This window comes from Variovorax sp. 10L426, from assembly GCF_056395305.1.
In genome coordinates this window covers 166,669-223,471 of record NZ_JBFTJF010000009.1, presented here as the reverse complement: position 1 = coordinate 223,471, position 56,803 = coordinate 166,669, and the positions used below count along the sequence as shown (strand labels likewise).

50 protein-coding genes and 1 pseudogene (2 of these 51 running past the window's edge) are annotated in these 56,803 nt (G+C 65.6%); 26 read left to right on the top strand and 25 right to left on the bottom strand.

The window, feature by feature from the left end; genetic code table 11:
- On the bottom strand, positions 1-283 hold the start of the coding sequence (locus AC1DHL_RS15525; protein WP_478162512.1) for a LysR family transcriptional regulator. The gene continues 647 nt to the left of window position 1, outside the view; 283 of the gene's 930 nt are visible here — the first part of the coding sequence; it begins with the start codon at positions 281-283; its stop codon lies off the left edge, out of view.
- A 137-nt stretch (positions 284-420) separates the two neighbouring features.
- Between AC1DHL_RS15525 and AC1DHL_RS15520 the strand changes: the two genes are divergently transcribed.
- The 7 genes from AC1DHL_RS15520 (at position 421) to AC1DHL_RS15490 (ending at position 9,111) form a co-directional block, all read left to right on the top strand.
- Entirely contained in the window at positions 421-2,868 is a 2,448-nt protein-coding gene (locus tag AC1DHL_RS15520) for an arylsulfatase (protein ID WP_478162511.1), read from the top strand.
- 293 nt (positions 2,869-3,161) lie between these two features.
- Positions 3,162-3,713 carry a flavin reductase gene (locus AC1DHL_RS15515; protein ID WP_478162510.1) on the top strand — a complete coding sequence of 184 codons (552 nt, stop codon included), beginning with the start codon at positions 3,162-3,164 and terminating at the stop codon, positions 3,711-3,713.
- A 38-nt stretch (positions 3,714-3,751) separates the two neighbouring features.
- The gene (locus tag AC1DHL_RS15510) at positions 3,752-5,305 is read left to right on the top strand and encodes a 4-hydroxyphenylacetate 3-hydroxylase N-terminal domain-containing protein (protein WP_478162509.1); all 1,554 of its coding nucleotides are present in this window, start codon (positions 3,752-3,754) and stop codon (positions 5,303-5,305) included.
- A 9-nt stretch (positions 5,306-5,314) separates the two neighbouring features.
- Positions 5,315-6,196 (top strand): FAD synthetase family protein, encoded by an 882-nt coding sequence (locus AC1DHL_RS15505; RefSeq protein ID WP_478099530.1) that lies wholly within the window; start codon positions 5,315-5,317, stop codon positions 6,194-6,196.
- Positions 6,193-7,260, top strand: coding sequence for a maleylacetate reductase (locus AC1DHL_RS15500; protein WP_478099529.1), 1,068 nt, complete (start codon positions 6,193-6,195; stop codon positions 7,258-7,260). Before AC1DHL_RS15505 ends, AC1DHL_RS15500 begins: the two co-directional genes overlap by 4 nt.
- Complete coding sequence (locus AC1DHL_RS15495; RefSeq protein ID WP_478162508.1) at positions 7,257-8,195, top strand: SphA family protein; 939 nt, start codon at positions 7,257-7,259, stop codon at positions 8,193-8,195. The genes AC1DHL_RS15500 and AC1DHL_RS15495 overlap by 4 nt, the downstream gene beginning before the upstream one ends.
- A 34-nt stretch (positions 8,196-8,229) precedes the next feature.
- Positions 8,230-9,111: an intradiol ring-cleavage dioxygenase gene (locus AC1DHL_RS15490; protein ID WP_478162507.1), complete on the top strand. Its 882-nt coding sequence runs from the start codon at positions 8,230-8,232 to the stop codon at positions 9,109-9,111.
- Here the strand turns inward: AC1DHL_RS15490 and AC1DHL_RS15485 are convergent.
- The gene (locus AC1DHL_RS15485) at positions 9,099-10,079 is read right to left on the bottom strand and encodes a LysR family transcriptional regulator (protein ID WP_478162506.1); all 981 of its coding nucleotides are present in this window, start codon (positions 10,077-10,079) and stop codon (positions 9,099-9,101) included. The genes AC1DHL_RS15490 and AC1DHL_RS15485 overlap by 13 nt on opposite strands.
- Positions 10,080-10,205: 126 nt before the next feature.
- On the opposite strand from AC1DHL_RS15485, the gene AC1DHL_RS15480 reads away from it, so the two are divergent.
- Entirely contained in the window at positions 10,206-11,207 is a 1,002-nt protein-coding gene (locus AC1DHL_RS15480; protein ID WP_478162505.1) for an alpha/beta hydrolase family protein, read from the top strand.
- A 39-nt stretch (positions 11,208-11,246) separates the two neighbouring features.
- Positions 11,247-11,744 carry a flavodoxin family protein gene (locus AC1DHL_RS15475; protein ID WP_478099518.1) on the top strand — a complete coding sequence of 166 codons (498 nt, stop codon included), beginning with the start codon at positions 11,247-11,249 and terminating at the stop codon, positions 11,742-11,744.
- A gap of 11 nt (positions 11,745-11,755) precedes the next feature.
- Here AC1DHL_RS15475 and AC1DHL_RS15470 read toward each other — a convergent pair whose 3' ends face one another.
- Positions 11,756-12,577, bottom strand: a complete 822-nt coding sequence (locus AC1DHL_RS15470) for a YihY family inner membrane protein (RefSeq protein WP_478162504.1) — start codon at positions 12,575-12,577, stop codon at positions 11,756-11,758.
- A 78-nt stretch (positions 12,578-12,655) separates the two neighbouring features.
- Here AC1DHL_RS15470 and AC1DHL_RS15465 point away from each other — a divergent pair, with 78 nt between their 5' ends.
- Positions 12,656-13,669, top strand: coding sequence for an AraC family transcriptional regulator (locus tag AC1DHL_RS15465; protein ID WP_478099514.1), 1,014 nt, complete (start codon positions 12,656-12,658; stop codon positions 13,667-13,669).
- Here the strand turns inward: AC1DHL_RS15465 and AC1DHL_RS15460 are convergent.
- The 8 genes from AC1DHL_RS15460 to AC1DHL_RS15425 form a co-directional block, all read right to left on the bottom strand.
- Positions 13,626-14,042 carry an MAPEG family protein gene (locus AC1DHL_RS15460; protein ID WP_478162503.1) on the bottom strand — a complete coding sequence of 139 codons (417 nt, stop codon included), beginning with the start codon at positions 14,040-14,042 and terminating at the stop codon, positions 13,626-13,628. The genes AC1DHL_RS15465 and AC1DHL_RS15460 overlap by 44 nt on opposite strands.
- Before the next feature lie 32 nt (positions 14,043-14,074).
- Positions 14,075-15,016 (bottom strand): hypothetical protein, encoded by a 942-nt coding sequence (locus AC1DHL_RS15455; RefSeq protein ID WP_478162502.1) that lies wholly within the window; start codon positions 15,014-15,016, stop codon positions 14,075-14,077.
- Between the two features lie 109 nt (positions 15,017-15,125).
- On the bottom strand, positions 15,126-16,595 hold the full coding sequence (locus tag AC1DHL_RS15450) for an ATP-binding cassette domain-containing protein (RefSeq protein ID WP_478162501.1): 1,470 nt from the start codon (positions 16,593-16,595) through the stop codon (positions 15,126-15,128).
- Positions 16,588-17,520, bottom strand: coding sequence for a branched-chain amino acid ABC transporter permease (locus AC1DHL_RS15445; RefSeq protein WP_478099506.1), 933 nt, complete (start codon positions 17,518-17,520; stop codon positions 16,588-16,590). Before AC1DHL_RS15445 ends, AC1DHL_RS15450 begins: the two co-directional genes overlap by 8 nt.
- A 2-nt stretch (positions 17,521-17,522) precedes the next feature.
- Complete coding sequence (locus AC1DHL_RS15440; RefSeq protein WP_478099503.1) at positions 17,523-18,398, bottom strand: branched-chain amino acid ABC transporter permease; 876 nt, start codon at positions 18,396-18,398, stop codon at positions 17,523-17,525.
- Positions 18,399-18,476: 78 nt separating this feature from the next.
- Entirely contained in the window at positions 18,477-19,727 is a 1,251-nt protein-coding gene (locus AC1DHL_RS15435; RefSeq protein WP_478099502.1) for an ABC transporter substrate-binding protein, read from the bottom strand.
- Between the two features lie 108 nt (positions 19,728-19,835).
- Positions 19,836-20,444 (bottom strand): ubiquinol-cytochrome c reductase iron-sulfur subunit, encoded by a 609-nt coding sequence (gene petA, locus AC1DHL_RS15430; RefSeq protein ID WP_478162500.1) that lies wholly within the window; start codon positions 20,442-20,444, stop codon positions 19,836-19,838.
- A complete protein-coding gene (locus tag AC1DHL_RS15425; RefSeq protein WP_478162499.1) occupies positions 20,441-20,881 on the bottom strand; it encodes a carboxypeptidase regulatory-like domain-containing protein in 441 nt (146 codons plus the stop codon). The genes petA and AC1DHL_RS15425 overlap by 4 nt, the downstream gene beginning before the upstream one ends.
- 340 nt (positions 20,882-21,221) lie before the next feature.
- Between AC1DHL_RS15425 and AC1DHL_RS15420 the strand changes: the two genes are divergently transcribed.
- The 3 genes and pseudogenes from AC1DHL_RS15420 to AC1DHL_RS15410 all read left to right on the top strand — a co-directional run.
- On the top strand, positions 21,222-26,150 hold the full coding sequence (locus AC1DHL_RS15420) for a HAMP domain-containing protein (RefSeq protein ID WP_478162498.1): 4,929 nt from the start codon (positions 21,222-21,224) through the stop codon (positions 26,148-26,150).
- Between the two features lie 17 nt (positions 26,151-26,167).
- Positions 26,168-28,396, top strand: a complete 2,229-nt coding sequence (locus AC1DHL_RS15415; RefSeq protein WP_478162497.1) for a hybrid sensor histidine kinase/response regulator — start codon at positions 26,168-26,170, stop codon at positions 28,394-28,396.
- 138 nt (positions 28,397-28,534) lie between these two features.
- Positions 28,535-30,049: pseudogene (locus AC1DHL_RS15410) on the top strand (hybrid sensor histidine kinase/response regulator); the annotation flags it as partial.
- Here the strand turns inward: AC1DHL_RS15410 and AC1DHL_RS15405 are convergent.
- On the bottom strand, positions 30,028-30,717 hold the full coding sequence (locus AC1DHL_RS15405) for a substrate-binding domain-containing protein (protein ID WP_478162496.1): 690 nt from the start codon (positions 30,715-30,717) through the stop codon (positions 30,028-30,030). The pseudogene AC1DHL_RS15410 and the gene AC1DHL_RS15405 overlap by 22 nt on opposite strands.
- Before the next feature lie 112 nt (positions 30,718-30,829).
- On the opposite strand from AC1DHL_RS15405, the gene AC1DHL_RS15400 reads away from it, so the two are divergent.
- Entirely contained in the window at positions 30,830-31,720 is an 891-nt protein-coding gene (locus tag AC1DHL_RS15400) for a DUF1932 domain-containing protein (protein ID WP_478162495.1), read from the top strand.
- A 19-nt stretch (positions 31,721-31,739) separates the two neighbouring features.
- Here the strand turns inward: AC1DHL_RS15400 and AC1DHL_RS15395 are convergent, their stop codons facing one another.
- From AC1DHL_RS15395 to AC1DHL_RS15375, 5 genes are read right to left on the bottom strand one after another with little or no spacing between them, the layout of a single operon-like run.
- On the bottom strand, positions 31,740-32,735 hold the full coding sequence (locus AC1DHL_RS15395; protein WP_478162494.1) for a Bug family tripartite tricarboxylate transporter substrate binding protein: 996 nt from the start codon (positions 32,733-32,735) through the stop codon (positions 31,740-31,742).
- Positions 32,736-32,752: 17 nt separating this feature from the next.
- The gene (locus AC1DHL_RS15390; RefSeq protein ID WP_478099489.1) at positions 32,753-33,733 is read right to left on the bottom strand and encodes a Bug family tripartite tricarboxylate transporter substrate binding protein; all 981 of its coding nucleotides are present in this window, start codon (positions 33,731-33,733) and stop codon (positions 32,753-32,755) included.
- A 24-nt stretch (positions 33,734-33,757) separates the two neighbouring features.
- Positions 33,758-35,062: a gallate dioxygenase gene (locus AC1DHL_RS15385; protein ID WP_478162493.1), complete on the bottom strand. Its 1,305-nt coding sequence runs from the start codon at positions 35,060-35,062 to the stop codon at positions 33,758-33,760.
- A gap of 14 nt (positions 35,063-35,076) precedes the next feature.
- Positions 35,077-35,772, bottom strand: coding sequence for a 4-carboxy-4-hydroxy-2-oxoadipate aldolase/oxaloacetate decarboxylase (gene ligK / locus AC1DHL_RS15380; protein WP_478099486.1), 696 nt, complete (start codon positions 35,770-35,772; stop codon positions 35,077-35,079).
- Between the two features lie 2 nt (positions 35,773-35,774).
- Positions 35,775-36,803 (bottom strand): amidohydrolase family protein, encoded by a 1,029-nt coding sequence (locus tag AC1DHL_RS15375; protein ID WP_478162492.1) that lies wholly within the window; start codon positions 36,801-36,803, stop codon positions 35,775-35,777.
- Between the two features lie 162 nt (positions 36,804-36,965).
- On the opposite strand from AC1DHL_RS15375, the gene AC1DHL_RS15370 reads away from it, so the two are divergent.
- Positions 36,966-38,246 (top strand): LysR family transcriptional regulator, encoded by a 1,281-nt coding sequence (locus AC1DHL_RS15370; RefSeq protein WP_478162544.1) that lies wholly within the window; start codon positions 36,966-36,968, stop codon positions 38,244-38,246.
- 3 nt (positions 38,247-38,249) lie between these two features.
- Here the strand turns inward: AC1DHL_RS15370 and AC1DHL_RS15365 are convergent, their stop codons facing one another.
- Both AC1DHL_RS15365 and AC1DHL_RS15360 read right to left on the bottom strand, forming a co-directional pair.
- The gene (locus AC1DHL_RS15365) at positions 38,250-39,425 is read right to left on the bottom strand and encodes a BamA/TamA family outer membrane protein (protein ID WP_478162491.1); all 1,176 of its coding nucleotides are present in this window, start codon (positions 39,423-39,425) and stop codon (positions 38,250-38,252) included.
- A gap of 62 nt (positions 39,426-39,487) precedes the next feature.
- Positions 39,488-40,162 carry an alpha/beta hydrolase family protein gene (locus AC1DHL_RS15360; protein WP_478099479.1) on the bottom strand — a complete coding sequence of 225 codons (675 nt, stop codon included), beginning with the start codon at positions 40,160-40,162 and terminating at the stop codon, positions 39,488-39,490.
- An 84-nt stretch (positions 40,163-40,246) separates the two neighbouring features.
- On the opposite strand from AC1DHL_RS15360, the gene AC1DHL_RS15355 reads away from it, so the two are divergent.
- Positions 40,247-41,104, top strand: a complete 858-nt coding sequence (locus tag AC1DHL_RS15355; protein WP_478162490.1) for an aldo/keto reductase — start codon at positions 40,247-40,249, stop codon at positions 41,102-41,104.
- A gap of 120 nt (positions 41,105-41,224) precedes the next feature.
- Here the strand turns inward: AC1DHL_RS15355 and AC1DHL_RS15350 are convergent, their stop codons facing one another.
- Positions 41,225-42,709, bottom strand: a complete 1,485-nt coding sequence (locus AC1DHL_RS15350; RefSeq protein ID WP_478162489.1) for a nucleobase:cation symporter-2 family protein — start codon at positions 42,707-42,709, stop codon at positions 41,225-41,227.
- Positions 42,710-42,935: 226 nt separating this feature from the next.
- Between AC1DHL_RS15350 and AC1DHL_RS15345 the strand changes: the two genes are divergently transcribed.
- The 6 genes from AC1DHL_RS15345 to AC1DHL_RS15320 all read left to right on the top strand — a co-directional run bounded on the left by AC1DHL_RS15345 (position 42,936) and on the right by AC1DHL_RS15320 (position 48,731).
- On the top strand, positions 42,936-44,342 hold the full coding sequence (locus tag AC1DHL_RS15345) for a selenium-binding protein SBP56-related protein (protein WP_478162488.1): 1,407 nt from the start codon (positions 42,936-42,938) through the stop codon (positions 44,340-44,342).
- 22 nt (positions 44,343-44,364) lie between these two features.
- Positions 44,365-45,051, top strand: coding sequence for a hypothetical protein (locus AC1DHL_RS15340; protein WP_478162487.1), 687 nt, complete (start codon positions 44,365-44,367; stop codon positions 45,049-45,051).
- Between the two features lie 46 nt (positions 45,052-45,097).
- Positions 45,098-45,706: a DUF2939 domain-containing protein gene (locus AC1DHL_RS15335; RefSeq protein ID WP_478162486.1), complete on the top strand. Its 609-nt coding sequence runs from the start codon at positions 45,098-45,100 to the stop codon at positions 45,704-45,706.
- A gap of 12 nt (positions 45,707-45,718) precedes the next feature.
- Positions 45,719-47,749, top strand: coding sequence for an AsmA family protein (locus AC1DHL_RS15330; RefSeq protein WP_478162485.1), 2,031 nt, complete (start codon positions 45,719-45,721; stop codon positions 47,747-47,749).
- A 510-nt stretch (positions 47,750-48,259) separates the two neighbouring features.
- Entirely contained in the window at positions 48,260-48,508 is a 249-nt protein-coding gene (locus tag AC1DHL_RS15325) for a hypothetical protein (protein WP_478099465.1), read from the top strand.
- Positions 48,509-48,533: 25 nt separating this feature from the next.
- Positions 48,534-48,731 (top strand): hypothetical protein, encoded by a 198-nt coding sequence (locus tag AC1DHL_RS15320; RefSeq protein WP_478099463.1) that lies wholly within the window; start codon positions 48,534-48,536, stop codon positions 48,729-48,731.
- Positions 48,732-48,768: 37 nt separating this feature from the next.
- Here AC1DHL_RS15320 and AC1DHL_RS15315 read toward each other — a convergent pair whose 3' ends face one another.
- Genes AC1DHL_RS15315 through AC1DHL_RS15300 form a run of 4 tightly spaced genes read right to left on the bottom strand, consistent with a single transcriptional unit; the run spans position 48,769 to position 53,415 of the window.
- The gene (locus tag AC1DHL_RS15315; RefSeq protein WP_478162484.1) at positions 48,769-49,995 is read right to left on the bottom strand and encodes a M20 family metallopeptidase; all 1,227 of its coding nucleotides are present in this window, start codon (positions 49,993-49,995) and stop codon (positions 48,769-48,771) included.
- Positions 49,996-50,000: 5 nt separating this feature from the next.
- On the bottom strand, positions 50,001-51,779 hold the full coding sequence (gene uraD / locus AC1DHL_RS15310) for a 2-oxo-4-hydroxy-4-carboxy-5-ureidoimidazoline decarboxylase (RefSeq protein WP_478162483.1): 1,779 nt from the start codon (positions 51,777-51,779) through the stop codon (positions 50,001-50,003).
- Between the two features lie 4 nt (positions 51,780-51,783).
- Positions 51,784-52,734: an allantoinase PuuE gene (gene puuE / locus AC1DHL_RS15305; protein WP_478162482.1), complete on the bottom strand. Its 951-nt coding sequence runs from the start codon at positions 52,732-52,734 to the stop codon at positions 51,784-51,786.
- A 6-nt stretch (positions 52,735-52,740) separates the two neighbouring features.
- Positions 52,741-53,415 carry a GntR family transcriptional regulator gene (locus tag AC1DHL_RS15300; protein ID WP_478162481.1) on the bottom strand — a complete coding sequence of 225 codons (675 nt, stop codon included), beginning with the start codon at positions 53,413-53,415 and terminating at the stop codon, positions 52,741-52,743.
- 73 nt (positions 53,416-53,488) lie between these two features.
- On the opposite strand from AC1DHL_RS15300, the gene uraH reads away from it, so the two are divergent.
- Complete coding sequence (gene uraH, locus AC1DHL_RS15295; protein WP_478099454.1) at positions 53,489-53,851, top strand: hydroxyisourate hydrolase; 363 nt, start codon at positions 53,489-53,491, stop codon at positions 53,849-53,851.
- Here uraH and AC1DHL_RS15290 read toward each other — a convergent pair.
- Positions 53,836-54,363: a hypothetical protein gene (locus tag AC1DHL_RS15290; protein WP_478162480.1), complete on the bottom strand. Its 528-nt coding sequence runs from the start codon at positions 54,361-54,363 to the stop codon at positions 53,836-53,838. The genes uraH and AC1DHL_RS15290 overlap by 16 nt on opposite strands.
- Before the next feature lie 53 nt (positions 54,364-54,416).
- Between AC1DHL_RS15290 and xdhC the strand changes: the two genes are divergently transcribed.
- The 3 genes from xdhC to AC1DHL_RS15275 form a co-directional block, all read left to right on the top strand.
- Positions 54,417-55,229, top strand: a complete 813-nt coding sequence (gene xdhC, locus AC1DHL_RS15285; protein WP_478162479.1) for a xanthine dehydrogenase accessory protein XdhC — start codon at positions 54,417-54,419, stop codon at positions 55,227-55,229.
- Positions 55,230-55,437: 208 nt separating this feature from the next.
- Positions 55,438-56,643: a urate hydroxylase PuuD gene (locus AC1DHL_RS15280; RefSeq protein ID WP_478099449.1), complete on the top strand. Its 1,206-nt coding sequence runs from the start codon at positions 55,438-55,440 to the stop codon at positions 56,641-56,643.
- Positions 56,644-56,712: 69 nt separating this feature from the next.
- A protein-coding gene (locus AC1DHL_RS15275; protein ID WP_478099447.1) for a glycerate kinase type-2 family protein crosses the window boundary here: on the top strand, positions 56,713-56,803 show its start. Its footprint extends 1,244 nt past the window's final position; only the first 91 of its 1,335 coding nucleotides appear in the window; its start codon is at positions 56,713-56,715; its stop codon lies off the right edge, out of view.

Sequence of the window (56,803 nt, the reverse complement as noted above, 5' to 3'; positions counted from 1 at the left end):
GCACGCCCATTTGACCGAGGTGCAGGTCCACCGCTTCCTTGATGGCCTCGCCGAGACTTGCGCGCAGCGATCCGGTGCGCTTGCGGAACTGTTCCGCCACCTGCGTAAGCTCCATGCCCCTGGCGCTGCGCACGAAAAGCGGAAATCCCAGTTCCTTTTCGAGGCGCTGCAAGCCCTGCGTGACGGCTGGCTGAGAGATGCCCAACGCAGCCGCGGCGCGACGGACCTTGCCGTGAGTGGCCACTGCGAAAAAGTAGTCGAGATCGTCCAGTCGCATCGTCATCTTCGAACCCCGGGCGCCGGCCGCGACCGGAAAGTTGAGTGATCACGAAAGCTTATCAGCTGGATGATTTGCGTGATCCACGGGTGTGTCGTTCGTTCATAGACTGCCTTCCCCATCGAGACAAGGGCCTTCTGCCAATGACACACACGAACCGCCGACGCCTTCTTCCGTTTCGCCTGCTGGCCGTCGGCGTCGCCGTGTGTCAGTTGGCCGTGGCGATCGCTGGCGCTCCAGACGCTCGCCAGACGCTGCCGATCGCGCCGCAGCCGTTCCAGGGTCGCATCGGGTTGACGCCTGAAAGCGCCAAACCGGCCTGGCCGTCCCAGCCGACGGCACCGGCGAACGCGCCCAACGTGCTGGTCGTGCTGACCGACGACATCGGCTTCGGCGCCACCTCGGCCTTCGGGGGCCCGATCCCGACGCCCGCACTGGAACGCCTTGCCGCCAGCGGCCTGAAATACAACGAGTTCCACACGACCGCCATGTGCGCGCCGACGCGCGCCTCGATGCTGACTGGCCGCAACCACCAGGCCGTCGGCAACGGCGCAGTGATGGAGGTCGCCACCGGCTATCCCGGCTATTGGGCCGCCTTTCCGCGCAGCGCGGCCACCATCGCCGAGGTGCTCAAGGACAACGGCTACAACACCGCCCAATTCGGGAAGCATCACAACGTGCCGGCGTGGCAGGCGTCGGACGCCGGTCCTTTCGACGCCTGGCCGACTGGCCTCGGCTTCGAATACTTCTACGGCTTCATCGGCGGCGAGACCGACCAGTGGCATCCGGTCCTGTATCGCAACACGGTCCGGGTGCCCGAGGACAAGTTCAACGGCAAGACGACGCTCGACCATGAGCTGGCCGACGATGCGATCCACTGGATCCACCAGCAGAAGGCCGCGGCAGCCGACAAGCCCTTCTTCCTTTACTACGCGACCGGCACCGGCCACGCGCCGCACCAGGCACCGCACGAGTGGATCGACCGGTTCAAGGGCCGCTTCGACATGGGCTGGGACCACTTGCGCGAGGAGAGCTTTGCGCGCCAGAAGGCGGCGGGCGTGATCCCGCCGGACGCCGTACTGACGCCGCGTCCGGCCGAACTGCCGGCCTGGGACTCGCTGAGCGAAGACCAGAAGCGCATCGATGCGCGCTACATGGAGGTGTTCGCCGGCATGGTCGCCTACCAGGACGACCAAATCGGCCGCATCCTCGACGAATTCGATCGCATGGGCGTGCGCGACAACACGCTCGTGATCTTCATGGCCGGCGACAACGGCGCCAGCGGCGAAGGCTCGCCCAGCGGCACGCTCAACGACCTCGGTCTGCTCGCCAACCGGGTGCGGGAGAGCCCCGCGTGGGTGCAGAGCCAGATACAAGTGATGGGCAGCGAGCGGACCTCCGCGCTCTATCCCGCGGGCTGGGCCTGGGCCCTCGACACGCCATTCCAATGGATGAAGCAGGTCGCCTCGCACCTCGGCGGCACGCGCACAGGCATGGTGATCTCGTGGCCCGGGCGGATCAAGTCGGCGGGCGAGGTCCGCAGCCAGTTCACGCACGTGACGGACATCTATCCGACGATCCTGGAGAGCGTCGGCGTGCCCGCGCCGACCCAGGTCGACGGCGTCAAGCAGCAGCGAATCGACGGCGTGAGCCTGGCCTACACCTTCGACCATCCCGACGCGCCGGAGCGACACGCCACGCAATACTTCGAGATGACGGGCAACCTCGGCATCTACCACGAAGGCTGGCTGGCCAGCACCAAGGTGCGGCGCTTGCCGTGGCAGCAGAAGGCGCCCGAGGGCGCCAGCTTCGCGAACTACGAATGGGAACTCTACGACCTGAAGCACGACTACAGCCAGTCGCAGGACGTGGCGGCCCGTTACCCGGCCAAGGTGGAGAAGATGAAGGCGCTGTGGCTCGAGGAAGCGCGGCGCAACAACGTGCTGCCGGTGCAGGATGAACTGGGCTTCGCGCGCGCCATGCAGAACATCGTGACGCATGCCCCGCAGCAACTGTCGTTCAGCTATTGGGGCGGCGGGCTCAGCATTGCGGACGCCCGCGCGCCGAGCTTCACAGCCCGGTCATTCAGCGTCACGGCCGACATCGACGTGCCGGCCGCGGGCACCACCGGCGTGCTGCTGGCGCGCGGCAGCTGGTTCGGTGGCTGGAGCTTCTACCTCAAGGACGGCCGGCCGGTCGCCTATGAGGCGCTGTCGACACAGCCGGGCCAGCAGTGGAAGGTCGCGGCTGCCGAGCCGCTCGCGCCGGGACGGGCCAGCGTTCGCTTCGATTTCACGATGGACCCGCCGTCCGGCCTCGGCAAGGGCGGCACCATGAAGATCAGCGTCGATGGCCGGCAGATCGCGCAAGGGCGCATCGACCGGACCATCCTCTCGTCGGCCGGGACAAGCGGCGAGAGCTTCGATGTTGGCCAGGACACAGGCGTCCCCGTCAGCGACGACTACACAGCCGCCGGCCGCTATCCGGGCCGGATCAGCAGGGTGCAAGTGGACCTGGCGCCGATCGACCTCGCGGCTCTGCAGGCCGCAGCGGCAGCGGCCGAGGCAAGTGCCCGGCGGCGTTCGCAGTAGTCAACTGGGATTTCAGTCCATCACTTGCTGGAGTCTGCGGACCATGGTGACGGCCGGCGCGCATCATCAGGCAGTGGCGATGGGCCTCCACACGATCGATGGTTCCGTTTGCCGCGAGGCATTGACCGCGGTGAAGGTCCCATCCATGCGTGGTCCTGACCGCCCGACCCCCGATCGGGGAATAGTGTCTATTCCGCTGCGACGGATGGTGCCGGCAGTCAGCCCCACCTACTATTTTCCTCACCCGCAGAGACCGATCCGGCCTCTGTATCAACGGCCTGAGGAGCGCAGACATGACCCACCATGCATTGAACGATGCAGTCGAATCATTCGCCGATGGAGGTGTCTCGGACGTTGAATTCCGCGAAGCCCTGGCGCGTGCGGTGACGGCCGTGACCGTCGTGACGACGGCCGGACCTGCCGGCATCGCCGGCGTGACTTGCTCGGCCGTCGCTTCCGTCTGTGCCGATCCACCCACGCTGCTGGTCTGCATGAATCGGCGCAGCTACGTCAACGGTGTCATCAAGACCAACGACGTGCTCTGCGTCAACTGGCTCAGCGCGCACCAGCGCGGCACGTCCGACCTGTTTGCCGGCGTCGGCGCGGTACCGATGACCGAGCGCTTCGAGAAAGGCGGCTGGAGCACCCTTTCCACCGGCGCGCCCTACAGCGAGGACGCACTCGTCGCGCTCGACTGCCGCGTGATCAGCGCGACCGAGGTCGGCACCCACAGCATCTTCATCGCCCGTGTGCTGGCCACTGCAGCACACCCCGAGGAGCACCGCGATCCGCTCGTGTACTGCAAGCGGTCCTATGCAACCACCCAGCCGACCGCTCACGCCTGAGCCAAGGTTTCTTTCGTCACCACCACCAAGGAACAGCCATGCTGAGAACCGGAAAGCAATACATCGAGTCCCTCAATGACGGCCGTGTCGTCTGGGTCGGCAACGAGAAGATCGACAACGTCGCCACGCATCCGAAGACCCGCGACTATGCCGAGCGCCATGCCGACTTCTACGACCTGCACCACCGCCCGGACCTGCAGGATGTGATGACCTATGTCGACGAGGCCGGCGAGCGCCGCTCGATGATGTGGTTCGGCCACCGCACCCGGGAAGAGCTGAAGAAGAAGCGCCGCTACCACGAGACCGTGATGCGCGAAATGATGGGCGCGTCGTTCCCGCGCACGCCGGACGTCAACAACTACGTGCTGACCACCTACACCGACGATCCGATGCCCTGGCAGACGCAGTCGATCGGCACCGAGGGCCAGCCGCTGGCGCAGAACATCGCCGACTTCGCCGAGTTCGTGCGCCAGCGCGACCACAACTGCGCACCCAATTTCGTCGATCCGCAGATGGACCGCTCCACGCCCGAGGCGCAGGCCAGGTCGCCGGGTCTGCGCGTGATCGAGCGCAACGAGCTGGGCATCGTGGTCGACGGCGTCAAGGCCGTGTCGACGGGCACCGCCTTTGCCGACTGGGTGCATATCGGCGTGTTCTTCCGTCCGGGAATTCCGGGGGATCAGATCATCTTCGCCGCCGTGCCGGTAGCCACCAAGGGCCTCAGCGTGGTGTGCCGCGAGAGCCTGGTGAAGGAGGACGCAGTCGAGCATCCGCTGGCCTCCAAGGGCGACGAACTCGACGGCATGACCGTGTTCGACCACGTCTTCATCCCCTGGTCGCATGTGTTCCATCTGGGCAATCCCGAGCATGCCAAGCTCTATCCGCAGCGCGTCTTCGACTGGCTGCACTATCACGCGCTGGTTCGCCAGATGGTCCGCGCCGAACTGATGGCCGGACTGGCCGTGCTCATCACCGAACACATCGGCACCAGCAAGATCCCGGCGGTGCAGACGCGCGTGGCCAAGCTGATCGGCTTTCACCAGGCGATGCTGGCGCACGTGGTGGCGAGCGAGGAACTCGGCTTCCATACGCCGGGCGGGCTCTACAAGCCGAACATCCTCATCTACGACTTCGGCCGGGCGCTCTATCTCGAGAACTTCTCGCAGATGATCTACGAACTGGTCGACCTGTCGGGCCGCAGCGCATTGCTCTTCGCCACCGAGGACCAATGGGAGGACTCGAAGCTCAACACGCTGTTCGAGAAGATGAACTCCGGACCGGTCGGCCGGCCGAAGGACCGCCTTCGCATCGGACGCGTGATTCGCGACCTGTTCCTGACCGACTGGGGAAACCGTCTCTTCGTGTTCGAGAATTTCAACGGCACGCCGCTGCAGAGCATTCGCATGCTGACAATGCAGCGCGCGGAGTTCTCTGGATCCGGCACCTACGGCAAGCTGGCGCGCCAGGTCTGCGGCATCGAATCCGAGATCGACGACAACACCGACTACAAGGCCACCGCCGACTACGCGAAGGCGATGGACGCCGCGCGGCATCAGGAAAAGCTCTCGCTCAGCAGCACCCTCGCAATCTGAGGTGGCGCCATGAAGGTCATCACTGACTCCATCGGGTTCGCGCTGAAGGGCGCGGTCGTCTCGATCGGCATGTTCGACGGCGTCCACCGCGGCCACGCGAAGGTGCTCCGGCAATTGCGCGCACGTGGGGAGCAGCTCGGGCTGCCGACCGCGGTGGTGACCTTTGACCCGCATCCCCGCGCAGTCGTCCGGCCGGATGCCTGCCCAAGTTTGTTGTCGAGCGTGGACGATCGCATGCAGTTGCTGGCCGCCACCGGAGCGGTCGACCACTGCCTGGTGCTGCGCTTCGACGAGCAGCGAAGCCAGCAGGATGCGGAGGCGTTCGTGCGTGACACGCTGCTGACGCAACTCGGGATGCGCGAACTGATCGTCGGCGATAACTTCGCCTGCGGACGGGGGCGCGTCGGGACCGTCGCCTATCTCTCGGCCCTGGGACTGGCGCTGGGTTTCAGCGTGGCGCCCGTGTCGCTCGACGCGGTGCCCGGAACGCAGGAGGCCGTGCGCTGCTCCTCCACCGAAGCGCGGCGTCTGATCCAGATCGGCGACCTGGCCGGTGCGTCCTCGGTGTTGCAGCGGCCGCACGAGATGACCGGCACCATCACCCGCGCCTCACACGCCTCGCGCCGGCGCATCGACGCCGCCTTGGCGAGCGCGATGTGCGCGCCTGCCGCGGCCGACTATGTGGGCGCGGTCCGGCGAAGCGGCTCCGTGGCTCCGTGGATTCCTGCCTTGCTCCAGGTGCGTGACGACAGGCGGTCGAGCCGACGGATCGTGCGCCTTCTGGCGGAAGACGAGATGGACGCTTCGCCCGGCGACGAACTGCGCATCCGCTTCGTCGACCGCGCAGGCCATGGACATGCGCCCATCGGGCAGGAAGGCGTGCCTGCATGAAGGCCTTCACCCATTCCACGCACGCCCAGCGCGTCGTGTTCGGCGCCGGCACGCTCGATCGTCTGGTTGCCGAGATCGACACGCTCGGCGCGACCCGCGCCATCGTCCTCAGCACGCCCGGCCAGCGCTCCGAAGCCAAGCGCGTCGCATCGATCCTGGGGAACGCCTGCGTCGGCATCTTCGATCGCGCCGAGATGCACGTGCCGATCGAGACAGCCCGCGAAGCGCGCGCGCTTGCCAGACGGCTCGGTGCCGATTGCGCGGTGGCCGTCGGCGGCGGATCCACCATCGGGCTCGGCAAGGCGATCGCCCTGGAATCGGGTCTGCCGATCCTGGCGATACCGACCACCTACGCCGGTTCCGAGATGACGGCCATTTACGGCATCACCGAGGCTGGCCTCAAGAAGACCGGCAACGATGCACGCGTGCGTCCGCGCACAGTGATCTACGACATCGAGCTCACGCACTCGCTGCCGTTGGAGATCAGCGTCACCAGCGGCATGAATGCGCTGGCGCATGCGGCGGAGAGTCTTTATGCCGCCGACATCAATCCGGTCGTCGCGTTGATGTCGCAGGAGGGCATTGCCGCCTTTGGGCGTGCGCTGCCCGGCTTCGCGAGCGGGGATGCTGCAAGGATCTCGGCCGCGCGCACGGATGCGTTGTATGGCGCCTGGCTCTGCGGCACCGCCCTGGGGAGCGCCGGCGTGGGCCTGCACCACAAGCTGTGCCACACGCTCGGCGGCAGCTTCGACCTGCCGCACGCCCAGGTGCACACGATCGTGCTGCCCCACGCGCTCGCCTACAACGCCGCCGCGGCGCCGGAGGCCATGGAGCGCATCGCTCGGGCGCTCGGATGCATGAATGCGGCGCAAGGCGTATTCGATCTCGCCAAGGGCGCCGGCGCGGGCATGGCGTTGAAGGACCTCGGCCTTCACGCCAGCGACCTCGACCGGGTTAGCTCGCTCGCGATGGAGAACCGCTATCCCAATCCGCGGCCGCTGGAAGCGCGGGCCATCCGTCAACTGCTCCAGAACGCCTTCGACGGCGAACGGCCTGCGCCATGAACCCGCGTGGCTCGCACCTGGGCGTGCTGCTCACGCTCGTCGCCTGCTGGGCTCCGGCGGGTCCGGCTTCAGCCACCGAAGGCGGCGGCAACTCCTATCCGATCGGCGTCGACAACACCTTCGCCGGCTACATGCTGCCCGAAGGTGCCCACTGGCTGCTGTTCTATCAGCACTACACGGCGACGCAGTTCAAGGACAACGCCGGCAACGACAATCCCCGCTTCGTCGACTTCCGGCTGCAGTCCGACGTGGTGGCGCCCCGGCTGTCCTATGTGTGGCCGGGCGTCGTTCTCCTCGGCGCGAACGTCGAGACACGGATCGTGCAGCCGATCAGCGCGGTCGATCTCAATCTCGGCATTGCCCGGCCTGCGCCGTTTCCGCCGCTGGATCATGGCGGGCACAAGACCGGGCTCTCGGACTTGTCGTTCTCTCCGATCATCCTCGGCTGGCACGGCACGACTTTCCACCAGACGCTGGGCGTGGAGACCAACCTGCCCACGGGCAGCTACGACGTGCATGCCTATGTCAACACCGGCCGCAATTACGACCAGGTCGCGCCGGTCTATGCGTTCACCTGGTTTCCGACCCCACTCAGCGACGTCAGCGCGAAGTTCCGCTGGGGCTTCAACGATCGCAACAAGGCGACCGGCTATCACTCGGGCAACGAAGCCTCGATCGAGTTCAGTGCCGGCTACCGTGCAACGCTGCAACTGCTGGTCGGCCTCAACGGCTACATCTATCGCCAGACCACCGACGACGAAGTGAACGGCGTCGTGGTGAAAGGCAACAAGGGCCGTGTCAACGCGCTCGGGCCTTTCGCCAGCTTTCGCTTCAGCCCCAACTTCTCGCTGACGCTTCGGATCCAGTCCGAGTTCGGCGCGCGCAACCGTCCGCAGGGCATACGCTTCTGGGCCATGGCGCTGTGCCCCTTCTGATGTCCGACTCATTTCATCCCAAGGAGACCCCAACATGCGCACATTGAACCAGCACACCATCACCGAGGCGGTGATCGAACGATTCGCGGATACGCCGAGCCCGCGCCTGAAGCGCGTCCTGACGAGCCTCGTGCAGCACTTGCACGATTTCGCCCGCGAGGTCGAACTCACCGAGGCGGAGTGGATGCAAGGCATCCAGTTCCTCACGGCGACGGGCCAGAAGTGCGACGACAAGCGGCAGGAGTTCATCCTGCTGAGCGACACGCTGGGCCTGTCGATGCTCACCATCATGATGAACCACGACAAGCCCGCCGGCTGCACTGAGGCCACGGTGTTCGGGCCCTTCCATGTGGAGGGTGCGCCGCACTATGAGAATGGCGACGATGTCGGCAACGGGGCGAGCGGCGAGCCTTGCCTCGTTCGCGGCACGGTGCGGTCGCTCGACGGCAGCCCGATCGCCGGTGCGACGCTCGACGTCTGGCAGGCCGACAGCGAAGGCCACTACGACGTGCAGCATGCGGAGCTGGATCATGCCCAGGCGCGCGGTGTGCTTCATTCGGACGCGCAGGGCCACTTCAGCTTCCGCACCATCGCCGCCGTGGCCTATCCCATTCCCGACGACGGCACAGTCGGCGAGATGCTGCGCGCCACGCGCCGCCATCCATGGCGGCCCGCCCACCTGCACTTCATGGTGAAAGCCCCGGGCTTCCAGACGCTTGTGACCCACGTGTTCCGCAAGGGCGATCCTTATCTCGATTCGGACGCGGTCTTCGGCGTGCGCGAATCGCTGGTGGGCGAGTGGGTGAAGCAGGGCGATGGCAGCTACCTGCTGGACTTCGACCTCATCCTGAATCCCGAACCTCGGCCGACCGCAGCGGCTCCCGTCCCGCAGGCCGAGGAAGCTCAGGCGGCCTGAGCGGCATCGCGCAGGAACAGGCGGCGGAAGATCCCGCGCAGCCATTGGCTGCCTGGATCGCGGTGGAAGCGGTCGTGCCAGTACAGCGCGATCTCCATGCTCGGCAACCGCAGTGGCGGCTCGACCGCGACCAGGTCCAGGTCATGGGCCAGGGCGACGCCGAGCGTGCGCGGCACGGTCGCCACAATGTCTGAGTTCCTGGCGATGTGCGCGGCCGCCGCGAAGGTCGGCACGCGGCACACGATGTGGTCGCGAGGCAGCGTCGATTCGAGCAGGCGCTCGGCATTCGCGTACTCGTGGCCAGTCCCGATCACTGAGACGAGCGCGTGCTGTTCAGCAACGAAGCGCTCGAGCGCCGTGGCGGCGCGTGCTTCATCGGAGCGCGCCATCAGGCTTTCTGCATCGAGGCGCGGGTGCTCCTTGCGGAAAAGGGACACATAGCCTTCCGTCCACAGGGGATGGCGCCGGATGCCTTGCGTAAGCGAAGCGAAGGAGCCGATGGCCAGGTCGACGAGGCCTGATTCGAGCCATTGGTCGAGGTGATGGATGTCGCAGGGAACGGCCTGCACGTGCACCTTGGGCGCCTCGACGCGAAGGATCGCGAGCAGCGGCGGCAACAGCTGGACCACCGCGGCATCGATCATGAAGAAGCTGAATCGCCGCTCGGAAACGAGCGGGTCGAAGGGCGCATGGTCCGACCGGAGCGCCCGCACGCTGTCGAGAATGGCGCGTACGGGCTGTGCCAGTTCGAGCGCCTTGGGTGTCGGCTCCATCTTGAGYCCGACACGCACGAAGAGAGGATCGCCGAAGTAGAGACGAAGGCGTGCCAGCGTCTTGCTGAGCGCCGGCTGCGTCATGTTGAGCACCCGCGCGCAACGGGTCAGATTGCGCTCCACGAGCAGGATGTCGAAGATCTGCAGATGCTGCAGGTCGAGCTCGCCGTCATTGATCCTGGGAATCGCGTCCATGGGTTGCGGTAGTGTGCAGGGAGCGTACCTGCGCAAGTAGCGGTCTGCAAGCGGCACGCCTGGGTCGATCCTTGCCGGCGCCGGGTTTTGCCGGCATCATGCCGTCGCTGAGGAAGGAGCCCGCTGATGAAACCGTGGATTCGCCATGCCGCCGCTCTCGCCACCCTCGTGACCGCGGCCGCCGCACAGGCGGCGGGCCTCGTGGGCAACACGCTGCCACCGGGGTTCCCTTCGATCGAAGACACCTCGCTCGCCAAGCCCCTCATCGGCTTCGGCGCCGCCGGAACGGTGACGCGAACACCGGTGATCTTCATTCACGGCAACAACGACACGCCGTTTCCCACCGCCTGCAACCCCTACGGGCGCGTCCAGGCGATGGCGCAATACTTTTCCGACAACGGCTATGCCCCGAGCGAACTCTGGGGCGTGGGCTACCAGGGCGACCAGTGCGACCTGGCCGCCGACCAGACACGCCGTTCGAGCATCGCGCATACCGATGCGGCCAACGTGCCGGACCTGCGCCGGTTCGTGCGCGCGGTGTTGGACTTCACGGGCGCCAAGCAGGTGGACATCGTCGGGCACAGCCTGGGCGTGACGCTCGCGCGCGAATGGATGCGGCAGGACGAGGTGAAACACACGGTGCGCCGCTTCGTGGCCATCGACGGGCCCAACCACGGGATCATCAACTGCTCGCCCGACCCCGCCAACTACTGGCAGGCCCCGGCGGCGGGCGGCTTCACGCCTGCGAGCGACCTGTGCCAGGAACTGGGCTCGCCCGACACGCCCTTCCTGCAACTGCTCAACGGCCGCAGCGGGCGCGACGAGAACGACGGACCCACGCGCATGCTGGTGATCCGCAACGGCGATAGCAGCTTCGTCTACTTCCCGGTGCAGGACGGCTCGGTCGCGCCGGTGCCCGCCGTGGATTCGTTTGGCAAGCCGACGGACTTCTCGCGAAGCGCCAGCCTGCGCGGCGTGCGCGAGATCACGTTCACGGGGCAGGGCGCCTACGATCCCATCCTGCACACCAGCCACCTCGGCATCCTGAACTCGCCGCAGACCTGGCGGGCCGCATTCGATTTCCTCAACGAACGCTCCAGGGGCAAGGACAAGGACAAGGACGACTGAGTTCGCCCTTCATCGGGCCGGGCCGCTATGCTGGGCGGCATGACCCCCAAGACGCTCCTCGTGGTCTATCACACCATGACCGGCGGCACTGCGCAGATGGCGCAGGCTGCCGCCGAAGGCGCGCGCGAGGAACCCGGCGTCCATGTTCGCCTGCTGCGTGCGCCCGAGGCCCAGCCCGACGACGTGCTGGGCGCCGACGGCTACATCTTTGCCACCCCTGAAAACCTCGCCGCGATGGCCGGGCTGATGAAGGACTTCTTCGACCGTTGCTACTACGCCGCGCTCGATCGCGTGAACGGCCGGCCCTACGCAGCGCTGGTGTGCGCCGGCAGCGACGGCCAGAACGCCGTGCGGCAGATCGACCGCATTGCCACTGGCTGGCGGCTGCGCTGCGTCGCGCCGGCATTGATCGTGTGCACCCACGCGCAGACGCCCGAGGCCATCGCGCAGCCCAAGACGATCGGCGCCGAAGACCTCGCGCAGTGCCGCGAGCTGGGCGCCGCACTGGCGACGGGGCTGGCGCTCGGCGTGTACTGAGGCAGGCGTGGCTAGGCGCGGCCGGGCTTGCCCGCCCGTCGCCGGCTGAGAGCCAGGTTGGCCGCCGTCATGGCCGCGATCAGCGTGACCAGCCACGAGAAGTACACCCACAGCAAGAACAAGGGAAGCGCGGCGAACGTGCCGTACAGCGCCTTGTACGTCGGCACCTTGACGAGGTAGGCGGTGAAGCCGCGCTTGCCGAGCTCGAAGGCGATGCTGGCGATCAGGCCGCCTGCGACCGCATCACGCAGCCGCACCTTGGTGTTCGGGACGAGGTAGAACATGCACGTCAGTGCAGTGACGCCGAGCAGGATCGGCCCGAGGTCGAGCACGAACGCGAGCGATCGTGGCAGCGCGCCGATCATCCCCATGGACGTGCCCAGCAGATACGACGTCGCCCACAGACTCAAGCCCAGAACGGGTGGCCCGACCGCCAGCATCAACAGGTACAGGCCGACCCTCCTGAAGAACGGCCGATTCTTCCGGACCTCCCACATCCGGTTCAGTGCGTTTTCCACGGTCAGCAGCATCGCGACGGCCGTTCCCAGCAAGCAGAGAGAGCCGATCCAGGTCAGACCGCTGGCGTTCGCGGCGAACTGGTTCAGGTACTTCAAGACCGTGCGTGCGATGTCCGACGGCAGCAGTCGGCTCAGCAGGAATTCCTGAAGCGCGTCCTTGAACCGCTTGAAGATCGGGAATCGCGTGAACAGCGCAAAGCTCGCTGCGAGCAAGGGAACGATGGAGAGCAAGGTCGTGAACGTCAGGCTCCCGGCGACCTGGGGCAAGCGCTCTTTCCGGGCGCGCTGGATTGTGAGGCGGGTGAGGGTGAACATGTATCGCTGAAAAGGGAGGAAATCGTAGCGCGGTGAAAGGTGATCAAATGGCGACGCTGCTGCGGAGGCGAAGTCGACATGGATGCCTTGTCCGAGGTCTTGAAGGTCTTGCAGTTCAACAGCGCGATCTTCTTCAACGCCAGATTCACCGCGCCATGGTGCTTTGCCTCGCCGGAAGCGGAGGCAGTCGCCAGGCAGGTCAACGCGGGATCCGAGCGCCTGCTCTTCTACCATTTCTTCGTCGACGGTTCGTGCACCGTGAAGCTCGACGGCATGCCGGCGCTTCAACTGCAGGCCGGCGACATCATCCTGTTTCCGCATGGCGATGCCCACACGATGGCCTCGTCCGGGATCGACGTGTCGGGGCCGCTGCTCGATGTGCGGGGGTTGTTGCGCGAGAGGCCCGACGAACTGCAGTTGGGCGGCGGCGGCGAGGCGACCCGCATCATTTGCGGCTATCTGTCCTGCGATCCCATCCTGTGCCGGCCGGTCCTGGCGACGCTGCCCAGGGTGCTGACGGTCAGGCTCAGGAGGGACGAGAAGACTGACTGGGTGGAGCGTTCCTTCGTCTACGCGGTGGCGGAGGCCGCTTCCACCCAACCCGGCGGCGAAGGCGTGCTGGCCAAATTGTCCGAGGTGCTGGTGGTCGAAACATTGCGCCGGTACATCGCCGAGATGTCCGAGGGCCAGACGGGTTGGCTCGCGGGCTTGCGCGACCGCGCCGTCGGCAAATGCCTTGCCCTCATGCACGAGCAGCCGGCGCATCCGTGGACGCTCGAAAGCCTTGCGCGCGAGGTCGGGACATCGCGCTCGGTCCTCGCCGAAAAATTCACCCACTATGTCGGGCAGCCTCCCATTCAATATCTCGGCAAGTGGCGCATGGCGCTCGCGTCGAACCTCCTGCGGCGCAGTGCCTTGAGCATGATGCATATCGCGCTCGAAGTCGGCTATGAAACCGATACGGCTTTCAGCCGCGCCTTCAGGCGCGAGTTCGGCATGCCCCCGGCATCGTGGCGTCGCGAGAACAGCCTCAAGAGTCCGCATGATTTCAACGATGGAAAGCAATCAACGCAATCAGCCCGAAGAAGCTGAGGAACTGAACGAAAAAGAACGCGAAGCGCACCGACACGACGCGATCCGTCTGGGTGAAGCAGACGTGGACCAGCGACTGGGGGATCCGTGCCGCCAGGACGGCCACGCACAGCAAGTCCACCGCCGCGTCGGCGATGCCGAAAACGCGCAACGCGAAGACCAGCACTGCGAACACGGGCAAATTTTCGACGCAGTTCGCGTGTGCGCGCATCGAGCGCAAGTACCAGTCCTGTCCCTCGACAGGGTCGGCCGGAAATTCGCTCATTCCCGCCCGACCACGGAAGACGCGGCTCAACCGGTAGGCGCCCACGGTGGTGAGCAGGAGCAGCAGGGTCCAGGCGGCGAAGCCCAGCAGCATCAACTCGGGCACCATGATCTCGGTCTCCGGCCAGTCACGGCAATGCGCTATTGGAGAGGCACCGCGTAGAGCAGCGGCTGGAGCGCATCCGTCACCCGCGCTGCCTGCCTCTCATCGAGAACGCCGAAGAGGACCTTCTGGAAGCGCGGTTCCATGACGCCCGACACGATGTACTGCCAGCGATAGGCCTTCAGGATCCCCGCGCCGATGGCACTGCGTTCCGTGTCGTCGTAGCGCTTGCCTGCGATGGATGCGAAGTAGGTCGCATCGGCGCCCGCCTGCGCCTGGAGAATGCCGTCGACCGCCACGACCAGGTCGATCAGTTCGCCGACGGCCGCGTCGCGTTCGCTGACCGTCAGGCGCGCGTCCTCGCGCATGAACTCGAGTTCATCCAGGACCGCATGCTGCGACTCCTCCTTCCAGTGGGCCAGGAAGACGTCTTTCCAAAGCTCGCAGAGGTCGTCCCGCGGCGCGATGCTGGCGCGATAGTGGGTCAGCGTGAAGAGCTCGATGTCCAGGGTCAGCGCCATCACCGACCAGTTGCTCTTGCTCAGTACGGCGGTCGCGACGGCGTTGGGTTCGGCAGTCGCCATGTATCCCGGCGGCATGTCGGCGGCCATGATCATTTCCATGCGCCGGAACAACTCCTGGTGCTTCAGTTCCTCGTCGGCCATGCGGACCAGTGCCTCCAGAGCCACCTGGTCGCCGAGCGCGTGCTGCCGGCTGATCTCGAGCACCTTGGCGCCGATGAATCGCTCCACCAGGCCGAAGATGTAGGCGTAGCTTCGACCCTGCACCTGGCTCAGCAGGCGCCGGTCATCGGACGTCAGGAAATCCAGTTCGTCGACCAGCGACAAGCCGGCCGGCAGGAACATCTTCCCAAGATCAAATCGCCGGTGACGGATGACGTCGTTGTCGATGTCCCAGCGGACGCGCTTGGAGTTCGCGATGACCTTCGAGTACGGGTTCGTGGAGGGAACGCTTTGCATGATGGCCTCTTTCAATGTTCGTTGAAGGAGTGGCCATGATCGAAGCGCGAGGTCAATCAGGTCGGGCCATGCGTCCGCAAATCTTGCCCGGTGATCCGCGCATGCACCCTTACAGATAAGTCGCGCCGGCCTCTTGTTCGAAGCGACCCGGTGGTCCTTCCCAGACCACCCGCGCGTGATCCAGCACGTACACCCGGTCAGCATGGGGAAGGGCGAAGGTCACGTTCTGTTCGCCGAGCAGCACGCTGATGGTGGTCGTGCTGCGCAGCCGCTCCAGCGCCTTCGACAAGACCTCGAGGATCACCGGCGCGAGGCCGAGTGTCGGCTCGTCGAGGATCAGGAGCGTCGGTTTCATCATCAACGCGCGGGCGATCGCCAGCATCTGCTGCTCGCCGCCGCTCAAGGTTCGCGCCATCTGGGATTGGCGATCGCGCAGGATCGGGAACAGTTCGAACAGCCAATCGAGACGTTGCAGACGCTCCGTCTTGTCGAGGCTGTTGCCGCCGAGGTCGAGGTTTTCGCGCACGCTCATGTCGCCGAACAGTTCCCGGGTCTCCGGGCAATGAACGACCCCTCCGCGCGCGATGGTGGCAGCGCTGCTTCCGCGCAGCGACTCGCCGGCCCATTTGACGGTGCCGGAGTAGGGCACCAGCCCCGAGATCGCATTGAAGAGCGTCGTCTTTCCGGCGCCGTTCAATCCCACCAGCGAGACGAATTCGCCTTCACGCACATGCAGCGACACGTCCTGCAGGGCCAGCGCCTTGCCGTAGAGCACGCCGACGTTCTCGACCTCCAGGATCGGAGCCCGGTCGTCGACGCTGGCCGGCGGATGGGCCACCCGGGTCAGCGCACCGCCCAGATAGACCCGCCGCACCGTTTCGTCCTTCATGACGTCAGCGGCGGCGCCTTCGGCAATCCACTCGCCGAGGTACATCGCAAGCACGCGATCGACCAGCGCCGACACCCCCTTGACGTTGTGGTCGACCAGCAGCACTGCACGTCCCTCGTCGCGAAACTCGCGGATCAGGTCGGAGAAGGCGCTGACTTCCCGGGTCGTCAGACCGGCGAAGGGCTCGTCCACCAGCACCAGCTTGGGATGCCTCGCGATCGCCTTCGCCAACTCGAGCCGCCGCAGGTCGGCGAAAGGGAGTGTCGGCGGCTTGCGATCGATGACGGCGGCGAGGCCAACCCGATCGGCGATGGACCGGGCCTTGGCGTCGACATCCGCGCCGGCGAACAACTGGGTCAGCCGATCGGGCAGCAGCGCGACCTTGATGTTCTCCAGCACCGTCTGTCGCTGCAGCGGGCGCGAATGCTGGAACACCAGTCCCACGCCCAGGCGCGCCACCTTGTGCGAGGCCAGGCCGCCGATCTCCACGCCGTCGAGCTTGATGGAGCCGGCGGTCGGTTGTTCCACGCCCATGATGGTCTTCATTGCCGTCGACTTGCCCGAGCCGTTGGGCCCGATCAGGCCGAGGATCTCGCCCGGCCTGATCGCGAAGCTGAGGTCCTTCACCGCGACCAGGCCGCCGTAGCGCTTGGTCAGGCGCGACACCTCTAGCATCGGCGACTCACTCACGGCGCGCACCTCCGTGCAGCATGCCGAGGAAGCCGTCCGGGAAGAACAGGATCACCAGCAACGCCGTCACCGAGACGATGAGCGTCGCCAGTTCGCCCAGAGGCCGCAGCAACTCGCCCATGCCGATGAGGAAGATGGCGCCGATGGCCGCGCCGATCACCGTCCGTCGGCCGCCGAGGACCGCCGCGATGATGATCTGCACGCCGACCGACAGGTTGACGAAAGTGCCGACCGACACGGTGCCCATGTAGAAGACCATCAGCGCGCCCGCGAAGCCCGAGAAGAAGGCGCTGACGATGAAGGCCGCCAGCTTGTGCTTGGCCACGTTGAAGCCGAGCGCCCCGGCCTGCACCGCGTCCTGGCCGCTGGCCTGGAGGATGAGCCCGATCGGTGACCGTGAGAGGCCGAAGAGGATCGCACCGCTGACGGCCATGAAGCCAAAGGCGATCCAGTAGTTCGTCGTGGCGCTGATGGACATCACGTCGGGCACCGGGAGGCCGATCTCGCCGCCCGTCAATCCGGCGAAGACGACCACGAAGTTCTGCAGCATCAGCACCGCGACCAGCGTGGTCAGCCCGAAATACGGTCCACGCAAACGGAGGGCAGGCAGCGCGAGCACCACGCCGCCGATGACCGCCATCGCGGCGCCGGCCAGCACGCAGACCCAGATGGAAATGCCCGGCGAGAGCCGCGCATCGAGGATGCCCGCCGTATAGGCGCCCAGGCCGATGAGGAAGGTGGGGCCGAAGTTGACCTCGCCCGCGAAGCCGAACAGCAGGTCCCAGGACATCGCGAACACTGCCGTGTAGAAGGCCACGGTGAGCAGCCCCAGCACGTAGCCGGAGGCGAAACCCGGCAGCACGGCGCCAACCGCCAAAACCGCGACGGCGATCCAGAACAGGCGGGACTTGAAAGTCGAGCGCATGGCTACCTCCGACCGAACAGCCCCTGGGGCCGCACGTACATGACGACGATCAGCAGGATCAGCGACGGAATGGTCCGGTAGGCAGGTGAGATCAGGTAGGCAGTCACAGTCTCGAGGTAGCCGACCACGTACGCAGCGATCAGCGAGCCCGATACGCTGCCCAGGCCGCCGAGCACCACGATCGAAAAGGCGCTGGCCGTGAGCGGACCGACGCTGTAGGCACTCACGCCGAGGAACATGCCCAGCAGGATGCCGGCGATGCCCGCGAGCAGCCCGTACACCAGCCAGACCGTGAGATAGATGCTCGACAACTCGATGCCCAGCAGCGTGACGCCGCGCGCATTCATCGAGGCGGCCAGCACCGCCTTGCCGCGTCGCGTCTTGTTGACCAGCATCCAGAGCAGGCCGATGGCCAGCCAGCAGACCGCGGCAGTGAAGAACTCGTTGGTCGGCGTCCGCACGCCGAGGAAGGGGATCGTGCCCTCGACGATCGGCAGCACCGTCTTTGCGTTGTCGGTGAACAGGTAGGCGACCGTCTCCTGGACGATGATGCCCCACAGCAGCGTCGCCGTGAGAATGAAGATCTCCTTCTCGGCTTCGGCGATCTTGCTCGAACGCTGGATGGGCCTCACCGTGATGAAGTAGGTCGCGAACGCCAGCACCACGCCGACCGCGATGCCGATCAGCGCCGCCGCATAGTTGCCGACATGCAGCATGCCGGCCGCGGCCCAGGCGCCGACCGCGGCGGCCACCATGATCGCGCCATGCGAAAGATTGAGAACGCCGGAGACGCCGAAGATCAGCGTGAAGCCGGTGGCGCCGAGGGCGTAAAGCGCGCTGATGGCAAAGCCATCGACCAGGATCTGCCAGAAGATCATGCGCTCGCCACCGTCGGACCTTTCGGTCCGCGGCGCATGGCGGGCGCGCGGCTCAAGACGACGGCCGGGCCCACGCGATCAGCTCGACGGCAGCTTGATGAATGCGGGAAATTTCATCTGGCCGGTGGCCAGGTTCTTCGGCCACATGTTGAGCTGCTTGCCGTCCTGCCATTGCAGCATCAGGCCGGTGATGTAGCCGTTGCCGGTCTTCAGCCCGTGCACGTGCGGATCACCCTTGGGCAGGAAGGCGATGCGGCCGATGGTGCCGACGTAGTCGGTGCCCTCCATGGCGGTCACCAGCTTGTCGCTCTCGGTCGACTTCGCCCGTCGGACCGCATCGGCAATCATGTAGACCTCGTCGTACGCGGTGTAGCCCGAATAGGCGGGCGAGTTGCCGAACTTCTTCTGATAGGCAGCGACGAAGGGCAGCGTCTTGGGCGTGACGGCCACGCCGGGTCCGGAAACCGCGTTGAAGAGCACGCCGTCCGTCGCGCCGTTGGTGTCCGCCCAGAAGGTCGAATTGGTGGCTTGCGATGAGATCCCGAGCATCGGGATCGGCACCTGCTGGCTCTTCCATTGCACCGTCGGCTGGGTGCCGACGTGCGAGATGCCGGTGATGATGACGTCCGGCTTCTGGGCCTCGATCTTGTTGAAGATGGGCGTGAAGTCGGTCGTGTCGGGCGAGAAGCGGACGTGGTCGAGCACCTTCAGCCCTACCTTGGGGAGGCAGGTCTCATACCCGGCGTCCAGCGGTGTCGTCCACGCAGCGTCCTCGCTCATGATGACCGCGGTCTTCATCTTGTGCGGATCGACCAGCAGGTCCTTGGCGGCATCGCAGACGAGGCCGGCGAGCGCGCTCGACGTCAGGTAGCCGTGGAAGGTGTACTTGTTGTGCTCGTAGTCCTTCGCGATGTTCTGCGTGATCACGTCCGAGGCCGCGCCGGGCGTGATCATCAGCGTCTTGAGTCGCCCGGCCCACGGCTCGAGGGCCAGCACCACTTCGGAGACATAGCTGGCGATGACGGCATTGACCTTGTCTTCGCTCACCGCGCGCTGGAAGGCCCGCACTGCCTCGGCCGAGGAGGAATGGTCGTCGTAGACAACGATCTCGATCTTGCGCCCGTCGACGCCGCCCTTGGCGTTGATCTCCTCGGCCGCGAGTTGGGCCGCAGGGCCAATCGAAGAGCCCGCCACGGCCTGCGCTTCCGCGATCACGCCGATCTTGATCGGATCGGCGGCGAGAGCCGCACTGAAAGTGGCCAATGTGCCGCTGACAATCATCACAGCGGCGCCCACACTGCTGAGGCCACCAAGGAAGTACCTTTTCATGATGTCTCCTTTGTTTCGATCGCACACAATCTTGCACATCACTGACCGCTTGACAAGCGGACGGAGGCCCGAAGCATCTCGATGATTACCCGTACGCGCCCGAGCATCTCAACCGATCCGGACCGTGGTCGGCGAAGTGAAGAGGTAGTTCGGGATCTCGAGGTTGATGGGCGCCGGCACGTTCTTCACGACGCGACCGGCGAGGTCGAAGCGCGAGCCGTGGCACGGGCACAGGAAGCCGCCTGGCGCGTGAAGCTCGGCGTTCAGCGCATCGTCGTCCAGTCGCAAGGTCGGCGTGCAGCCGAGATGGGTGCAGATGCCGATGGCCACGAAGTACTCGGGACGTTCGGACCTCGTCGCATTGGTGCATGACGCCGGTTGCTGGGAACGTTTGGAGAGCGGATCCGCGAGATCCTGATTTGCTGCCTGCAACGCGCGCACCATCGCATCGCTGCGGCGCAACATCCAGATGGGCTTGCCCCGCCATGCGACCGTGCGCAACTCGCCAGGGGAAAGGCCGGCGAGATTGCCGGTGACCGGTCCGCCACGCGCCCGGTCGCGCGCCGAGGGCTCGAGGCTGGCCACGAAGGGATAGGCCGCACCGATCAGCCCGGCGCCGCCCACGATGCGCGTCGCAGCCAGGAGCATCCGGCGCCGTTGGTCGTCAGGCACCTCGCCGGCATCGATCTCGTGAACGAGCTCGCTGATCGTTGTCATGAGGCGTCCGCCGGCCACACAAAGACGGCCTTCGCCGGCTGGCGGGGCCTGATCGTGACGTTCTCGTGCAGCGTCTTGTCGCCGACCGTGGCGTCGACGATGTACGGGCCCGGCGGCAACTTGGCCAGCAGGAAAGGCCCGTCGCTGGTGGCTTCGAGGGCCTCATGGCCCCGGGTGTCGCGTATCCGGACCTTGACGTCTGACAGGAAGTCGTCGTGCTTCCTGTCCTTGGCGGCGAACTCCAGGGTCAGCGGCCATTGCGTACTGGCATGCTGGATCGCCCTGGATTCATCGAGCCCGATGCCACCACTGAGGTATTCGGCCGAGCCCGTCTTGTGGACGGGTGGCAGGGTCGAGGCGGATTGCGCGAGTGCGCCGCCCAACAACATGGCACCGAGGGTGCCTGCCAGTGCGGCATTGCGTATGAGGGTTCTCATGACGACTCTCCTTCCGGGAAGGGAGCAGCAGGATGCAGTGTGCTGCTCCGGGCACTGCCGTCTCGCGGGTCGCCGAGGAGACGGACTTTGCACTACATCAATATCGAAGCAGAGCCTTAGAAGGGCCTTAAGTGGCGTCGCTTCTCGCCCATCATTTTCCCTCGCAAGGGATGGACGCCGCCTCAATGTGTAGGTTGGGTCCTACCCCACACATCGCTTGTCGTACGTTACAGGCGCGGTCGTCGTACGCAATAGTTGGCGGTTTCCCACGAAGGCAGACGCGATCCGAACAGGTCGGGGCGCGGCGGGGAGATCCGTGCGGCAGTGAGAGGGGATACGAATGAACGCTCCAGACACACTTTCCATTGCGGCTCCCCAGGAGGAGTTCGAGCTTCTGCTCGATGCCCTGGCACGGCTTCGCATCGGAGACGCGAAGGTGCGCTTGCCGATGCACTGGACGGGCATCGCAGGAAAGGTCGCCGAGGTCTTCAACGATGTGGTCGAGCAGAACGCGAACCTCGCGGCCGAACTCACCCGGCTGCGCAGGGTCGTCGGCAGGGAGGGCAAGCTCAAGCAGCGCGCGGTCCTGTCGGAGAGTCGCGGCTTCTGGGGGCAGTCGGTCGAATGCGTCAACGCGCTGATCGACGACCTCGTGCATCCGACCACCGAGGTGGCGCGCGTCATCGGCGCCGTTGCGCAGGGCGACCTCTCCAAGAGCATGGCGCTCGAAGTCGACGGCAGGGAACTGGAAGGCGAATTCCTGCGCACGGCCAAGACCATCAACAAGATGGTCGAGCAACTCGGCAACTTCTCGGCCGAAGTGACGCGGGTGGCGCGCGAGGTGGGTACCGAAGGCAAGCTCGGCGGCCAGGCCAAGGTGAAGGGCGTGGCGGGCACGTGGAAGGACCTCACCGACTCGGTCAACTCCATGGCCGGCAACCTGACCGACCAGGTGCGCAACATCGCCGACGTGACGACCGCGGTGGCGAAGGGCGATCTGTCGAAGAAGATCGATGTCGACGTCAAGGGCGAGTTCCTGACGCTGAAGAACACGATCAACACGATGGTCGATCAGCTCCGCTCCTTCGCGTCCGAAGTGACCCGCGTCGCGCGCGAGGTCGGCACCGAAGGCTCCCTGGGCGGACAGGCGCGCGTGGAAGGTGTCTCGGGCACGTGGAAGGACCTGACCGACTCGGTCAATTCGATGGCCGGCAACCTGACGAGCCAGGTCCGCAACATCGCCGACGTGACGAAGGCGGTCGCGGCCGGCGACCTGTCCAAGAAGATCACCGTGGATGTGAAGGGCGAGATCCTCGAACTGAAGAACACGGTCAACACGATGGTGGACCAACTGCGATCCTTCGCGGCGGAAGTGACCCGGGTCGCACGGGAAGTGGGCACCGAAGGCAACCTGGGCGGCCAGGCCGACGTGCAGGGCGTGGCAGGGACCTGGAAGGACCTGACCGAGTCCGTGAACTTCATGGCGGGCAACCTCACCTCGCAGGTGCGCAACATCGCGGAAGTCACGACGGCGGTGGCCGCGGGCGATCTCTCGAAGAAGATCACGGTGGACGTGAAGGGCGAGATCTCCGAACTCAAGAACACCGTCAACACCATGGTGGATCAACTGCGGTCCTTCGCGGCCGAAGTGACGCGTGTGGCGCTGGAAGTCGGCACGGAGGGCATCCTGGGTGGGCAGGCCGATGTGCAGGGCGTGGCGGGTACGTGGAAGGACCTGACCGACTCGGTGAACCTGATGGCCTCGAACCTGACCTCGCAGGTTCGCAACATCGCCGACGTCACGAAGGCCGTCGCGGCCGGTGACCTGTCGAAGAAGATCACGGTCGACGTCAAGGGCGAGATCCTGGAGCTCAAGGCGACCATCAACACGATGGTCGACCAGCTCTCCTCTTTCGCCGCCGAGGTGACGCGCGTCGCCCGCGAAGTGGGCACCGAAGGCCGGCTTGGCGGACAGGCGCAGGTGCGCGATGTGTCGGGCACCTGGAAGGACCTGACGGACAACGTGAACTTCATGGCGGGCAACCTCACCGGCCAGGTGCGCGGCATCGCCAAGGTTGTCACCGCGGTGGCCACCGGTGACCTCAAGCAGAAGCTCACCGTGGAGGCCAAGGGCGAGATCGCCGCGCTCGCCGAGACCATCAACAGCATGACCGACACGCTGGCGACCTTCGCCGATCAGGTGACCTCGGTCGCGCGCGAGGTCGGCGTGGAAGGCAAGCTGGGCGGACAGGCCAAGGTGCCCGGCGCGGCGGGCACCTGGAAGGGGCTGACGGAGAACGTCAATCAGCTTGCGGCCAATCTCACGACGCAGGTGCGCGCGATCGCCGAAGTGGCGACCGCCGTGACCCAGGGCGACCTGACCCGTTCGATCACCGTCAAGGCGCAAGGCGAGGTGGCCGCGCTGAAGGACACGATCAACGAGATGATCCGCAACCTGAAGGACACCACGCAGAAGAACACCGAGCAGGACTGGCTCAAGACCAATCTCGCGAAGTTCAGCCGCATGCTGCAGGGGCAGAAGGACCTGCTGACGGTCGGCCAGCTCATCCTCTCGGAACTGGCGCCGGTGGTCGGCGCGCAGCAGGCGGAGTTCTACGTGCTGTCCGGAGCCTCCAATGCGGCCAAGCTCAAGCTCTTCGGCAGCTATGCATCGGGCGGGCTGAACACGCACGGCAAGGAGATCGAGCTCGGCCAGGGCCTGGTGGGCCAGTGCGCGGTCGAGAAATCCAAGATCTTGCTGACCAATGTGCCGAGCGGCGCGTTCCGTGTCGCAACGGGCCTGAGCGAAAGCGCGGCGATGGACGTCATCGTGCTGCCGATCGTCTTCGAAGGCGAGGTTCGCGGCGTCATGGAGCTGGCTTCGCTGGAGCGCTTCAATCCTTCGCACCAGGCCTTCCTGGACCAGCTCACGGAATCGATCGGCATCGTGATCAACACGATCTCCGCCAACATGCGCACCGAGGACTTGCTCAAGCAGTCCCAGTCGCTGGCCGAAGAGCTTCAGAGCCGCCAGCAGGAACTCCAGCAGACCAACGAGGAGCTTCAAGAGAAGGCGCGCCTGCTGGTGCACCAGAACCAGGAGGTCGAGCGCAAGAACCGCGAGGTCGAGCAAGCTCGCCAGGCCCTGGAGGAAAAGGCCGAGCAGTTGGCGTTGACGTCCAAGTACAAGTCCGAATTCCTGGCGAACATGTCGCACGAGTTGCGCACGCCGCTCAACAGCCTGTTGATCCTGTCGGACCAGCTTTGCAAGAACGTCGACGAGAACCTCACTTCCAAGCAGCTCGAATTCGCGAAGACCATCCATCTGTCGGGCAACGACCTGCTGATGCTGATCAACGACATCCTCGATCTGTCGAAGATCGAGTCCGGCACCGTGGCGGTGGAAGTCAGCGAACTGCGGCTGGATGACCTCGAGCGTTCCGTCGAACGGAGCTTCCGGCATGTGGCGGAAGCCAAGCACGTCGGCTTCGAGATCCGCGCCGAGGAGACGCTGCCCGAAACCATCGTCACCGATGTCAAGCGGGTGCAGCAGATCCTCAAGAACCTGCTGTCGAACGCCTTCAAGTTCACCCATCGGGGGTCGGTCGTGCTGTCGGTCGCGACCGCGACGTCCGGATGGTCGCCGGACAACGAAGAACTCAATCGCGCAATTCGCGTCATCAAGTTCTCGGTGTCGGACACCGGCATCGGTATTTCCGCGGACAAGCAGCAGATCGTCTTCGAGGCCTTCCAGCAGGCGGACGGCTCGACTTCGCGCAAGTATGGCGGAACCGGCCTGGGCCTTGCCATCAGCCGGGAGCTCTCGCGCCTCCTGGGCGGCGAGATCGGGCTGGTCAGCGCACCGACCGAAGGCAGCACCTTCACGCTCTACCTGCCGCAGAGTTACAGCCCGTCGCGCAGCCTCCGCTCCGGTCGCAGTGCATTGCTCGAGCCCGGCCCGGCACCCGCCATCGAGCGGCGACCTGCGCTGCAGCTGGTCCGCCCGGCTGCGCGAAGCGACGCGACGGAATCCGCCGATGAGCCGGCTTCCATCGCGCTGAACGTGGCCGACGACGACCGCGACAACATCCTGCCCGGCGAGACGGTGCTGCTCATCGTCGAGAACGACCTGGCTTTTGCCACGATGCTGCTGCAGGCCGGCCGAAAGTGCGGCTTCAAGGGCCTGGTGAGTCCGAGCGGCGCAGGCTCGCTCGTGTTGATTCGCGACTACCGCCCCGCGCTCATCACGCTCGATATCCATCTGCCCGACATGCTGGGCCTGCGGATTCTCGACAGGCTCAAGGCAGACCTGGCCACGCGGCACATCCCGATCTGCGTCGTCTCGACCGACGATTCGCGCGAGCGCGCCCTTGATTCGGGCGCCATCGCGTTCATCGCCAAGCCGCTGCAGTCCATCGACGAAGTCGAGGTCGCGCTGCGCCAGCTCCATGAGTCCGTGCTCACGACCAGCAAGCGCCTGGTGGTCGCCCTGCAGCCGTCGCCCGTGCGCGAAAAGTACATCGCAGCCATCCGCTGCAGCGACTTGCAGCCGGTGATCGTGGAGACCGGCGAAGCCTTGCGCCAGGAGCTCGCGCGAGGGCGCATCGACTGCCTTGTCACCGACGGTGCCCTGCCGGACTTCAGTTCGGACGACCTGGCTGAATATCTGGAGAACAGCGCGTCCTCGCGCCAATTGCCGATCCTGCTGTATCGCACGTCGCCGGCGGCGCCGAAGCCGCCTTGGGACTACTTCCATCACGACGCGACCCTCCGCACGGCGGATTCGCTCGAACGCCTCATCGACGCGACGGCCTTCCTCCTGCACCGGGGCATCGCCTCGATGACCGATCAGGAACGCGCGGCCGTGGATGTGGCGAACGACATGTCGCAAATCCTGGCCGGCAAGAAGGTCCTGATCGTGGACGATGACATGCGCAACATCTTCGCCCTGGCGACGGTGCTGGAAGAGCAGGGGATGGCCGTCGTGTCGGCCGAGAATGGACGGGATGCCATCCAGCTCGTGCAGGAAGACCCGGCGATCGATGCCGTCCTGATGGACATCATGATGCCCGAGATGGACGGCATGCAGACCATGCGCGAGCTGCGAAAGCTTCAGTGCGCCAGACACCTGCCGCTCATCGCGGTCACGGCCAAGGCCATGAAGGGCGATCGAGAGAAGTGCATCGAAGCAGGTGCGTGGGACTATCTGTCGAAGCCGGTGGACACGGCGCATCTGCTGGTCGTGTTGAGAGGCTGGCTGTGCAAATAGCGAAGCGCGAGGCCGCGATGCTCGACGAACGTTTCCCGGAGCCTGGCGACGAGAGGGCCGCAATCCTCATCGTCGACGATCTCCCCGAGAAGCTGCTGGTGTTCCGCACGGTCCTCGAAGACCTGGGGCAAGAGCTGGTGCAGGTGCAATCCGGTGCCGCCGCCCTGCGGGAGGTCCTGAAGCGCGAGTTCGCCGTCATCCTGCTCGACGTGAACATGCCGGACATCGACGGCTTCGAGACGGCGGCCCTGATCCGCAGGCATCCGCGTTCGATGCACACGCCGATCATCTTCGTGACCTCGTACGCGGACGAGTTGCAGACATTGCGCGGCTATTCGCTTGGCGCGGTCGACTACATCCTCTCGCCCGTGGTCCCCGAGATGCTGCGAAGCAAGGTCGGCGTCTTCGTCTCGCTCTATCTCATGAACCGGCAGATCCGCCGGCAGGCGGACAGCCGGGCCGCGGTGCTCGCGGCCGAAGCCGCGCGCCGGGTCGCGGAGGAGAACGACAGGCGGTCCGCCTTCCTGGCCAAGGCGAGCCGCGTGCTCAACGGCTCGTTACAAGTCGATGCTGCCGCGCGCCAATGCGCGGAACTGCTGGCGGCGGAACTCGGCACCGTGGGCTTGGTGCAACTGGTCGACCCGGATCTCGGCCCCCGGGAAGTCGTCGTCGCAGCCACTGCCGGCAACCGTCTGCACGTGGAACGGGGTCGAGAGTCGGTGCTGGATCCACTGGTGCGCGAACTGCTGAGCGAAGTGCTCGAATCGCGCACGGGCAAGGTCGTTCGTGACCACGCCGTGCGCGAACTCGGACCTGGCGCCTTCGGGCTGGATTCGAAGTTGCCTTGGCGCGCCCCAGGATTCGCGGTCGCGATGCCCATCTGCTTCGGCGACCGGGTGCTTGGCGCGGTGATGGTTCTCGCGCCGGATTCCGACGGCGCCTGGGAACCCGCCGTGCTTGCCGCGCTGCTGGAGGAAACGTCCGCACGCGCGGCCAGCGCCTTCGAGAACGCGCGCCTGTTCCGCGTACTGCAACACGAGGCGGTCGAGCGCATGGCTGCCCAGGAGGCTCTTCAGGCCTCCAATCAGCGCAAGGACGAATTCCTCGCGATGATGTCCCATGAGCTGCGCAATCCGCTCGCGCCCATTCACATGGCAGTCGAGGTGGTGCGGCGCACTGCGGCCCCCAGTCCGAAAGTGAGCTGGGCGCTCGACATTGCGACCCGTCAACTGCGCCAGCTGACGCGGCTGATCGAGGAACTGCTCGACGTGAGCCGCATCAGCCAGGGCAAGTTCGCGCTGCAGCGTGAGCGCATCGACCTTCGGCAGGTCGTTGCCCAGAGCCTGGAGACGGTCCATGGCCTGTGCGACAGCCATCGCCAGAAGGTCACCGTCGAGCTTCCGTCCGATGCGGTGTGGGTGCACGGCGACTTCGCGCGGTTGACGCAGATCATCGCCAACCTCCTGCACAACGCTTCGAAATACAGCCCCGACGAAACATCCATCGCGCTCCAATGCGGGGTCGAGAGGAACGTCGCTGTCGTGTCGGTGCGCGATCAGGGCATGGGCATCGATGCCGAGTTGCTGCCGCGGATCTTCGAGCTTTTTGCGCAGGGTAAACGTGGATTGGATCGCTCGCAGGGCGGCCTCGGGGTGGGGCTGACGCTCGCGCGCCGGCTGGCCCTCATGCACGGCGGCGACATCGATGTCTTCAGCGAGGGGCGCGACAAGGGCTCCATCTTCACCGTGCGACTTCCGGCCGCGCCGGCGCCGGTTGTCGAAGTCATTGCCGTCGAATCGGCAGCGCACCCGGCGTCGTGGAGGCGTCCGGAGCGCATCCTTGTCGTGGACGACAACCGGGACGCGGCCGAAGTTGTTGCCGCCATCCTTCAACTGGACGGGCACGAGATTCAAGTGGCATCCGACGGCGAGCAGGCCCTGGTCCTGGCGCTCGAGTTTCAGCCTGCCGTGGCGATCGTGGATATCGGGTTGCCGCTGATCGACGGCTATGAAGTCGCACGGCGTCTGCGAACGCTGCCCGTCGGTGAAGGGTTGCTCTTGATTGCGCTGACCGGCTATGGCCAGCACGACGATCGGCGCGCCGCCCTGGAAGCCGGGTTCGACCATCACTTCGTCAAGCCGGCGGATCCCGACCTCCTCCTCGCCTGCATTCATGAGTGGCAGGGGCTCAGGGATAACCCGGCCACCTCCGCCGCGGCAGGCGGCGAGGACCTCCGCCGTGAATGATCCTGCCTTGTCTGTCGTCTTCGTCCGACTGCGGTCGCCCGCAAGACTCGGTAGCGTTGGGGTCGTCCCGCTTGTCCTATGAATCAGACTCTCGAACACGACCTCACGCCGGAGAACGCTTCAAACCTGCCGGTGGTGAGCGACGACGCCTATCGACTGATCGTCAATGCGGTCACGGACTACGCGATCTTCATGCTCGATCCGGACGGACGCATCCTGACGTGGAACGAGGGGGCGCGGCTGTTGAAGGGCTATGCGGCATCCGAAATCATCGGGAAGCATTTTTCGATCTTCTATCCGGCGGAGGTGATCGCCAGGGGCTGGCCCGCGCAGGAACTCAAGATGGCGTTGCGTGACGGCCGCATGGAAGACGAAGGATGGCGAATCCGCAAGGACGGCACCCGGTTCTGGGCAAGCGTGGTCATCACTGCGCTTCGCGATTCGTCGGGGCGGCATAGCGGGTTCGCGAAGGTCACGCGAGACCTGACCGAGCGGCGCAGGATCACGACGCTGGAAGACGAGGGCAAACGCGTCACCAATTTCCTGGCGATGCTCGGCCATGAACTTCGCAATCCTCTGGCGCCCATCTCCAATGCGATGGCGCTTCTCGCGAGGGAAAAGACGGCGTCGAGGCTCGTCGAGAAAACGCGGGACATCGTTTCGCGCCAACTCAGGCAATTGACGCGGCTGGTTGACGACTTGCTGGACGTGAGCCGGATCACGAGCGGCAAGATCCACCTGGAGGCGAAGCCGGTCCGCCTTCGCAATGTCATCGAGCAAGCCGTCGAGGCCGTGCGGCCGCTTTGCGAAGCGAAGTCGCAGGCTTTCAACGTGGACATGGAAGCCGTGGACCCGTGGGTGATCGGTGATCACGCCCGCATCGTCCAGATCGTCTCCAACCTGCTCGCCAACGCCGCGAAGTTCACCCCGCCGGACGGGCACGTCGATCTGCGGCTTTCCCAGCGCGGAATGGCCGTCGAGATTGCCGTGCGCGACGACGGCCCAGGCATCCCCGAGAAGGACCAGCAGCGGATCTTCGACTTGTTCGTGCAGGGAGAACAGGATCTGGCTCGCAGCAAAGGCGGCCTTGGGCTCGGGCTCAGCCTTGTCCAGCAACTGGTGACGCTGCAGGGCGGGACTGTCAGCGCCTTCAGTACCGGCAAGCCCGGCGAAGGCGCCGAGTTTGTCGTGCAGTTCCCGAGCGTGGCTGCACCGCACATTGCGAACGTGCAAGACCTGCCCGGAAAGCGCAGGTCGCGAATCCTGGTGGTCGACGACAACCAGGACGCCGCGGAGACGATGCACATGCTGCTCGAGGCGTTCGGCTACGACGCGAGCCTCGCGCACGACGGCGAGGAGGCGCTCGAATCCATCAAGGCCCATGCGCCGGACGTCGTCCTCCTCGACATCGGCCTGCCGGGGCTCAGCGGCATCGAGGTGGCTCGGCGCGTGAAGACCGAGGTCCTCAAGCAGCCGGCCTTGATCGCAGTCACCGGCTACGGCCAGGAGCGAGACCGGGAGGCGAGCTATGACGCCGGATTCATCGCGCACCTGACCAAGCCGGTCGACGTCGACAAGCTGTCTTCCTTGCTCCAGCGGTTGGCGCCCAACCCGGATTCAGGATCGGAGGATCAGGCTGGCTCCATGCCGTGACGGCGCTTCGCGTCGGCGCTGTCGGTCGAGACCAGGAAGTCGAGCAGGGCGCGTGCCTCGGCCGGTTGCGGCGCGCCGACGCTTGGCGCGGCTGAGAAGATCGTCGTGATCTGGATTTCCGGCGGCAAGGGACCGATCAGGGCGATGCCCTCGACACCGATGAGTTCGCTCAACTGCTGAAAGCCGAGCGCCGCCTCGCCGCGCGCGACCAGCGAGCCGACGGGCACACCGGGCGGCGCCTGCACCAGCCGGCCCTGCAACTCGTCGCCGATGCCCCAGCGCTGGAACATGGCGATCAGCGCGACACCGCTCGGGCCGGTCGAGTAGCCGACGGTGGCGGCGGCTTGCACCGCGCGGCGCAGTGCCTCTTCGGTGGAAATGTCCGGCCGTGCGGCGCCCGCGCGTACTGCCACGCCGACGCCTGAGCGAACGAGGTCGACCTTGTTGGCCGCGTCGATCCTGCCTGCGGCGTCCAGCTTGTCGATGGCGTCCGAGGCCAGCGCCACGACGTCGAAGGACTCACCAGCTGACACCCGCCGCGCAGCTTCGACACCGGCGACTGCCTCGAAGGCAACGGGCACCCCGGTGCGTTGCGAATACATGCGAGCGAGTTCCTCCAGCAGCCCTCGCGTGGCCATCGAGCAGATTCCCTTGATCGGAGTTTTCATGGTGGTTGTTGGTAAGTATTCAGGTGGAGAAATTGGCGACAACGCGACAGCAGAGTCCAGTGCCCCGCACAATGGCTTTCATCATCGAGCAACCGATCGGGACACACACATCATGGGCATGACACTGGGCATCATCGGATACGGCGAAGTGGGCGGCATCTTCGGTCGCGGCCTGCTGGGCCAGAGCGGCGTCGACGCCATCTGGGCCTGGGATCTGAAGTTTGCAGAACCCGCCGCGCGCACCGCCGCGGAGAAGGACGGCATGCGCGTTGCGGATGGGATGGCGACGCTCTGCGCGAACGCCGATCTGCTGATCTCGGCGGTTACCGCCTCCAACACGCTGGCCGTGGCTGAGGAGGCCGCCTGTCACGCGCGCACCGGAACGCGCTTCCTCGATCTCAACTCCGCCTCGCCGGGCACCAAGCAACTCGCCGCCGCTGCGCTGGAGGCCAGGGGCGTGGCCTACGTGGAGGCTGGCGTGATGACCTCGGTGCCGCCCTACGGCATTCGCGTGCCTATGCTGCTTGGCGGCCCCGCCGCCGAGACGCTCGCTGCAACGCTGGCGACCTGGGGCATGGATGCTCGCGCCGTCAGCGAACGACTCGGCGTGGCCTCGGCCATCAAGATGAGCCGCAGCATCATGATCAAGGGCCTGGAGGCACTGGTCATCGAAAGCTATACCGCCGCGCGGCGCTACGGCGTGGAAGCCCACGTGCTGCCCACGCTGAAGGAGACCTTCCCGCAGATCGACTGGGAGCGCCAGGGCGCCTACTTCTTCAGCCGCGTGGTTCAGCACGGCAAGCGGCGCGCGGAAGAAATGCGCGAGGCGGCCCGCACCGTGCAGGAAGCGGGCTTCGAACCGCTGATGACCGCCGCCATCGCCAGCAAGCAGGATTGGGTGGCGCAACAGGCGCGCGACGGCGTATTCGACGGACTGGACAGCAAGAGCCCCTGGGAAGCCTACGCAGACCGCTTGATCGAGCATTCGCGCAGCGACTCGTGAGTGATCTCGGTCGCGGTGCTCAATCGATGGTGATGTGCGCCGACTTGATGACGCGTTCCCATCGGCTCATCTCGCTCGCGATCAACTGACCGAAGGCCTCCGGCGTGGTGGGCGTCGGTTCCGCGCCTTCCGAGGCCAGCCGCGCCTTCACCGTCGCGGTGCCGAGCGACTGGTTGATCTGCCGGTTGAGCGCAGTGACGATCTCCGCCGGAGTGCCGGCCGGTGCCACGAGGCCATACCACTGGTCGGCCTCGAAGCCCTTGGTGCCGGCGACGCCGCTTTCAGCCACGGTCGGCACCTCAGGGAGCAGTGCAATCCGGCTCGGGCTGGAGACTGCAAGCGCGCGAATCTTGCCCGCCTTGATGTGCGGCAGCAGGGCGGGTGCGCCGGTGAAGAGCACCTGCAATTGGCCTGCAAGCAGATCGCTGACGGCCGGCGAGGTGCCGCGGTAGGGCACGTGCAGGAACGACGTGCCGGTCTGCAGCTTGAGGTATTCCATCGTGATGTGCGCAGCGCTGCCGTTGCCGCCAGAGCCGAAGGCGAGTTTGCCGGGCTGCGCCTTGGCCAGCGCGATCAGTTCGCCGAGGTTCTTCGCCGGGACCGAGGCATTGACCACGAGGACGTTCGGCACCCGCGCCACCCACGCCACCGGGGCGAAGCTGCGTACCGGGTCGTAGTCGAGCTTGGGATACAGCGACGAGTTGATGGCCAGCGTTCCGATGTGGCCCATCAGAAGCGTGTAGCCATCGGGCGCCGCCTTCGCGACCCGTTCCGCGCCGATGGAACCGCCGGCGCCGGGCAGGTTCTCGATCACGACAGGCTGGTTCCACGCGTGGCCGAGTTCCTGGCCGATGGCCCGCCCCAGCAGATCCGACGAACCGCCCGGCGTGAAGGGAACAACGATGTGGATCGGCTTCGTCGGGTAGGTCTGGGCCATGGCGCCGCGAGAAGCGAGCATCGTCGCGCCGCCGAGGGCCGCGACGCAGGCCTGGCGGCGTGTGATTCCGAAATTCATGAACGACTCCGACGGGTTCAATCCAGCTTGATGCCTGCTTCGCGAATGAGCTTCCCGTAACGAGCGGCGTCGCTCTTGAGCAGCTTGTCGAAGTCTTCAGGCGATCCTGGCAAGGGTGCGCCGCCGGCTGCGGCGAGTTGGGCGCGCACCTCCGGCGATTCGAGGGCCTTTTGCACCGTCTCATGGAGCTTGGCCAGGATCGGCTTGGGCAGTCCCGCCGGCGCGACGAAGCCGTACCAGACGCTGGCCTCGAAACCCGGGAAGCCCGACTCGGCGACGGTCGGCACGCCGGGCAGCACCGATGAGCGCTCCGGACTCATCACTGCCAGCACGCGCAGGGTGCCGGACTTGGCGAGAGGCAACACCTCCAGCGCATTGACCGCGACCACTTCCACGTGCCCGCCGAGCGTGTCTGTCAGCGCCTGCGCGCCACCCTTGTACGGCACATGGCGCAGCGAAAGTCCGGCGGTGTGCTGGAACAGTTCGATGGCCAGGTGCGGTGTCGAGCCGTTGCCCGGCGTTGCGACGGTGACGCTTCCCGGCTTTGCCTTGGCGGTGGCCACCAGTTGCTGCAGTGTCTTGATGTCCGAGCCTTCGCGCACGGCCAAGACCACTGGCACGCGGCCTACCAGCGCCACTGGGGTCACGTCGCGCTGAAGGTCGTAGGGCGCAGGCTGGAACAGCGATGGGTTCACCGCCAGCGCGTTGGCCGCCAACAGCAGCGTGTAGCCGTCGGGCGGACTCGCAATGAGCGCCTTCACCGCGATGTTCGTGCCCGCGCCCGGCTTGTTCTCGACGATGACGGGCTGGCCGAGGGTCGCCGCCATGCGCTGGCCGACCGAGCGCGCTATGGCATCCACCGCGCCGCCCGCGCTGTAGCCGACCAGGATCCTCAGTTGCTTCGATGGAAAGGCATCCGCGGCGGTGGCGCCGAACGAGATGCAGAAGGCCAGCGATCCCGCGAGGGCAAGGAGGTGGCGGCGAGAAAAGAACTTCATGAGTGATTCCAGGGTTTAAAGCGCTCAGCGCTGGTCGGCCGCAGCGGCCTTGTCCCAGGCTTGCGGTGCCGCTTCCTTGCCGGCCACGGAGTACAGCGCGCCGGGCGCGTTGCGCGTCTGCTGGAAGTCTTCCAGCGACTGGCCGCGCATGGCGGCGTAGATGTGCAGGTTCGATACGCCGATCACTGCGCCGAGCTTTTCGAGCATGAAGAAGATGACGCCGTAGTGGATCAGCCCGCGCCAGTCGCGACGGCGCACGAGGTCGCGTTCCTGTTCTGTCAGTCCCGCCGCTTCGAACGCGGCTTCCTGATCCGCCACGAAGCGCGCGCGATGGTCCGGGCGCGTCATTCCCTGGAGGAACTTGTTGAGGCGGTAGGCGCGCACGCTGCTTTCGAGCGAGAACGGATAAGTGCCCGGCAGTGCCTCGACGCCCGCCAGTTGCATCTGCATGTGGCGCCGGTGCCGCTCCACTTCGCCGGCGATCGGCGGGCTCGCCAGGTTCTCGTAGATCGCGGTGGCAATGCCCGTCATCGAAGGCAGGTAGTAGCTCTGGTGCGTCTTGCGAATGTTGGACGACATGGCGCCCCGCATCACCAGCCACATGATGACCTCCGCGCCTTCCATCCCGCCCAGGGTGGCGAGTTCTGCTTGCGTCATCTCGGTGAGCCGCACCGGGTCGTTCTCGATCAGGTCGAGGAACTGCGCGTCCCACGCCGTGTTGTTGAAGCCCGCGCGCTCGCCGTGCACCTGATGCGAGAGACCGCCGGTGGCGACGATGGCCACCTTCAGGTCTTCCGGATAGCTTTCGATCGCGCGCCGCAACGCCTGGCCCAGGCGATAGCAACGCCGGGCCGAAGGAACCGGCGCCTGCAGCACGCCGACCTGCAAGGGCACCACGGGGATCGGCCATGAAGGCTGGTGAGGACACAGCAGCGACATGGGCGAGAACACGCCGTGGTCCAGCGCGCGGTCCTGGAAGAAGGACATGTCGAACTCGTCCGCCACGAGCGAATTGCCGATGTGCCGCGCCAGCGCCGGATGCCCGGCCAGTGCGGGCAAATCACGCGCGCCGCCGCCTTCATCCGCCACTTCATGCCGCTCGCCCACGCCCAAGGCAAAGGCCGAGTAGTGGTCGAAGAAGAAGGAGGTGACGTGGTCGTTGTAGATGAAGAACAGCACGTCCGGCTTCTGTTCGGCCAGCCATTGCTGGACCGGCGCGAAAGCCTCGAAGATGGGCGCCCAGACGGGGTCCTGCTGCTTGTTCTTGTCGAAGGCGAAGCCGATGGTGGGCGTGTGGGAGCACGCGACGGCGCCGATGATGCGAGCCATGGTTCGTCCCTCGCTCAGTCGATGTAGCGCAGGCCGGCCTTGGCCAGCGGCTCGCGCATCGCGTACATGTCCAGGCCGAGTTCACCCGCCGCGAAGCGCGCGCGCTTGCTGGTTTCGTTGGCTTCGCGCGCTTGCGCGGCATCGGCCACCTGCTGCGCCATCAGCGCCGGCACCACGACCACGCCGTCGATGTCGGCCACGATCACGTCGCCGGGATTCACCAGCGCGCCCGCGCAGACGACAGGCACGTTGACCGAGCCGAGCGTGGCCTTGATGCACCCCTTGGCATGGATCGCACGGCTGAACACCGGGAAGTTCATCTCCGTCAGGTCATGCACGTCGCGCACGCCGCCGTCGATGATCAGGCCGCGGCAACCGCGCGCCTTGAAGGAGGTCGCCAGCAGATCGCCGAAGAAGCCGTCGGTGCTCTCGGCGGTGCAGGCCGCTACCACGACGTCACCCGGCTGGATCTGCTCCGCGGCCACATGCATCATCCAGTTGTCGCCCGGCTGCAGCAGCACGGTCAGGGCGGTGCCGCAGCAACGCGCCTGCGGATAGATCGGCCGGATGCGCGGCTGCATCAGTCCGAGCCGGCCCATGGCTTCATGGACAGTCGACACGCCGTAGCGCGACAGTTGCTCGACAGCCGCCGGATTGGCGCGCTGGATGTTGCGCCGGACGATGCCCAGCGCCTGGAAGTGGTCGGTCATGATCAAAGCCCCTTGCTCTTCAGTGCACGGTCCAGGCGCGGATAGACCCGGCGTGCGTTGCCTTCATAGATCTTGTGGCGGGTGTCGGCGTCCAGCGTCTGCGCGGCATCGATGTAGCGGCGCGTGTCGTCGAAGTAGTGGCCCGTCTCCGGATCGATGCCGCGCACGGCGCCGATCATTTCGCTGGCGAAAAGAATGTTCTCGACCGGAATCACCTTCGTGAGCAGATCGATGCCCGGCTGGTGATAGACGCAGGTGTCGAAGAAGATGTTGTTCAGCAGGTGGTCCTTCAGCAGCGGCTTCTTCATCTCTTGCGCCAGGCCGCGGAAGCGCCCCCAGTGATAGGGCACCGCGCCGCCGCCGTGCGGGATCACGAAGCGCAGCGTCGGGAAGTCCTTGAACAGATCGGAGGTCAGGCACTGCATGAAGGCCGTGGTGTCGGCGTTCAGGTAGTGCGCGCCGGTGGTGTGGAAGCACGCGTTGCAGCTCGTGCTCACGTGGACCATCGCCGGAATGTCGTGCTCCACCATCTTCTCGTAGAGCGGGTACCAGTGGCGATCGGAAAGCGGCGGCGAGGTCCAGTGCCCGCCCGAAGGATCGGGGTTGAGGTTGATGCCGACGAATCCGTACTGCGTGACGCATTTCTCCAGTTCGGGGATGCAGGTCTTCGGGTCCACGCCGGGCGACTGCGGCAGCATCGCCGCGCCGATGAAATGATCGGGGAACAGCTCGCTCACGCGGAAGCACAGCTCGTTGCAGATGGCCGCCCAGGTCGACGACACCTCGAAGTCGCCGATGTGGTGCGCCATGAAGCTTGCCCTCGGCGAGAAGATGGTCAGGTCGCTGCCGCGCTCCTTCATGAGGCGCAGCTGGTTGTTTTCGATCGACTCGCGCAACTCGTCGTCGCTGATCTTCAGATCGGAGGCGCGGGGCTTTTGCGCCGGATCGGCGATGCCGGCGATCTGCTGGTTGCGCCAGTTCTCGAGCGCCTTGGGCGCGGTGGTGTAGTGGCCGTGGCAGTCGATGATCATTGGCAGCTCAGTGTTCGGGTGATGACTGGAACGAGTATGGCGCCGAGCGCCGATTCCTGGGGTGAGTTCGCGTTGTCATGCCATCAGACTTGTTTATCGAACAGGGTCTGTACTGCGATGGGCCGGATCGCGCCCTGCGCCCTGAAGAGTAGATTCGTGATCGTGAATCCCGACCTTCCGCAACACAAAGTTATCGACAGCACGCACGACGGAGCGCTCGCCATCAATTTGAGGCATTTGCGCGCGTTCTCCGCCGTGGCCGCGGCCGGCAGCATCGCCGGCGCCGCCGAGGGGCTGTATCGCGTGCCCTCGGGCGTCACGCGCTCCATCTCCGAACTCGAGGGCGGGCTCGGCAGGCCGCTGTTCGATCGCCGCGCGCGCGGGATGGCGCTGAATTCATACGGCGAACTGGTGCTGGCGCGTGCGCGCCGCATCGAACGCGAATTCGAGGACGCACGCGCCCAACTCGTCGCGCGCGGCGGCATTCCGGCCTCTGCCGATGTTCGCTCGCTGTTCACGTCGATATTGAACGGGCGACGCCTCGCCGTGGTCGCGAGCCTCGCGGAGAAGCGCAACATGCCCGCGGTGGCACGCGAGTTCGGGATCACGCAACCGGCCATCAGCAGCGCGCTGAAGGACCTCGAAGACGGACTTGGCGTCGCGTTGTTCGACCGCTCGGCGCGCGGGCTGTCGCCGACGGCGCCCGGCGAGATCGTCGCGTTCTACTTCAAACGGGTGCTGGCGGAATTGCGTCACATCGGTCCCGACATCGCGGCCAGCGAGGGGACGTTGCAAGGCAGCGTGATCGTCGGCGCTTTGCCGCTGGGCCGCACGCAGATCCTGCCGCTTGCGATCGCGTCCTTGCTCGCGCGCTATCCGAGGCTGCATGTGGCGACGGTCGAAAGCCCGTACGACGCGCTGGCGGCATCGCTGCGCAGCGGCGATATCGATTTCATCCTCGGCGCGCTGCGCAGTGCCGCGGAGGCGAAGGATCTGCAACAGGAGGCATTGTTCGAAGACCGCATCTCGGTGATCGCGCGCGCCGGGCATCCGCTCTCGCGCGTCAAGCGCATCGATTTCGATGCGTTGCGCCAGGCGACCTGGGTGCTGTCGCGGCACGGTTCACCATCGCGCGAACTGCTGAAGCGCTTCTTCTCGGAGGCTCGGCAGGCGCCACCGGTGCCGGCCGTGGAGACCGGCGATCTCGCCGTGTTGCGCGGCCTGCTGCTGGAGAGCGACATGCTGACCGCGATTTCCGCGCACCAACTGCGCTACGAAATCCGCGACGGGAGTCTCATGGTGCTCGACTTCCCGCTCGACCGGACGAGGCGCGAGATCGGCCTCTCGCAGCGCCTGGGTGCGTTTCCGTCGCCAGGCGCGCGGGCGTTGATGGAAGAGATCCGCACGATCGTCGCGTCGCCTGGCTTTCACTTCGGCGCCTGAAGTTCAGAACGCCTCGGTCACCGACAGGTAGACCACGCGGGACCCTCCGCCGCGCGCCACGTCGACGCGCAGGTTGATGCGCTCGGCTTCGAGCACCATGTAGCGGAATCCGACGCCGAAGCCGACCGGTGCGCCACCGACGCCCAGATCGCCGAAGCGGTTCGCGACGACACCCGTGCCGGCGAAGGCGACCAGCCCGATCCGCCCGACCACGCGCCATCGCAGTTCGGCCTGGGCCAGCCCCATGTATCGACCGATGTAGCGCGTCGCGGAGAACCCGCGCAACTGCAGGAAGCAATCGTCGAACAAGGGCACATCGCCCGTCCTCGCGCAACCGTGCAGGTCCGTGGCGAGCACCAGGTCGGGACGCAGCGACATGTACTTGCGGTAGCGAACGTCGAAGGCGTCGTAGTTCACGTCGCCGCCCAGTCCGGAGCGGATGAGCATCGTGTTGAAGTCCAGCAGCGAGCCGTCGTAAGGGTTGAACTTGTTGTCGCGCGTGTCGCGCTGGAGCAATAGGCCGGCGCCCGTGGTGGTCACGTCCAGCGGGCCCGACGGCTGTTGCGCGCCAGGAGGGATGAAGCCGAAACTCTGTCTCACGCTCGCATAGCGCATCTGCGCGCCGAGGTACCAGTTCGGTGCGATGCGGCGATAGAGCTGGGGTTGCACGAAGGTCCCGTCGACGGTCCATTGCGCGCCGTTGTTCTGGCTGCTCGCCCGCCCGCCACCGCCGAAGAAGTCCAGATTGAGGTGGGCATAGCCCGCCACGCCGGAAAAGCGCCATTGGTCCGCATCCCAGTAGTGCATGTGGGCCACACCCGCGACCTTGCTCCCGTTGTCGGTGGCCATGGCGAACGCGGCAGTGAGCGAGGGCGGTTGCACCTGGACTTCGTCGGCGCTCTGGGCGTGGAAATACATCCCGACCACCGCGAGCCCACTCCCTACCGTGGGATCCGACAGCGGAATGGGGACCACCGTGCCGTGGGCTTCCTTGCCGGCAGTGTCCTCGCTTGACGGGGGCGCCGACTTGTCGCCGGGCGGTGCCGCGACGTTCGGCACGGCCTTGAGATTGGAGGCGGCCGGAACGAGGGCCGCGAGTTCAGCGCAGCCCTGCGTGCCGGCGGTGATGCCGATGGCGGCCAGGATCCGCAGCCATGTCCATCGCTCCCACAGCCCCATTCGACCCCTTTCCGTTGCTTGTCAGCATGTTGCGGCGCCGACGGCCACGAGCGGGTTGCGTGTCATGCCCCGGCGCGTCCGGTATTCACCCACCGGGCCACGCCGTCGAGCACCTCGGTCATCACTTCGTCGTCGTCGCGCCCCGAACGCTTGAGGACATGGAACGAGTGGTCAGCCTGGTCGATGCTCATCAGCGTGGCGCGCGCGCCCAGCGAGTCAATGACCGGGCGCAGCAGGTCCATGTGGGCCAGCTTGTCCTGCGTGCCTTGGACGAAGAGCATCGGTAGTTGAACCTTGGACAGGTGGTCCGCGCGCGAACTCGCGGGCTCACCGACCGGATGCAGCGGAAACCCAAGAAAGATCAGTCCATCGACTTGCGGGAGCGGCTCGATCGACTGCGCCTGCGAGGTCATGCGCGCGCCGAAAGACTTGCCGCCCGCGAAGAGCCGCAGCGGCCCGAACAGTTGCGCCGCATGGGCGACGGCCGCGCGAACCGCGGCATGTGCCGTCGGCGGGATGTCGGTGCGCTTCTTGCCGAGTTCCATGTAGGGAAACTGATAGCGCAACGTGGCGATGTTGCGTTCCGCGAGGCCGTCGGCCACAGTGGCCATGAACGAGTGCGTCATCCCTGCACCCGCCCCATGCGCGAAGACATAGCACGCGCTCGGATCGCTCGGCGCCTGCACGATGCCGGAGACCGTCATCTCGTCGTTGATGCGAATCGTGACCTGCTGCATATGGCCGGCCAATGTACCGCGAACCCGCACGATGAGGCCAGACCGCCGGGCAGCGCACAAAATGCGGCCAAGGAGCACAAACACATGCGACGACTCGACCTGCAAGGCGGCGGTGCGATGCCCGCTCTCGGCCTCGGAACCTGGAACATGGGCGAATCCGCCGCGCGGCGCAGCGCGGAAGTCGCGGCCGTCCGCGCCGCGATCGACATGGGCTATCGACTCATCGACACCGCCGAGATGTATGGCGAGGGTGGCGCCGAAGAAGTGGTCGGACAGGCGGTGGCCGAGGCACTGCGAGCCGGCGACGTGAAGCGCGAAGAGCTGTTCATCGTCAGCAAGGTCTATCCACACAACGCCAGCCGCAAGGGCACGCCCGCAGCCTGTGCGCGAAGCCTGCGGCGGCTGGGCCTCGATCACATCGACCTCTACCTGCTGCACTGGCGTGGCGAGCATCCGCTCGCCGACACCTGCGAGGCCATGCGCACGCTTGTCGACGACGGCCGCATCCGCCACTGGGGCGTCAGCAACTTCGACACCGACGACATGGAAGAAGTCGCTGCCGTGTGCGGCGACGTCGTCGACTGTGTCGCCAACCAGGTCTATTTCTCAATCACCGAGCGCGGCCCCGAGTTCAGCCTGCTCCCCTGGCAGCGCGAGCGAAAAATGCCTTTGATGGCCTACAGCCCCATCGACCAAGGCGCGCTCGCCACGGACGCCGGCCTGGCAAAGCTGGCCCAGCGCCTCAGCGCAACGCCCGCCCAACTCGCGTTGGCCTGGCTCCTGTCACGCCCGGGCGTAGTCGCCATCCCAAAGGCGGTACGCGAATCTCACCAACGCGAAAACCTCGCAGCCGCAAACCTCGAACTGAGCTCCGATGTGCTCGCAGAAATCGATCGCCTGCATCCGCCCCCGAAGCGCAAGAAGCCCCTGGCAATGATCTGACAAGGCCGGCGAAGCCAGGCCCGTTGGTGAAACACCGCGGAACCGGCTCTGCCGGGCCGCTGGTGTTGCCCCCGGTAGGGGGTGGGCGGCTACACGAAGTGAGCCAACCTGGGGGCGAGCTCAATGTGCTTCGGCTTGTTTGGCTGCCGCGATGATCGCGGACGCGTCGTGCTTCGCGCCATTGAGAAACAGGTTGAGCAGAACCGCGCAGACCGAAGCCAGCAGGATGCCCGACTCCACCAGCGAGTGGATCGAATGCGGCATCCACTGCTTGAAGTTCGGCGCGATCAGCGGAATCATGCCGATGCCGATCGACACCGCGACGATCATCGCGTTGTGGCGATTGGTCTTGAAGTCCACGCCCGCGAGGATGCGGATGCCGGTCGCGGCCACCATGCCGAACATCACCAGCCCTGCACCGCCGAGCACGACAGTCGGCAGCGATTCGACGAGCGCCGCCATCTTGGGCAGCAGTCCCAGCACGATCAGGATCACACCGCCGGCCACGCAGACGAAGCGGCTCTTGATGCCGGTGACTGCCACCAGACCCACGTTCTGCGAGAAGCTGGTGTAGGGGAAGGTATTGAAGACCCCACCGATCAGCGTGCCGAGGCCATCGGTGCGAAGCCCGCGGGCCAGATCCTGCTGCGTGATCTTGCGGTCCGTCATCTCGCCGAGCGCGAGGAACATGCCGGTGGATTCGATCATCACCACGATCATGATCAGCGACATCGTGAGGATCAGGATCGGGTCGAACTGCGGCATGCCGAAGTGGAGGGGCAGGACGATGTCGAACCAGGCCGCCTGGCCGACCTTCTCGAAGGTCATGAAACCGAAGAGAGTGGCCACAACGGCGCCGATCACGATGCCGAGCAGCACCGAGATGTTGGCGATGAAGCCCTTGGCGTACTTCACGATCAGCAGGATCGACACCAGCACCAGCGCCGCGATGCCGAGGCCGCCGAGATCGGCGTATTTCGGGTTGGGCAACGAAGGCACGATGGACAGGCCCTTGGGCAAGGGCGGTACCGCGGAGCCGGGCGAGGTCACGTCGGCCAGCCACTTCGCATAGACCGGATCGACGAGCGCCGGCGCCGTGGGTCCGACCGGGTTGCCGAAGATCCAGTTGATGCCCACGCGCATCAGGCTGATGCCGATGACCGCGATGATGGTGCCGGTCACCACCGGCGGGAAGAAGCGCAGCATTCGCGAGACCAGCGGCGCGATCAGTATCGAGATCACACCGGCACCGATGATCGAGCCGAAGAGCAGTTGCGCGCCCGCCTGTCCGGGGTTGGCGTTGGCGATCGACACCATCGGCGCGACGGACGCAAAGGTCACGCCCATCATCACCGGCAGCTTGATGCCGAACCATTGCGTCGCGCCCAGCGACTGGATCAGCGTCGCGACACCGCAGCAGAAGAGGTCGGCGGAAATCAGCAGTGCGACTTCCTGCGGGCTGAGCTTGAGGGCACGTCCGACGATGAGCGGCACCGCCACGGCACCGGCATACATCACGAGCACATGCTGCAGGCCGAGGGCAGCGAGCTTGCCTGCTGGCAGGCGCTGGTCGACGGGATGGACTGAAGTGGCGGCAGCCGTCATTGCAAGATCTCCTGGCGCGGCGTGGAATGAAGAAAAGACCGTTTCAAGAACCGTGCCGCCCAACGGCGGTTTACGGTTATGTACGCGAAACTGTATACAGTCTCGATCGCAAGCTGTATGGCGGAAAACCCGCGCTTCCGCGATGGTTTCCAGTACGGTGGGTGGGGGTTTCTTGCAAGACGCGCTCTGGCGCATACTCGCGCGACGTTGCTGCAGGAGCCTCGCCATGCTTGAATCTCTGCGTACCGATCCGACCTTTCATCCGTCGCCCCGACTGGCAATGGAGGCCGAGCCCGAGCGCATCGCCTACACCGCGCTGCTGTCACCGGATGCTTCGCGCCCTGATGCGCTGGCCGTCGTGGATGTCGATCCGGCCTCCGCCACCTACGGCACCGTCCTGCATCGGCTCGACATGCCGAACCGCGGCGACGAGTTCCACCACTTTGGCTGGAACGCCTGCAGTTCGGCACTGGCGCCGATGTCAGGCCATGCCTTTCTGAAGCGGCGCTATCTCATCATCCCCGGCATCCGCTCGTCGCGCATCTATGTCGTCGACACGCAGCCCGATCCCACGCGCCCGACGATCACCCGCGTCATCGAGCCCGAAGAGGTGATTCGCAAGACCGGCTATTCACGCCCGCACACGGTGCATTGCGGACCGGAGGGGCTCTACATCAGCACGCTCGGCGGTGCGGGCCCGGATGGAACGCAAGGGCCGCCGGGCGTCTTCCTGATGGACTGCGAGAGCTTCGAGGTGCTCGGCAAGTGGGAGATCGAGCGCGGGCCGCAGAAGCTGCACTACGACTTCTGGTGGAACCTGCCGCGCGACTACATGGTGTCCAGCGAATGGGGCTTGCCGCCGCAATTCGAGAACGGCATCGTGGCCGAGGACCTGCTCGGCAATCGCTATGGGCATCAGCTTCACTTCTGGGACCTGCGCGCGCGCCGTCATGCGCAGAGCATCGATCTGGGCGCGAATCACCAGATGGCGCTGGAGGTCCGGCCTGCGCACGACCCGACGCGCGAGTACGGCTTTGTCGGCGTGGTGGTCGACACCACCAATCTCGAAGGCTCGATCTGGACGTGGTGGCGCGAAGGCGGGACCTTCCACGCGAAGAAGACGGCGGTCATTCCGCCCGAGCCTGCCGATGCGTCGGTCTTGCCGGAGCTGCTGAAAGGCTTCGGCGCAGTCCCGCCGCTGATCAGCGACATCGACCTCTCGCTGGACGATCGCTTTCTTTACGTGGCGTGCTGGGGCACCGGCGAACTGCGGCAGTACGACGTGTCCGATCCGATCAATCCCAAACTCGCCGGCAGCGTACGCATCGGCGGCATCGCGAAGCACACGCCGCACCCGAACGGCTCGGCTTTCGGCGGCGGCCCGCAGATGACGGAGATCAGTCGCGACGGCAAGCGCGTGTACTTCACCAACTCGCTCTACAGCAAGTGGGATGCTCAGTTCTATCCTGACGGCATCCCTGGGCGACAAGTCATGTGCAACGTCGGCAAGGATGGCGGCATCGAGCTCGACAAGAAGTTCGTCGTCGATTTCGGCGCGGACTACGGCGCGCACCAGATCCGGTTGCAGGGCGGCGATTGCTCGACGGATTCCTTCTGTTATCCGTCGGCATGAAATCGATCGTTCCGGGTTCGCCGTGAGTTCCGTCGCGACCGCGTCCTTGTGGTTCGGCGTGATCGCCTTTGGCGTCTTCCATGGCCTGAACCCGGCGATGGGCTGGCCGCTTGCGGTGGCGAACGGCCTCGGCGAAAAGCGCGACACGGCGGTCTTCGCGACGTGGCTTCCGCTCGGCGCCGGCCATCTGCTGGCCATGGCGCTCGTCCTGGTGCCCTTCGCGGTGCTCACGTGGATGCTGCAGTGGGGCCAGCAGATCCGCATTGTGGCGGGCCTGCTGGTGCTGGCGTCCGGCCTGTCGCGCCTGCTCTTGCGTCATCGCCATCGCTGGCTGGGGCGCATTCGACCGACGCAGGTGGCGCTGTGGTCCTTCCTCATGGCCACCGCGCACGGGGCCGCGCTGATGCTCTTGCCGATTCTGCTGGGGCTGTGCGAATCGCCCGCAGCGGAGACGGCTGCTCAGTCCGGTCCGATCGGCCATGCGGCCTTGATGGCGTTCATGCGTTCCAGCGTCGGGACCGCCGTCATGGTCTCGCTGGTTCACACGGCCGCGATGATTGGCGCAGGACTCGGCGCCGCGTGGGTCGTCTATCGCTATCTGGGATTGCAGGTGCTGCGGGCCACCTGGCTCGATCTGGATATCGTCTGGTCGCTCGGGCTCGTCGCGTCGGGCGCCGCGGGGGTCGCGACGGCCTTGATCGGTCCTTGAGCCGTCAGTGAGAGCGTTGAAATCGGGCCGTTGCAGAATGGCCCGCATGAAATTCAAAAGTCTCGTTGCAGTTGTCCTGGTCCTTGTGCTGGCCCTCGCGGCCTATTGGTACTGGTCGCCTTTCCTGGCCGTGCGCCAACTGCAGACGGCCGCGCAGAACGCCGATGCCGAGGCCTTCAATCAGCATGTCGACTACCCCAAGGTGCGGGAAAGCCTCAAGGGTCAGTTTTCGGCCCTGGTGGCGCAGAAGCTGGGTGTGCAGAAGGATTCGGACAATCCTTTTGCCGCACTGGGCAGCCTTATCGGGCTTGGCGTGGTCAATCAACTCGTGGATGCGATGGTGCGTCCCGAAACGGTCATGGCCGCGATGACCCACGGCAAGCTGGCCCAGCCCGCGCCCAGTCCTGTGCCGGCACCTGGGGGGACCACCCCACCGGCTCCGCAGGCCGATGGCGCAGCGATCGGGAAGTCAGAGAAAAAAGCCAACTGGATCATTGACCGAGAAGGCGCGAGCAGGATGACGGCCTATGCTGTGGATCCTGCCAAGCCCGACCAGCCCAACGCCGAACGACTCGGCCTGGTGTTCGAGCGCAGCGGATTTGTCGACTGGAAGCTCACGGAAATCAGGATGCCGCTGGCGGCATTCCAGAAATAGGAGGAGGGCAAGGTGTCTTCGGCGGCACAACTCGATGCTTCGCGCGGCCCGAAACACCGCGGTTGGCGCATTGCTGCCATCGTGCTGGGCGTTGTCGTGGTGCTGTTGGTGGCGGCTGCTTTCGCACTCCGGCAGGCGTACCCGCCGGAGCGCATTTCGGCGATGCTCGCGGAAGAGGTGAGCACCGCGACCGGACGCGCTTTCCGCATCGACGGCGATCTGTCGATCCGCTTGTTCCCGACCATCGCTGTGCGTGCGAACGATGTGGTGCTTGCCAACGTCGACTGGGGTTCGCAACCCGACATGTTGCGATTCCGACGCGCGGCCTTCGACATTTCACTGAGGGATTTGCTCGACCGGCAAGTGCGCATCCTGAGCGCCGAAGTGGAAGACGCAGAGATACTGCTTGAAGCCGACGGCGCAGGGCATTTCAACTGGCAGTTCGCGCCGCCTCCCCATGCCAGCGGAAAGCCCGCGCCGTTGCTGGAGATGGACCGCTTCCTCGTTTCAGGCGCGCACATCACCTATCGCAATGTGCGCAAGGCAGAGTCACGCGAGATGACGATCGACTCGCTCGATCTGCAAGTGCAGGGCGAGCGCGACAGCCTGTCAGGCGTCTTCAAGCTCGGCCCCCAGCAGTGGAAGGCCGAGGGCGATGTCGGCCGCGTCGTGAAGATCCTGGCTGGGGCGGAGGATTGGCCGTTCGATGTGCGCTTCACGACCGAGGGTGCGACGCTCTCGGCGACCGGCAGCATGGGCACGGGGCCGCGTGCCGGGAGTCTGGAGGCCCGGCTGACTCTGCAGGCGCGTGATGCGAAGGCGCTGCGCGAGCTATCGACGGCGGCGAGTGTCTTGCCGATGCCGGTCGATGCCAGCGCCACCGTGCGGCGCGCGGGTGACGATTGGCACTTCGAGGCGCTGAAGTTGTCGCTCGCCGGGCAGGTTCTGAATGGCCGCGTGACCTGGCAGACCGGCCTGCCGAAAGCGGGCATCGACGCGGAGCTCTCTTCCGCCGCCATCGATCTCGACAAGTGGCGTGTGGCCAAGCCCGCGGCTGCGGCGAAGGCGCCGCGGGCGCCGGTGTTCGGCGACGCGCCGCTGCTCACGCTCGAGGCGTTGCCGGAAATCCCCTTGCGGGTCGCGTTCAGGGTCGACCGTCTGAGCGTGCCGGGGATGCCTGCGATCTCCGGGCTTCAGGCGCGCGCTGTGTCGGATCAGGGACGCCTCACGATCGAGCCGTTGTCTTTCACCGCCGCCGGGGGCGCCGTGCAGGGCCGAGTGGGGCTCACGCTGCGCAAGGGCGCCGCGCCGCAGACGGAGGTGCAACTGAATGCCCGGTCGCTTTCCGTCGAGGACTTCGATGCCCAATGGGGCAGCGGCAACCATTTCAAAGGCGGGCGCGCGAACCTCGATCTCAAGCTGGCGATGACCGGTCGCACGCCGAGGAGCCTGGCCGGGACGTCCAATGGCGATGTTCAGTTGTCGGTGCGGAATGTCGGGCTGACAGGCCGGGCAGCGACGCTCGACAAGGACATCATCGCGCGCCTGTTCGATGCGCTGCTGCCGAAGCAGGCGTCTCGCGATGATCTGGTCGTGCAGTGCCTGGCCGCCCGACTGCCGCTGCGCAACGGCGTGGCGGCGATCGACCGTTCGATCGTCATGGAAACGCCGCAGATTGCCGTCGCCGCCAGCGGCGAGATCAATCTGGCGAAGCAGACCATCGAACTGGCCTTCTTGCCGAGGGTGAAGAAAGGGCTGGATATCAACCCGGGAAACCTGGTTCAGCTTCTGCTGCTGAAGGGGCCCCTCGAAAGTCCCGAGTTCAGCATCGATCCCAAGGGCACCGTGCGCGAGGCGGCGACGGTCGGCGTGGCCGCGGCGACCGGCGGGCTTTCATTGCTGGCGCCCGCCTTGTTCGGCAGTGCAGCGCCCAAGGATTGCGGCTTGCAAGCCGGTGCGGGCGGACAGAACACGAAATCGCAGAAGCCGGAAAGCGGCGGCAAGTTCAAGGTCCCTCGCCCCTTCGGCTTGACGGGCCGCTGAGGGCTCAGGCCAGCAGCGCCTTGACCAGATCAAGTTGCCGGTCGGGCGTGCCGCCCTCGAAAAGTAAGCCGAAAGTTGAGGAAATATCTTGTTACCTTGCGAATGAATAGGCACAATGTATTACATGGAATCGCACAACTTCCCCAAACCGCAATGGTCCGCTTCCGGCCTGCTCGGCTTGTTGCGGTCGAGCCTGCCTCCTGCAGACAGGAAGCGAGCGCTGGCTGCGTCCTGGGACACTTGCCCTCCGCCCGAGCCACTGAGCAGCCGTCAACTGGCGAAAGTGGCTGACGAATGGCGCGATCGGTCGTCCGAAGGCGATACGGGTGCCGAATCCGTGGCGCAAGCCCTCGAACTCGTTGCAATGCACCGCGCTGCCGGGAAGCAGAAACGGATTCAGGAAATGGGAAAGCGTCTGTCCGAACTGGTGAGGTTGTCCTGATCTGCCTGCATCCTCGCCGCGCCCGGCGGCGCCTCGCTCGAAGCGATGTTCAACCTACTTTCAACGCCATGAAAACCCAGAGCGAAGCGATCCGTGAAGGCTACAACGTCGACCTGTCAGGGCCCGGACGGCCGATGGGTGCGCGCGGAAAGTACCCGCAGTTCGAGGTGATCCCGCTGTTGACCGACATGGAAGCGGAGCTGCTCAACACGCTCGGTCTCATCCGCAAACTGCTGACCGAAGGCACGCCGACCCAGGATGCCCAGGAAGGTGTGGTGCTTGCGATCGACGGGCTGTTGTCCGTCGCTCGCGCCTGAGGCGAACAGTCAAGGAGATCAAGGAATGAACAGCTACCAGACCGCTTCCCAGGCAACCGGCGTCGCCCGCACCCTGAGCAAGACCTCAGCCTGCACGATCGTCGTGTACCAGGCCGGGGCCGGCAAATACGTGACCGCCCGCCCCACCGATACCGTCAGCGGGCTCGTCATCGGCGTCTATCGCAACGGCTACCTGCTGCCCAGCGGCCAGCGCGCCGCCTGAGCGGCGACCCGGGCCGCCGCTGCAAGACGCTGCAGCGTCAGGCGAGCAGGTCGCTCAAGGTCCGTGCGATCACCTTGGTCGCGCGTCGCAAGTCTTCCAGAACGACACGTTCGTCGTTGCGCTTGGCGTGCGACTCCAGCACCGTACGCGGGCCGGCACCATAGATCACGCCTGGAATGCCGGCTTCGCCGTACAACCGCACGTCAGTGTAGAGCGGCGTGCCCATGGCCTTGATCGGCTCGCCGAAGATCGACTGGCCGTGCTTCTGAATCGCATCGACCAGCGGCTTGTTACCGGGCGACGGCTTCATTGAGTTGGCCAGCAGCAGGCGCTTGATCTCGACGGTGATGCCGGGCATCTGCGCCGCGCCGTCGGTGATGACCTTGCGGATCGCGGCTTCGACTTCGACGGGGTTCTCCTCGGGGATCATCCGGCGGTCGAGCTTGAACACGACCTTGCCGGGGACCACGTTGGTGTTGGTTCCGCCTTCGATACGGCCCACGTTCAGGTAAGGGTGCGTGATGCCCTCGACCTTCGATGTCACCTGCTGATAGAGCGTGTTCTGCGCGTAGAGCGCATTGAGGATGTGCACCGCGCCTTGCAGCGCATCGACACCGGTGGTCGGGATTGCGGCGTGCGCCATCTTGCCGTGCACGGTGACTTCCATCTGCAGGCAGCCGTTGTGCGCCGTGACCACGTCGTAGCTGAACCCGGCGGCGATCATCAAGTCAGGCTTGGTCAGTCCCTGCTTGAGCAACCACCCCGGACCCAGGATGCCGCCGAACTCCTCGTCGTACGTGAAGTGCAGTTCGACGCTGCCCTGGGCAGGCTTGGCGACGGCTTCGAGCGCGCGCAGCGCAAAGGTGAAGCTTGCGAAATCGCTCTTGCTGACGGCAGCGGCGCGGCCGTAGAGGCTGCCGTTGTCGACTTCGCCGCCGTAGGGGTCGTGCGTCCAGCCTTCACCGGGCGGCACCACGTCGCCGTGGGCGTTCAGCGCCACGGTTCGGCCGCCGTTGCCGTATTTGCGGCGCACGATCAGGTTGGTGATCGATTCGAGGCCGTAGTCCTTCACTTCCTGCGCGGGTACGGCGTGCTTCTCGGCCTCGAAGCCGAAGGCCTGGATCAGCTCGGCCGTGCGTTCGGCGTGCGGCGCGTTGTTGCCGGGCGGCGTGTCGGTCGGTACGCGCACCAGTTCCTGCAGAAAGCGCACTTCCTCGTCGAAGTGGGCGTCGATCCAGGCGTCGAGTTTGTTGTAGTCGGTCATGGTGTTCAGGCGGCTTGTGCGTTGGCGAGGTCATCGAGCAGCAGCTGGAAGGCTTGCACCGCCAGTTGCATGTCGTCGTTGGTGCTGGATTCGAGCGGGTTGTGGCTGATGCCCGAATTGATGCCGCGCACGAAGAGCATGGCCTGTGGCATGACTTCGTGCAGCTTCATCGCATCGTGGCCCGCGCCGCTGGGCATGCGGAAGAGGGGAACGCCGAGCTTGTCGACGGCCTTTTCCCAGCGCTGTTGCCACTCCGGCGCGCTGGGCGCCGCGGCGGCACGCATGGTCTCCTCGAGCGTGTAGCGCACGCCACGGCGCTCGCAGATTTCCTTGAGCGCATCCACCACGTCGGTGGCCAGCGCATCGCGCTGCGCATTGTTCGGCGCGCGCAGGTCCAGGCTGAACTTGCAGCGGCCCGGCACGACATTGATGGAGCCGCTCGGCACTTCGAGCATGCCGACAGTGGCGACCGAGTCGCCGTCCTTGGTGGCGCGCTTTTCCGCAAACAGGATCAGTTCGGCCACCGCGGCAGCGGCATCGCGGCGGCGGTCCATCGGCGTGGTCCCGGCGTGGCTCGCCATGCCGATCACCTCGCCGACATAGCGCACGCTGCCGTTGATCGAGGTGACGATGCCGAGCGGCAGATCGAATTCGGTCAGCACCGGCCCCTGCTCGATGTGCACTTCGACGAAGCCGAGGTATTTCGACGGGTCGCGCTGGACCTTCGGGATGTCCTCGTCCTTCAGCCCGGCATGCTGCCGCGCCTCGCGCATGGTGATGCCGTCGGCGTCCTTCTGGTCGAGCCAGCGTGGATCGAAATGGCCGATCAACGCGCCGGAACCGAGGAAGGTCGCCTTGTAGCGCTGGCCTTCCTCTTCGGCGAATCCCACGACCTCGAAGCCGAAGGGCAGGCGGCGGTTCTGGTGCTTGAGTTCGCGAACGCACGCCATCGGCACGAAGATGCCGAGCCGGCCGTCGTACTTGCCGCCGTTGCGCACGGTGTCGTAGTGCGAGCCGGTCAGCAGGGCCTTGGCGCCGGGTGTGCTGCCCTCGTAGCGGCCGACCACATTGCCGACCGCGTCGATGGTCACACTGTCGAAGCCGGCGTCGCGCATGTCTTGCGCGATCTGTTGCGCGCAGGCGCGGTGTGCGTCAGTGAGGTACGTCACCGTGAGCTGGCCCTTTTCGGCATAGCCAGGGTCCGTATGCACCGCGAGTTTTTCCTGCCAGTCCCACACGTCGTTGCCCAGCGTCGGTTCAACGCCGAACTTGTCGTCGAGCCGGATCTCCGCGATGCGATGGATATTGCGCAGCGCCTCGCCGAGTTCGAAGTCGGGATGGTGATGCAGCCGACGCTCGAAGGTCTCGATGATCTCGCGCTTGGGCAGGCCCGTGCCGCGGGGTCCGCGCACCGCGAGGATGAAGGGAAAGCCGAACTTGGCGTTGTAGTCGGCGTTGAGTTGCTGGATCTTGGCGAACTCTTCGGGCGTGCAGTCGGTGAGGCCCGCCTTGTTCTGCTCGTTGGTCGATTCCGCAGTCAGGCTCTTGCTGACCATCGCCTTGCCGGCGAGTTCAGGGTGGGCGCGGACCAGACCTAGTTGCTCGTCGCGCGACGCGTCTGTGACGACCTGAACCAGCGCGTGCTTCAGGTGCGGCAACGAACGAAACGGCCGCGCCTTCGATGCGCGTTCGGCAATCCACGGTGAGTGCTCGTAGACGCCGTCGAGCAGCGAGACCACCTCTTCGGTGGATGCGGCATTCAATTGGTCGATGGTGAGGGCCATGGGATCAGTCTCCGTTCGTGGCGACGTAAGGGTGCGCCGCCTTCCAGTGCCGTGCAATGTCGAGCCGGCGGCAGACCCAGACGCGGTCGTGTGCGGCGATATGGTCCAGGAAGCGCTGCAGCGCGGTGATGCGCCCGGGGCGCCCGAGCAGGCGGCAGTGCATGCCGATGCTCATCATCTTCGGCGCCTCGTCGCCTTCGGCGTAGAGCGCGTCGAAGCTGTCCTTCATGTATTGGAAGAACGGATCGGCATGCGAGTAGCCCTGCGGCAGCGCGAAGCGCATGTCGTTGCAGTCCAGCGTGTAGGGCACGATGAGCTGGGGCACGACTTCGCCATCGGTCTTGCGCACCTTCATCCAGAAGGGCAGGTCGTCACCGTAGTAGTCGCTGTCGTACTCGAAGCCGCCGTAGTCGGCCACGAGGCGGCGCGTGCGCGGGCTGTCGCGGCCGGTGTACCAGCCGAGTGCGCGTTCGCCGGTGAGCTTCTCGATGGCTTCCATGCCCAGGCGCATGTGTTCGCGCTCGGTGGCTTCGTCGAGGCCCTGGTAGTGGATCCAGCGCCAGCCGTGGCAGGCGATCTCGTGGCCCAGTTCCTTGAAGGCCGCTGCCAGTTCGGGATAGCGCTCCAGCGCCATTCCGACGCCGAAGACCGTCAGCGGCAGGCCGCGCTTCTCGAACTCGCGCAGGATGCGCCAGACGCCGGCACGCGATCCATATTCGTAGATCCCCTCCATGCTGATGTGGCGATCGGGAAAGCTCGCGGGGTTGAACATTTCCGACAGGAACTGCTCGGAGCCCGCGTCGCCGTGCAGCACGCAGTTCTCACCGCCTTCTTCGTAGTTGAGGACGAACTGCACGGCGATGCGAGCCTGGCCGGGCCATTGCGCATGCGGCGGATTGCGCCCGTAGCCCACGAGGTCACGAGAGTAGGGAAGGGTGGTGTCATAGATGCTCATGGTCGTTCAGGCCAGTGCAAGGCTGATGTCGTGGGTGGGGACCTTGCGGTCGAATGTGAGGTTGGCTTCGACGTGCTCCAGGTGTTCCGTCATCAGGCGCACGGCGCGTTCCTCGTCCTTGGCGGCCAGCGCCTTCACGATGTCGGCATGCTCGTCGTTCGAATGTTCGGCCGCGCTCGCGCTTTGGTACATCAGCGTGATCAGCGCGCATCGGGAGATCAATTCGCCGAGGATCTGCGCCAGCACTGCGTTGCCGATGAGCTCCGCCATGCGCACATGAAAGTCGCCGAGCAGTTCGGTGCGGCCCGAGATGTCTTCGCCGGAGACGGCCGCCTTCTCCAGCGCCACATGCTCCTTGAGTGCCTTGATCTTGGCCGGCGTCACGCTGCGCACGAAGGCGCGCGTCATCTCGGCCTCCAGCATGCGGCGTACCGCAAAGACCTGCTTCGCCTCGTCGACAGCCGGCGCTGCCACGAATGCGCCGCGCGCGGGTTCGAGGCGGATCAGCTTGTTCTGCGAAAGCTGAAACAGCGCTTGACGCACCAGCGTTCGCGACACGCCGAAGTGGTCCGCGAGTTTCTGTTCGGCCAGCTTGCTGCCCGGTTGGAGCCGGTGTTCCACAATGGCCTTGGTGAGTGCGTCGACGATGGCACGGGTCGTGGTGGAGTCCATTTTTTTCATGATAGACCGAAAGCCAGGAACTGTATACACTTTTGTCGACCGCATTTTCCCTATGCACTGAAGGAGCGATTCCATGGGCTTGAGCACCCACGTACTGGACACCATGCACGGCACCCCTGCCGCAGGCATGGAGGTTGCGCTGTTCACCACTGAAGGCACGGGCGAAGACGCGCGCGCCACGCTGGTCAGGCGTTTCACGCTGAATGCCGACGGCCGCAGCGATGGGCCGCTCTATGACAACAACTCGCTGAAAACCGGCACCTACCGCCTCGTGTTCGACGTGGCGGGCTATTTCAAGGCGCGCGGCGTGAAGCTGCCGGAGCCGAATTTCCTGAACCGCGTGGCGCTGGATTTCGGCGTTGCGCACACCGACCAGCACTACCACGTGCCCCTGCTGGTGAGCCCGTGGAGCTACTCTACCTACAGAGGCTCTTGAGCCGAGCCTTGCAGTTGCCCTTCGGTCAACGTGTCGAGCTGGAAATGGCCGCCTTCGTCCCACAACCAAGTGTCCGTCCAGGTCACTTTGCCCATTCGCGTGGGGGCCGGGAAGGGCGCGGCCGAAAGCACCGTGCGCTCGATCTCGGCAATCACCTCTGGCGCATGCTGGGGCGCGCGCATCCAGTGCATCGAGACGACCTTGCCGTCCGCGTCGAGATCGACCTGCAGCGTGCCCACCGCATAGAGCAGCGGCGGCAACTGGCCTTTGTAGATGCGGCTCTTGTTGATGTCGTAGATGTGGCGTGCAGCGTCGCGTCGGTAGTCGCGGGCCGTTGCCGCGGTGGAAGGACGCGGCCGGGGCCGACTGCTGTCGCCCGGATCGGGGGTGGCGTTGCTGAGTTGGCCGGGTACGGTGCCGGTGAGTGGTGCGGTGCCGCAACCGGCCAGCCACAGGCTGGAGACAAGGGCGGCCGCCAGTGCGAGGCGGCGCGGCGTGAGCTGAAAATTCATCGGCGCGGTTATACCGTGACTGAATGGGGTCTCCGAAACGGGAGGTTTCGCCCATGACCGGCGCCGTCGACGAACTGCTTGCGCGCTTGCGGCGTGAGTCCGGCATTCTGGTCCGTGTCGAAGCGACCCAAGGGTCTGCCCCGCGTGAAGCGGGCACATGGATGGCCGTGTGGGCCGACGGCCTGACGGCCACCATCGGAGGAGGCCAACTCGAGTTCCAGGCCGTCGACGAAGCTCGCGCCTGGCTTGCAGGCGGAGCGGCCATCGAAGGCGTGCGTCGCTATCCGTTGGGGCCGAGCCTCGGGCAATGTTGCGGCGGCGTTGTCTTTCTGTCGTACCGCCGAATCGGCGCGGCGGATGCGAAGGCGCTGCAGTCCGAACTGCTCGCACACCTGGAGCCGGTGGCCCTGTTCGGCGGCGGCCATGTGGGTGCGGCGCTGGCGCGGCTGCTCTCCACGTTGCCGTTTTCCGTGCGCTGGATCGACAGCCGCGATGGCATCTTTCCCGATGACCTCCCTGCGCAGATCGAAACCGAATACTCCGAACCGGTGCAGCAGGCGGTCGCGCAACTTGCGCCGGGCTCGCGCGTGCTGATCATGAGCTTCAGCCATGCCGAGGACCTGGACATCGTGATCGCCTGTCTCAAGCGGCTGCGCGAGAAGGACGATCTTCCGTACATCGGCCTGATCGGCAGCAAGACGAAATGGGCGACCTTCCGCCATCGGCTCGAAGCGCGCGGCTTCACGGCGGACGAGATGGCGCGCGTGACCTGCCCGATCGGCGTGCCCGGCATCACGGGCAAGGAGCCGGAGGTGATCGCCGTGGCCGTCGCGGCACAGTTGTTGCAGTCGCTTCCGTCTGCGTGAGGGGTGCTCAGGGTTTTCCAGCACGTCGAGAGACACAAAACCTGAAACTTCTCTCCCAAGAGTGTATACACTTCAGTCCACAAGCCGCAGCGGAGCGAGGTCCAGTCCATGGCCTGCGTTCGCGGCACTATCTCTGCTTACAGCGCCCGCAGTGGTGAGCAGGCCGAAATACCGCGGCGTTCCCCTACGCCGACAAGGTTGAGAGTCAATGGAAAGCTATTACCTCGACTGGGCCAATCTGCTGCTGCGCTGGGTCCATGTCATCACCGCGATCGCCTGGATCGGCGCTTCCTTCTATTTCGTGATGCTGGACAACAGCCTCGAAAAGCCGGAAGACCAGGAATCCCTGGACAAGGGTGTCGGTGGCGAGCAGTGGGCCGTGCACGGCGGCGGCTTCTACAACATGCAGAAATACGCGCTGGCGCCGAAAAGGCTGCCGGAACATCTGCACTGGTCGTACTGGGAGAGCTATTCGACCTGGCTCACAGGTTTCGGACTCTTCACGATGTCCTATCTGTGGAACGCCAGCACCTACCTGATCGACAAATCGAAGATGGACTGGCAGCCTGGCGCCGCCATCGCAGTCGCGGTGGCCTTCTTCGTGGTCTTCTGGATGATCTACGACGGCATCTGCCAGATCTTCGGCCAGCGCAAGAACGGCGACACCATCGTCGGCGTTCTGGTGGCGATCTTCATCGCCTTTGCGGCGTGGCTCGCGTGCCACTGGTTCGCCGGCCGCGCGGCCTTCCTCCTCGTCGGCGCGATGATGGCGACGACCATGAGCGGCAACGTGTTCTTCTGGATCATTCCCGGCCAGCGGAAGAATGTCGCGGCGCTGCGCGAAGGCAAGCCGGTCGATCCGATCCATGGCCAGCGCGGCAAGCAGCGCAGCGTGCACAACACCTACTTCACGCTGCCGGTGCTGTTCGCGATGCTGAGCAACCACTACAGCTTCACCTATACGCACAAATACAACTGGATCGTGCTGCTGCTCATCATGCTGGGCGGCGCCGGGATCCGGCAGTTCTTCGTGGTTCGCCATCGCTTCAAACTGGGCAACGCGCGCAATCCCATCCCGTACGCGCTCTTCGGTACCGCAGTATTGGGCCTGTCCATCGTGTGGATGAAGCCGGAGCCCGTCGCCGCGCCGGTAGCCAGCGCAGCGCCGCAAAAGGTGGCATTCGCCGAGATCCAGAAAGTGCTCGAACAACGTTGCTACATGTGCCACGGCGCACAGGTGCAGATGAAGAACGTGCGGCTTGATACACCCGATCAAGTCGCGGCGCACGCCCAGGCGGTCTACCAGCAGGTGGTGGTGACGAAGATCATGCCGATGAACAACGCGACGGGCATCACCGATGCCGAGCGCGCGCTGATCGGCAAATGGTTCGATGGCGGAGCGAGCACGAAGTAGCCCCTTGGTCAATGCGCCGGGGCGGTGGGGGTGGGGATTGAGAAAATGTGTGGAGACAAGGGAAAGATCATGAGTTCTTTGAACACTTCGCCGATTCCGGACGCGCACGCTGCGCCGCGTCAATTCCTTGAACATCTCTATCGCGTCGCCGTCGAGCGCG

Coding starts and splice junctions, on each gene's coding strand:
- uraH (WP_478099454.1), top strand. CDS start 53,489: ATGGGCTTGAGCACCCACGTACTGGACACCATGCACGGCACCCCTGCC.
- AC1DHL_RS15360 (WP_478099479.1), bottom strand. CDS start 40,162: ATGCAGCAGGTCACGATTCGCATCAACGACGAGATGACGGTCTCCGGC.
- AC1DHL_RS15500 (WP_478099529.1), top strand. CDS start 6,193: ATGAAGGCCTTCACCCATTCCACGCACGCCCAGCGCGTCGTGTTCGGC.
- AC1DHL_RS15470 (WP_478162504.1), bottom strand. CDS start 12,577: ATGTTCACCCTCACCCGCCTCACAATCCAGCGCGCCCGGAAAGAGCGC.
- AC1DHL_RS15400 (WP_478162495.1), top strand. CDS start 30,830: ATGGGCATGACACTGGGCATCATCGGATACGGCGAAGTGGGCGGCATC.
- AC1DHL_RS15320 (WP_478099463.1), top strand. CDS start 48,534: ATGAACAGCTACCAGACCGCTTCCCAGGCAACCGGCGTCGCCCGCACC.
- AC1DHL_RS15475 (WP_478099518.1), top strand. CDS start 11,247: ATGACCCCCAAGACGCTCCTCGTGGTCTATCACACCATGACCGGCGGC.
- ligK (WP_478099486.1), bottom strand. CDS start 35,772: ATGACCGACCACTTCCAGGCGCTGGGCATCGTCCGGCGCAACATCCAG.
- AC1DHL_RS15385 (WP_478162493.1), bottom strand. CDS start 35,062: ATGGCTCGCATCATCGGCGCCGTCGCGTGCTCCCACACGCCCACCATC.
- AC1DHL_RS15440 (WP_478099503.1), bottom strand. CDS start 18,398: ATGATCTTCTGGCAGATCCTGGTCGATGGCTTTGCCATCAGCGCGCTT.
- AC1DHL_RS15395 (WP_478162494.1), bottom strand. CDS start 32,735: ATGAATTTCGGAATCACACGCCGCCAGGCCTGCGTCGCGGCCCTCGGC.
- petA (WP_478162500.1), bottom strand. CDS start 20,444: ATGACAACGATCAGCGAGCTCGTTCACGAGATCGATGCCGGCGAGGTG.
- AC1DHL_RS15300 (WP_478162481.1), bottom strand. CDS start 53,415: ATGAAAAAAATGGACTCCACCACGACCCGTGCCATCGTCGACGCACTC.
- AC1DHL_RS15355 (WP_478162490.1), top strand. CDS start 40,247: ATGCGACGACTCGACCTGCAAGGCGGCGGTGCGATGCCCGCTCTCGGC.
- AC1DHL_RS15375 (WP_478162492.1), bottom strand. CDS start 36,803: ATGATCATCGACTGCCACGGCCACTACACCACCGCGCCCAAGGCGCTC.
- uraD (WP_478162483.1), bottom strand. CDS start 51,779: ATGGCCCTCACCATCGACCAATTGAATGCCGCATCCACCGAAGAGGTG.
- AC1DHL_RS15290 (WP_478162480.1), bottom strand. CDS start 54,363: ATGAATTTTCAGCTCACGCCGCGCCGCCTCGCACTGGCGGCCGCCCTT.
- AC1DHL_RS15425 (WP_478162499.1), bottom strand. CDS start 20,881: ATGAGAACCCTCATACGCAATGCCGCACTGGCAGGCACCCTCGGTGCC.
- AC1DHL_RS15390 (WP_478099489.1), bottom strand. CDS start 33,733: ATGAAGTTCTTTTCTCGCCGCCACCTCCTTGCCCTCGCGGGATCGCTG.
- AC1DHL_RS15520 (WP_478162511.1), top strand. CDS start 421: ATGACACACACGAACCGCCGACGCCTTCTTCCGTTTCGCCTGCTGGCC.
- AC1DHL_RS15480 (WP_478162505.1), top strand. CDS start 10,206: ATGAAACCGTGGATTCGCCATGCCGCCGCTCTCGCCACCCTCGTGACC.
- xdhC (WP_478162479.1), top strand. CDS start 54,417: ATGACCGGCGCCGTCGACGAACTGCTTGCGCGCTTGCGGCGTGAGTCC.
- AC1DHL_RS15515 (WP_478162510.1), top strand. CDS start 3,162: ATGACCCACCATGCATTGAACGATGCAGTCGAATCATTCGCCGATGGA.
- AC1DHL_RS15325 (WP_478099465.1), top strand. CDS start 48,260: ATGAAAACCCAGAGCGAAGCGATCCGTGAAGGCTACAACGTCGACCTG.
- AC1DHL_RS15455 (WP_478162502.1), bottom strand. CDS start 15,016: ATGCAAAGCGTTCCCTCCACGAACCCGTACTCGAAGGTCATCGCGAAC.
- AC1DHL_RS15445 (WP_478099506.1), bottom strand. CDS start 17,520: ATGCGCTCGACTTTCAAGTCCCGCCTGTTCTGGATCGCCGTCGCGGTT.
- AC1DHL_RS15415 (WP_478162497.1), top strand. CDS start 26,168: ATGCTCGACGAACGTTTCCCGGAGCCTGGCGACGAGAGGGCCGCAATC.
- AC1DHL_RS15435 (WP_478099502.1), bottom strand. CDS start 19,727: ATGAAAAGGTACTTCCTTGGTGGCCTCAGCAGTGTGGGCGCCGCTGTG.
- AC1DHL_RS15280 (WP_478099449.1), top strand. CDS start 55,438: ATGGAAAGCTATTACCTCGACTGGGCCAATCTGCTGCTGCGCTGGGTC.
- AC1DHL_RS15420 (WP_478162498.1), top strand. CDS start 21,222: ATGAACGCTCCAGACACACTTTCCATTGCGGCTCCCCAGGAGGAGTTC.
- AC1DHL_RS15365 (WP_478162491.1), bottom strand. CDS start 39,425: ATGGGGCTGTGGGAGCGATGGACATGGCTGCGGATCCTGGCCGCCATC.
- AC1DHL_RS15490 (WP_478162507.1), top strand. CDS start 8,230: ATGCGCACATTGAACCAGCACACCATCACCGAGGCGGTGATCGAACGA.
- AC1DHL_RS15335 (WP_478162486.1), top strand. CDS start 45,098: ATGAAATTCAAAAGTCTCGTTGCAGTTGTCCTGGTCCTTGTGCTGGCC.
- AC1DHL_RS15495 (WP_478162508.1), top strand. CDS start 7,257: ATGAACCCGCGTGGCTCGCACCTGGGCGTGCTGCTCACGCTCGTCGCC.
- puuE (WP_478162482.1), bottom strand. CDS start 52,734: ATGAGCATCTATGACACCACCCTTCCCTACTCTCGTGACCTCGTGGGC.
- AC1DHL_RS15315 (WP_478162484.1), bottom strand. CDS start 49,995: ATGACCGACTACAACAAACTCGACGCCTGGATCGACGCCCACTTCGAC.
- AC1DHL_RS15350 (WP_478162489.1), bottom strand. CDS start 42,709: ATGACGGCTGCCGCCACTTCAGTCCATCCCGTCGACCAGCGCCTGCCA.
- AC1DHL_RS15505 (WP_478099530.1), top strand. CDS start 5,315: ATGAAGGTCATCACTGACTCCATCGGGTTCGCGCTGAAGGGCGCGGTC.
- AC1DHL_RS15460 (WP_478162503.1), bottom strand. CDS start 14,042: ATGGTGCCCGAGTTGATGCTGCTGGGCTTCGCCGCCTGGACCCTGCTG.
- AC1DHL_RS15345 (WP_478162488.1), top strand. CDS start 42,936: ATGCTTGAATCTCTGCGTACCGATCCGACCTTTCATCCGTCGCCCCGA.
- AC1DHL_RS15405 (WP_478162496.1), bottom strand. CDS start 30,717: ATGAAAACTCCGATCAAGGGAATCTGCTCGATGGCCACGCGAGGGCTG.
- AC1DHL_RS15465 (WP_478099514.1), top strand. CDS start 12,656: ATGGATGCCTTGTCCGAGGTCTTGAAGGTCTTGCAGTTCAACAGCGCG.
- AC1DHL_RS15510 (WP_478162509.1), top strand. CDS start 3,752: ATGCTGAGAACCGGAAAGCAATACATCGAGTCCCTCAATGACGGCCGT.